The 57473-nt window shown below is 54.7% G+C and carries 58 protein-coding genes (2 of these 58 cut by a window edge); 14 read left to right on the top strand and 44 right to left on the bottom strand.

Features of this window, described 5'->3' with window-relative positions; all coding sequences use genetic code 11:
* Both ptsJ and OGY72_RS07210 read left to right on the top strand, forming a co-directional pair.
* Positions 1–493 carry the 3' end of a MocR-like B6 salvage transcription factor PtsJ gene (ptsJ, locus tag OGY72_RS07215; protein WP_286547492.1) on the top strand. Its footprint begins 800 nt before the window's first position, so the window shows 493 of its 1293 coding nt (coding positions 801–1293); the start codon falls outside the window, past its left edge; its stop codon occupies positions 491–493.
* A gap of 13 nt (positions 494–506) precedes the next feature.
* Positions 507–1223: a type 1 glutamine amidotransferase gene (locus tag OGY72_RS07210; RefSeq protein WP_126317597.1), complete on the top strand. Its 717-nt coding sequence runs from the start codon at positions 507–509 to the stop codon at positions 1221–1223.
* A gap of 91 nt (positions 1224–1314) precedes the next feature.
* Here the strand turns inward: OGY72_RS07210 and cysM are convergent, their stop codons facing one another.
* The 10 genes from cysM to OGY72_RS07160 all read right to left on the bottom strand — a co-directional run bounded on the left by cysM (position 1315) and on the right by OGY72_RS07160 (position 9767).
* Entirely contained in the window at positions 1315–2226 is a 912-nt protein-coding gene (gene cysM, locus OGY72_RS07205; RefSeq protein WP_003835014.1) for a cysteine synthase CysM, read from the bottom strand.
* A 118-nt stretch (positions 2227–2344) separates the two neighbouring features.
* On the bottom strand, positions 2345–3442 hold the full coding sequence (gene cysA, locus OGY72_RS07200) for a sulfate/thiosulfate ABC transporter ATP-binding protein CysA (RefSeq protein WP_126317596.1): 1098 nt from the start codon (positions 3440–3442) through the stop codon (positions 2345–2347).
* Positions 3432–4307, bottom strand: coding sequence for a sulfate/thiosulfate ABC transporter permease CysW (cysW, locus tag OGY72_RS07195; protein WP_286547491.1), 876 nt, complete (start codon positions 4305–4307; stop codon positions 3432–3434). The genes cysA and cysW overlap by 11 nt, the downstream gene beginning before the upstream one ends.
* Positions 4307–5140: a sulfate/thiosulfate ABC transporter permease CysT gene (gene cysT, locus OGY72_RS07190; RefSeq protein ID WP_003038061.1), complete on the bottom strand. Its 834-nt coding sequence runs from the start codon at positions 5138–5140 to the stop codon at positions 4307–4309. The genes cysW and cysT overlap by 1 nt, the downstream gene beginning before the upstream one ends.
* The gene (cysP, locus tag OGY72_RS07185; RefSeq protein ID WP_003835019.1) at positions 5141–6157 is read right to left on the bottom strand and encodes a thiosulfate/sulfate ABC transporter substrate-binding protein CysP; all 1017 of its coding nucleotides are present in this window, start codon (positions 6155–6157) and stop codon (positions 5141–5143) included. It abuts the gene before it with no gap.
* A gap of 157 nt (positions 6158–6314) precedes the next feature.
* Complete coding sequence (gene ucpA / locus OGY72_RS07180) at positions 6315–7106, bottom strand: SDR family oxidoreductase UcpA (protein ID WP_003835020.1); 792 nt, start codon at positions 7104–7106, stop codon at positions 6315–6317.
* 171 nt (positions 7107–7277) lie between these two features.
* On the bottom strand, positions 7278–8177 hold the full coding sequence (yfeX, locus tag OGY72_RS07175) for a porphyrinogen peroxidase (protein ID WP_003835022.1): 900 nt from the start codon (positions 8175–8177) through the stop codon (positions 7278–7280).
* A gap of 93 nt (positions 8178–8270) precedes the next feature.
* Complete coding sequence (locus tag OGY72_RS07170; protein WP_048215807.1) at positions 8271–8846, bottom strand: RpoE-regulated lipoprotein; 576 nt, start codon at positions 8844–8846, stop codon at positions 8271–8273.
* A 59-nt stretch (positions 8847–8905) separates the two neighbouring features.
* Positions 8906–9355, bottom strand: coding sequence for a DUF2919 domain-containing protein (locus OGY72_RS07165; protein WP_008785415.1), 450 nt, complete (start codon positions 9353–9355; stop codon positions 8906–8908).
* On the bottom strand, positions 9342–9767 hold the full coding sequence (locus OGY72_RS07160; RefSeq protein WP_003038048.1) for a GNAT family acetyltransferase: 426 nt from the start codon (positions 9765–9767) through the stop codon (positions 9342–9344). Before OGY72_RS07160 ends, OGY72_RS07165 begins: the two co-directional genes overlap by 14 nt.
* Positions 9768–9979: 212 nt before the next feature.
* Here OGY72_RS07160 and amiA point away from each other — a divergent pair, with 212 nt between their 5' ends.
* The gene (gene amiA, locus OGY72_RS07155) at positions 9980–10849 is read left to right on the top strand and encodes an N-acetylmuramoyl-L-alanine amidase AmiA (protein ID WP_003038046.1); all 870 of its coding nucleotides are present in this window, start codon (positions 9980–9982) and stop codon (positions 10847–10849) included.
* A 2-nt stretch (positions 10850–10851) separates the two neighbouring features.
* The gene (gene hemF / locus OGY72_RS07150; RefSeq protein ID WP_048224960.1) at positions 10852–11751 is read left to right on the top strand and encodes an oxygen-dependent coproporphyrinogen oxidase; all 900 of its coding nucleotides are present in this window, start codon (positions 10852–10854) and stop codon (positions 11749–11751) included.
* 95 nt (positions 11752–11846) lie between these two features.
* Here hemF and eutR read toward each other — a convergent pair whose 3' ends face one another.
* The 18 genes from eutR to maeB all read right to left on the bottom strand — a co-directional run bounded on the left by eutR (position 11847) and on the right by maeB (position 29146).
* Positions 11847–12899 carry an HTH-type transcriptional regulator EutR gene (gene eutR, locus OGY72_RS07145; protein WP_279275646.1) on the bottom strand — a complete coding sequence of 351 codons (1053 nt, stop codon included), beginning with the start codon at positions 12897–12899 and terminating at the stop codon, positions 11847–11849.
* A 48-nt stretch (positions 12900–12947) separates the two neighbouring features.
* Positions 12948–13478 (bottom strand): ethanolamine utilization microcompartment protein EutK, encoded by a 531-nt coding sequence (gene eutK / locus OGY72_RS07140; protein ID WP_042306913.1) that lies wholly within the window; start codon positions 13476–13478, stop codon positions 12948–12950.
* 11 nt (positions 13479–13489) lie between these two features.
* Positions 13490–14149, bottom strand: coding sequence for an ethanolamine utilization microcompartment protein EutL (gene eutL / locus OGY72_RS07135; RefSeq protein ID WP_003838537.1), 660 nt, complete (start codon positions 14147–14149; stop codon positions 13490–13492).
* A gap of 9 nt (positions 14150–14158) precedes the next feature.
* Positions 14159–15055 (bottom strand): ethanolamine ammonia-lyase subunit EutC, encoded by an 897-nt coding sequence (gene eutC, locus OGY72_RS07130; protein ID WP_008785418.1) that lies wholly within the window; start codon positions 15053–15055, stop codon positions 14159–14161.
* A gap of 20 nt (positions 15056–15075) precedes the next feature.
* Positions 15076–16437, bottom strand: a complete 1362-nt coding sequence (gene eutB, locus OGY72_RS07125; protein WP_003038029.1) for an ethanolamine ammonia-lyase subunit alpha — start codon at positions 16435–16437, stop codon at positions 15076–15078.
* An 11-nt stretch (positions 16438–16448) separates the two neighbouring features.
* Positions 16449–17852 carry an ethanolamine ammonia-lyase reactivating factor EutA gene (eutA, locus tag OGY72_RS07120; protein ID WP_003835041.1) on the bottom strand — a complete coding sequence of 468 codons (1404 nt, stop codon included), beginning with the start codon at positions 17850–17852 and terminating at the stop codon, positions 16449–16451.
* Entirely contained in the window at positions 17849–19081 is a 1233-nt protein-coding gene (gene eutH, locus OGY72_RS07115) for an ethanolamine utilization protein EutH (RefSeq protein ID WP_003835043.1), read from the bottom strand. The genes eutA and eutH overlap by 4 nt, the downstream gene beginning before the upstream one ends.
* Before the next feature lie 119 nt (positions 19082–19200).
* On the bottom strand, positions 19201–20388 hold the full coding sequence (gene eutG, locus OGY72_RS07110) for an ethanolamine utilization ethanol dehydrogenase EutG (RefSeq protein ID WP_008785420.1): 1188 nt from the start codon (positions 20386–20388) through the stop codon (positions 19201–19203).
* Positions 20378–21217 carry an ethanolamine utilization protein EutJ gene (gene eutJ, locus OGY72_RS07105; RefSeq protein WP_063941690.1) on the bottom strand — a complete coding sequence of 280 codons (840 nt, stop codon included), beginning with the start codon at positions 21215–21217 and terminating at the stop codon, positions 20378–20380. The genes eutG and eutJ overlap by 11 nt, the downstream gene beginning before the upstream one ends.
* Before the next feature lie 12 nt (positions 21218–21229).
* Positions 21230–22633 (bottom strand): aldehyde dehydrogenase family protein, encoded by a 1404-nt coding sequence (locus OGY72_RS07100; protein WP_286547490.1) that lies wholly within the window; start codon positions 22631–22633, stop codon positions 21230–21232.
* 11 nt (positions 22634–22644) lie between these two features.
* Positions 22645–22932, bottom strand: a complete 288-nt coding sequence (gene eutN, locus OGY72_RS07095; protein WP_003038011.1) for an ethanolamine utilization microcompartment protein EutN — start codon at positions 22930–22932, stop codon at positions 22645–22647.
* A 114-nt stretch (positions 22933–23046) separates the two neighbouring features.
* On the bottom strand, positions 23047–23340 hold the full coding sequence (eutM, locus tag OGY72_RS07090; protein WP_003835054.1) for an ethanolamine utilization microcompartment protein EutM: 294 nt from the start codon (positions 23338–23340) through the stop codon (positions 23047–23049).
* Between the two features lie 36 nt (positions 23341–23376).
* A complete protein-coding gene (gene pta / locus OGY72_RS07085) occupies positions 23377–24393 on the bottom strand; it encodes a phosphate acetyltransferase (RefSeq protein ID WP_048224970.1) in 1017 nt (338 codons plus the stop codon).
* A complete protein-coding gene (gene eutT / locus OGY72_RS07080; RefSeq protein ID WP_286547488.1) occupies positions 24390–25193 on the bottom strand; it encodes an ethanolamine utilization cob(I)yrinic acid a,c-diamide adenosyltransferase EutT in 804 nt (267 codons plus the stop codon). Before eutT ends, pta begins: the two co-directional genes overlap by 4 nt.
* A 9-nt stretch (positions 25194–25202) precedes the next feature.
* A complete protein-coding gene (eutQ, locus tag OGY72_RS07075) occupies positions 25203–25901 on the bottom strand; it encodes an ethanolamine utilization acetate kinase EutQ (protein ID WP_032944171.1) in 699 nt (232 codons plus the stop codon).
* On the bottom strand, positions 25879–26358 hold the full coding sequence (gene eutP / locus OGY72_RS07070) for an ethanolamine utilization acetate kinase EutP (protein ID WP_003037998.1): 480 nt from the start codon (positions 26356–26358) through the stop codon (positions 25879–25881). Before eutP ends, eutQ begins: the two co-directional genes overlap by 23 nt.
* A 12-nt stretch (positions 26359–26370) precedes the next feature.
* A complete protein-coding gene (gene eutS / locus OGY72_RS07065) occupies positions 26371–26706 on the bottom strand; it encodes an ethanolamine utilization microcompartment protein EutS (RefSeq protein ID WP_003037995.1) in 336 nt (111 codons plus the stop codon).
* A 160-nt stretch (positions 26707–26866) separates the two neighbouring features.
* Positions 26867–29146 carry an NADP-dependent oxaloacetate-decarboxylating malate dehydrogenase gene (maeB, locus tag OGY72_RS07060; protein ID WP_286547486.1) on the bottom strand — a complete coding sequence of 760 codons (2280 nt, stop codon included), beginning with the start codon at positions 29144–29146 and terminating at the stop codon, positions 26867–26869.
* Positions 29147–29426: 280 nt separating this feature from the next.
* On the opposite strand from maeB, the gene tkt reads away from it, so the two are divergent.
* Complete coding sequence (gene tkt / locus OGY72_RS07055) at positions 29427–31421, top strand: transketolase (RefSeq protein ID WP_286547485.1); 1995 nt, start codon at positions 29427–29429, stop codon at positions 31419–31421.
* Here tkt and OGY72_RS07050 read toward each other — a convergent pair.
* The 3 genes from OGY72_RS07050 to aegA all read right to left on the bottom strand — a co-directional run bounded on the left by OGY72_RS07050 (position 31411) and on the right by aegA (position 35289).
* Complete coding sequence (locus OGY72_RS07050) at positions 31411–32454, bottom strand: DUF1176 domain-containing protein (RefSeq protein WP_286547484.1); 1044 nt, start codon at positions 32452–32454, stop codon at positions 31411–31413. The two genes, tkt and OGY72_RS07050, sit on opposite strands and share 11 nt — an antisense overlap.
* 123 nt (positions 32455–32577) lie before the next feature.
* Positions 32578–33153 (bottom strand): GDP-mannose pyrophosphatase NudK, encoded by a 576-nt coding sequence (gene nudK / locus OGY72_RS07045; protein ID WP_003835070.1) that lies wholly within the window; start codon positions 33151–33153, stop codon positions 32578–32580.
* 156 nt (positions 33154–33309) lie between these two features.
* Positions 33310–35289 carry a formate-dependent uric acid utilization protein AegA gene (gene aegA, locus OGY72_RS07040; RefSeq protein WP_286547483.1) on the bottom strand — a complete coding sequence of 660 codons (1980 nt, stop codon included), beginning with the start codon at positions 35287–35289 and terminating at the stop codon, positions 33310–33312.
* A gap of 260 nt (positions 35290–35549) precedes the next feature.
* Between aegA and narQ the strand changes: the two genes are divergently transcribed.
* Positions 35550–37247 carry a nitrate/nitrite two-component system sensor histidine kinase NarQ gene (gene narQ / locus OGY72_RS07035; RefSeq protein WP_126317581.1) on the top strand — a complete coding sequence of 566 codons (1698 nt, stop codon included), beginning with the start codon at positions 35550–35552 and terminating at the stop codon, positions 37245–37247.
* 184 nt (positions 37248–37431) lie between these two features.
* Positions 37432–40545 carry a multidrug efflux RND transporter permease AcrD gene (gene acrD, locus OGY72_RS07030; protein WP_286547482.1) on the top strand — a complete coding sequence of 1038 codons (3114 nt, stop codon included), beginning with the start codon at positions 37432–37434 and terminating at the stop codon, positions 40543–40545.
* A gap of 75 nt (positions 40546–40620) precedes the next feature.
* Here acrD and ypfM read toward each other — a convergent pair whose 3' ends face one another.
* Entirely contained in the window at positions 40621–40680 is a 60-nt protein-coding gene (gene ypfM, locus OGY72_RS07025) for a protein YpfM (protein ID WP_001386977.1), read from the bottom strand.
* Positions 40681–41068: 388 nt separating this feature from the next.
* Here ypfM and OGY72_RS07020 point away from each other — a divergent pair, with 388 nt between their 5' ends.
* From OGY72_RS07020 to OGY72_RS07010, 3 genes are read left to right on the top strand one after another with little or no spacing between them, the layout of a single operon-like run.
* Positions 41069–41425 (top strand): ArsC family reductase, encoded by a 357-nt coding sequence (locus OGY72_RS07020; protein ID WP_003835078.1) that lies wholly within the window; start codon positions 41069–41071, stop codon positions 41423–41425.
* Positions 41426–41428: 3 nt separating this feature from the next.
* Entirely contained in the window at positions 41429–42556 is a 1128-nt protein-coding gene (gene dapE, locus OGY72_RS07015) for a succinyl-diaminopimelate desuccinylase (protein ID WP_003037976.1), read from the top strand.
* A 27-nt stretch (positions 42557–42583) separates the two neighbouring features.
* Entirely contained in the window at positions 42584–42784 is a 201-nt protein-coding gene (locus OGY72_RS07010; protein ID WP_286547506.1) for a YpfN family protein, read from the top strand.
* Between the two features lie 103 nt (positions 42785–42887).
* On the opposite strand, the gene ypfH is transcribed toward OGY72_RS07010, so the two are convergent.
* The 6 genes from ypfH to dapA form a co-directional block, all read right to left on the bottom strand.
* Positions 42888–43586 carry an esterase gene (gene ypfH, locus OGY72_RS07005; protein ID WP_003835082.1) on the bottom strand — a complete coding sequence of 233 codons (699 nt, stop codon included), beginning with the start codon at positions 43584–43586 and terminating at the stop codon, positions 42888–42890.
* Positions 43587–43659: 73 nt separating this feature from the next.
* A complete protein-coding gene (locus OGY72_RS07000) occupies positions 43660–45675 on the bottom strand; it encodes a tRNA(Met) cytidine acetyltransferase TmcA (protein WP_286547480.1) in 2016 nt (671 codons plus the stop codon).
* Between the two features lie 15 nt (positions 45676–45690).
* Positions 45691–46557: a KPN_02809 family neutral zinc metallopeptidase gene (ypfJ, locus tag OGY72_RS06995; RefSeq protein ID WP_003037967.1), complete on the bottom strand. Its 867-nt coding sequence runs from the start codon at positions 46555–46557 to the stop codon at positions 45691–45693.
* Positions 46558–46685: 128 nt separating this feature from the next.
* Positions 46686–47399 carry a phosphoribosylaminoimidazolesuccinocarboxamide synthase gene (purC, locus tag OGY72_RS06990; protein WP_003835086.1) on the bottom strand — a complete coding sequence of 238 codons (714 nt, stop codon included), beginning with the start codon at positions 47397–47399 and terminating at the stop codon, positions 46686–46688.
* A gap of 111 nt (positions 47400–47510) precedes the next feature.
* Complete coding sequence (bamC, locus tag OGY72_RS06985; protein ID WP_003835088.1) at positions 47511–48545, bottom strand: outer membrane protein assembly factor BamC; 1035 nt, start codon at positions 48543–48545, stop codon at positions 47511–47513.
* Between the two features lie 16 nt (positions 48546–48561).
* On the bottom strand, positions 48562–49440 hold the full coding sequence (gene dapA, locus OGY72_RS06980; RefSeq protein WP_003037957.1) for a 4-hydroxy-tetrahydrodipicolinate synthase: 879 nt from the start codon (positions 49438–49440) through the stop codon (positions 48562–48564).
* A 145-nt stretch (positions 49441–49585) separates the two neighbouring features.
* Here dapA and OGY72_RS06975 point away from each other — a divergent pair, with 145 nt between their 5' ends.
* Together OGY72_RS06975 and bcp are read left to right on the top strand one after the other, a co-directional pair.
* Positions 49586–50158: a glycine cleavage system transcriptional repressor gene (locus OGY72_RS06975; protein WP_003037954.1), complete on the top strand. Its 573-nt coding sequence runs from the start codon at positions 49586–49588 to the stop codon at positions 50156–50158.
* A complete protein-coding gene (bcp, locus tag OGY72_RS06970) occupies positions 50158–50628 on the top strand; it encodes a thioredoxin-dependent thiol peroxidase (RefSeq protein WP_003835095.1) in 471 nt (156 codons plus the stop codon). The genes OGY72_RS06975 and bcp overlap by 1 nt, the downstream gene beginning before the upstream one ends.
* A gap of 105 nt (positions 50629–50733) precedes the next feature.
* Here the strand turns inward: bcp and iadA are convergent, their stop codons facing one another.
* The 4 genes from iadA to OGY72_RS06950 all read right to left on the bottom strand — a co-directional run bounded on the left by iadA (position 50734) and on the right by OGY72_RS06950 (position 54262).
* Positions 50734–51897 carry a beta-aspartyl-peptidase gene (gene iadA, locus OGY72_RS06965; RefSeq protein ID WP_063941699.1) on the bottom strand — a complete coding sequence of 388 codons (1164 nt, stop codon included), beginning with the start codon at positions 51895–51897 and terminating at the stop codon, positions 50734–50736.
* An 11-nt stretch (positions 51898–51908) separates the two neighbouring features.
* Complete coding sequence (locus OGY72_RS06960; RefSeq protein ID WP_003835099.1) at positions 51909–52370, bottom strand: YjiG family protein; 462 nt, start codon at positions 52368–52370, stop codon at positions 51909–51911.
* A gap of 1 nt (position 52371) precedes the next feature.
* Complete coding sequence (locus OGY72_RS06955; RefSeq protein ID WP_286547479.1) at positions 52372–53031, bottom strand: nucleoside recognition domain-containing protein; 660 nt, start codon at positions 53029–53031, stop codon at positions 52372–52374.
* Positions 53032–53197: 166 nt separating this feature from the next.
* Positions 53198–54262, bottom strand: a complete 1065-nt coding sequence (locus tag OGY72_RS06950; protein WP_003037941.1) for an AI-2E family transporter — start codon at positions 54260–54262, stop codon at positions 53198–53200.
* A gap of 226 nt (positions 54263–54488) precedes the next feature.
* Here OGY72_RS06950 and bepA point away from each other — a divergent pair, with 226 nt between their 5' ends.
* Positions 54489–55952 carry a beta-barrel assembly-enhancing protease gene (gene bepA, locus OGY72_RS06945; RefSeq protein ID WP_149281447.1) on the top strand — a complete coding sequence of 488 codons (1464 nt, stop codon included), beginning with the start codon at positions 54489–54491 and terminating at the stop codon, positions 55950–55952.
* 123 nt (positions 55953–56075) lie between these two features.
* Positions 56076–56435, top strand: a complete 360-nt coding sequence (gene arsC, locus OGY72_RS06940) for an arsenate reductase (glutaredoxin) (RefSeq protein ID WP_286547476.1) — start codon at positions 56076–56078, stop codon at positions 56433–56435.
* 35 nt (positions 56436–56470) lie between these two features.
* Here arsC and OGY72_RS06935 read toward each other — a convergent pair whose 3' ends face one another.
* Together OGY72_RS06935 and uraA are read right to left on the bottom strand one after the other, a co-directional pair.
* Positions 56471–57172 carry a DnaA inactivator Hda gene (locus tag OGY72_RS06935; protein ID WP_211924219.1) on the bottom strand — a complete coding sequence of 234 codons (702 nt, stop codon included), beginning with the start codon at positions 57170–57172 and terminating at the stop codon, positions 56471–56473.
* A 95-nt stretch (positions 57173–57267) separates the two neighbouring features.
* Positions 57268–57473 carry the 3' portion of a uracil permease gene (gene uraA, locus OGY72_RS06930; protein ID WP_003835107.1) on the bottom strand. It continues 1084 nt past the right edge of the window, so 206 of the gene's 1290 nt are visible here — the last part of the coding sequence; the start codon falls outside the window, past its right edge — the gene reads right to left on this strand; its stop codon occupies positions 57268–57270.

Genomic DNA, 57473 nt, shown 5'->3' with positions numbered 1-57473 from the left:
TGCGAAGGAAACCACGCACTGGGCGATTGTCCGTTCGATGTCCAAAACGTTAGGTCCGGATTTACGCCTGGCCATTGTGGCCAGCGATCCGCTCACTTCAGGGAAGCTACGTTTACGGCTCAACTCCGGCAGTCAGTGGGTCAGCCATCTGCTGCAGGATTTGGCCTGCGCCTGCCTGAGTGACGAGACTTATCAACACACGCTGGCGCAAACTCAGCAGTTTTACGCCGCCCAGCAGCAAAAGTTGACGGCAGCGCTACGGCGACATGGCATTGAGTTGCCCGTTGGTGACGGTCTGAATATGTGGCTACCGCTGGAAAATAACAGCCAGGCAATCGCTTTTGCGCTGGCGAAGTCCGGCTGGCTGGTGCGGGAAGGCGAAGTGTTTGGCGTCAATACGCCTGCCCACGGCCTGCGTATTACGCTGTCAACCTTAACTGACAGCGACATTGATAAGCTGGCGGCTGATATTCATCAGGCGCTAAAACGCTAACAGGAGAGAAAAAGTGCGAGTTCATTTTGTTATTCATGAGTCTTTCGAATCTGCTGGCGCGTATCTGCCGTGGGCCGAATCACGCGGCTATACCATCACCTGGTCGCGCGTTTATGCCGGAGAAGCGGTCCCTGCGAACGCCGATGATTTCGATATGTTGGTGGTGTTTGGCGGTCCGCAGTCACCACGAACCACGCTGGCAGAGTGCCCGTACTTTGATTCTCAGGCCGAGCAGCATCTGATCAACCAGGCGATTGCGGCACGTAAAATTGTGGTGGGGATCTGCCTGGGTTCACAGTTAATCGGCGAAGCGCTGGGTGCGAAGGTGTGCCAGAGTCCGGAAAAAGAAATTGGTCACTACCCCATCGTTCTGACCGAAGCCGGTCAACAGCACCCGTTGTTCAGCCATTTCGGCTCACCGCTTACTGTCGGCCACTGGCACAACGACATGCCAGGATTAACCGACCAGGCGACCATTCTTGCTGCTAGCGAGGGCTGTCCACGACAAATCGTGCAATACGGTAATTTTGTTTATGGTTTTCAGTGCCATATGGAGTTTACAGCTGATGCTATAGAAGGGCTTATTCAACACTCCGAACAAGAACTGACGGAAGCTAAAGGCAAGCGCTTCATCCGTTCCGTTGAAGAGATGCGAGCATGGGATTATCAGCAGATGAATGAGAAGCTGTGGCAATTCCTAGATAAGCTTGTGGAAAAACGTAACGATTGATTATGGCAGGCCGGATAAGACGCTTTACGTCGTCATCCGGCGCTCGTGCCGTACGTTTGCCTGATAGTGCTATGGTTATCAGGCCTGAAAACTAAATCCCTAATCCCTGGTTAAAGTGCTCTTCGCCAAACACGCCGGTTGAAAGGTAGCGATCGCCGCGATCGCAGATGATCGCCACCACCACCGCTCCCGGTGTCGCGCGCGCCACACGTAACGCCCCCGCTACCGCGCCACCAGAACTGACACCACAGAAAATCCCTTCGCGCACGGCCAGTTCACGCATGGTGTTTTCCGCATCGTTCTGGTGAATATCCAGCACCTCATCCACCAGCGAGGCGTTAAAAATGCCCGGCATATATTCCGCAGGCCAGCGGCGAATTCCCGGAATACTACTGCCCTCTTCCGGCTGCAGGCCAACGATAGTGACCGCTTTTTCTTGCTCACGCAGAAAACGCGACACACCGGTAATGGTGCCTGTCGTTCCCATACTGGAGACAAAGTGGGTAATACGACCTGACGTCTGCTGCCAGATTTCCGGTCCGGTGGTGGTGTAATGCGCGTACGGGTTATCCGGATTATTAAACTGATCCAGCAGCTTGCCTTCTCCACGCTGCGCCATTTCAAGGGCTAAATCGCGCGCGCCTTCCATCCCCTGCTCTTTGGTGACCAGAATCAGCTCGGCACCATAGGCGCGCATCGCCGCACGGCGCTCCTGACTCATGTTGTCTGGCATCAGCAGCTTCATACGGTAGCCCTTCAGCGCGGCGATCATTGCCAGCGCGATTCCGGTATTACCGCTGGTAGCCTCAATCAGCACGTCGCCTGGCTTAATTTCTCCGCGCTTTTCCGCCTCGACGATCATCGACAACGCGGCGCGGTCTTTCACCGAACCTGCGGGATTATTGCCTTCCAGCTTGACCCAAATTTCACTGCCGTTATCTGGCGCCAGACGTTGTAATTTCACCAGAGGCGTATTGCCAATTGTTTGTTCTAATGTGTTCACGTTTTCAGCTCAATAAAATGCCGGGTGGCGCTGCGCTTACCCGGCCTACAGGTCATGCTGCACCTGATAAGCCCGATAAGCACAGCGCCACCGGATGATAACTATACGAATTAACCTATCAGGCACTTTGCGCCAGGGCAAGTTCCTCTTCACGCGTTTCAATCCGCTGGTCTCCGTTATACAGGCGCGCATTTTGCAGCCCGACAAACAGCCGTTCGCCGCGGTTCGGGGTATCATCACCCTGCATGATGACCGTCAGCGGTTCGTTATACCACCCCAACGGTTGCACAACTAATTGGGTGTAGTGTCCTTTCGGGCTGGCTTCCAGCACCTGTACCGGCAACGGCGAATCCAGGCTGGTACGACGGCTCACGTCCACTTCCCACGGACGCAGGAACAGATCCACCGGTCCCTGATAACCAGGCGTATAACCCAGCGGCCAGCGGTGTGCGCCCACGTGGAATTGCCCACCGCGAATCGTTCCCTGCAAGCGGTTAACCTCGCCCATAAACTCCAGCACAAAACGGGTAGCCGGTTCGCGCCAGACCTGATCCGGCGCATCAGCCTGCTCGATATGACCCTGGCTCATCACCACCACGCGGTCTGCGACTTCCGTCGCTTCTTCCTGGTCGTGGGTCACAAACACGCTGGTAAACTTCAGCTCTTCATGCAGCTGGCGCAGCCAGCGACGCAGCTCTTTACGCACCTGCGCATCAAGCGCGCCAAACGGCTCGTCGAGCAGCAGGATCTGCGGCTCTACCGCCAGCGCACGCGCCAACGCCACGCGCTGTTTTTGCCCGCCGGAGAGCTGTGCCGGAAAACGGTCCGCCAGATGAGCCAGTTGAACCATTTCCAGCAGTTTGGTCACTTTTGCTTTGATGGCCGCCGCATTCGGGCGCTCACGCCGTGGCAGGACCGTCAGACCAAACGCGATATTGTCGAAAACGGTCATATGACGAAACAGCGCATAGTGCTGGAACACGAACCCCACCTTACGGTCGCGGGCGTGCAATCGGCTAACGTCGGTGCCGTGAAAACGGATATGCCCGCTGGACTGATGCTCCAGCCCGGCAATAATGCGCAGCAGCGTGGTTTTGCCCGAGCCAGATGGCCCCAGCAGCGCGACCATCTGACCTGAAGGAATATCCAGCGAGATATCGTTCAGCACCTGGGTGCGACCAAAAGACTTCTTAATATTGGCAATCTCAATGCTCATGATTTTCCTCCTGCTGCGCGCGTTTTTCCTGGTTCTCCAGACGCCATTGCAACATGCTCTTCAAAAACAGGGTAATAATCGCCATCAGCGTTAATAGCGCCGCGGCGGTAAAGGAGCCGACCGTGTTGTAGTCCTGCTCCAGTAATTCAATCTGTAGCGGCAGCGATAAGGTTTCGCCGCGAATCGAGCCGGAAACCACTGACACCGCGCCAAACTCACCAATCGCACGGGCGTTGGTCAACACCACACCGTACAGCAATGCCCAACGGATATTCGGCAGCGTCACGCGGCGGAACATCTGCCAGCCGGACGCGCCAAGCAGCACAGCCGCTTCATCTTCATTGCTACCCTGGCTTAACATCACCGGCACCAGCTCACGCACCACAAACGGACAGGTCACGAATACTGTCACCAGCACAATCCCCGGCCAAGCAAACATAATTTGCAGGTTATGCTCATCCAGCCATCCGCCAAGCGGGCCGTTAGAGCCGTAAAACAGCAGATAGACCAGGCCGGCAACCACCGGCGAGACAGCAAATGGAATATCCAGCAACGTCAGCAATAGTTGGCGTCCGGGGAAGTTAAAGCGGGTCACCAGCCAGGCCAGCAACACGCCAAACACCAGGTTCACCGGCACCGCAATCAGCGCAATCAGCACCGTCAGCCAGATGGCATGCAGCATGTCCGGGTCCGCCAGATTCTGTAATACCGGCATTAATCCCTTGCTGAACGCCTGCACGAAGATGTAAATCATCGGCACCAGCAAAATAAACGCGGAGACCAGCATGCCCGTGCCGATCAGGAACCATTTCCCCCAGTTGATGCGGGGTGCGCCATAGCGTTTCAATTGGGTAATGTCTGCCATCAGTGACCTACCACACGTCGACCAAAGCGACTTTGCAGAGTGTTAATTGAAAACAGCAGCAACAACGAAGCCCCGAGGATCACAGAAGCAATCGCGCTGGCGGCCGGGTAGTCAAACTCCTGCAAGCGAACAAAAATCATCAGCGAGGTCACTTCCGTCTTCCATGCGATGTTTCCGGCGATAAAAATAACCGCGCCAAACTCACCGAGGCTGCGGGTAAACGACAGCGCAACGCCCGCCACCAGCGCGGGAGACAGCTCCGGCAGCACTACTTTACGGAAACTTTGCCAGCGCGTAGCACCGAGTGTTTCAGCTGCTTCTTCATATTCCGGGCCTAACTCTTCCAGTACTGGTTGCACAGTACGCACCACAAACGGAATGCTGGTAAAGGCCATCGCTACCGCGATACCGAGCCAGGTGTAGGTCACCTTGATATCCAGCTTCGCCAGCCACTCGCCGTAGAAGCCATTAACCGAAAACAGTGACGCCAGCGTCAGACCTGCCACCGCCGTAGGCAGTGCAAACGGCAGGTCCATCAGAGCATCCAACAGCGTACGGCCCGGAAAGCGATAGCGGGTTAATATCCACGCCATCAGCAAACCGAACACGCCGTTAAAAATCGACGCCACAAACGCCGACAGCAGCGTCACTTTATAAGCCGCCACCACCTGCGGATTGGTAATCACATCCCAGTATTGCGCCCAGCTCATTTGCGCCAGTTGCATCACCAGCGCGCTCAGCGGCAGCAGCAATATCAGGCAGACAAACAGTAAGCTGGTGCCCAGGCTCAAAGTGAAGCCGGGCAGCACGCGTCGGGAAGAAACAGCAAACATTTACTTACGCCCCGCCGCCAGCAGTTTGTCCAGCTCACCGCCGCTGACAAAGTGTGTTTTCATCACTTCAGGCCACGAGCCAAACTTATCTTCCACACGGAACAATTCGGTCTGCGGGAATTTATCTTTCAGCTTGTCCATTACCTGTGGGTTATTCACGCGGTAGTAGAAATCGGTAATGATGGTTTGCGCCTGCGGGCTGTACAGCCAGTTCAGGTAAGCTTTCGCCGCTTTTTCAGTACCGTTGGCCTGCACATTTTTATCTACCCAGGCCACCGGGAACTCCGCCAGAATGTTGACCTTCGGCACCACCACTTCGAAGCCCTGGTCTTCATACTGTTTACGGATATTGTTCACTTCCGATTCAAAGGTAATCAGTACGTCGCCCAGACCGCGCTCCACGAAGGTGGTAGTTGCACCACGACCGCCGGTATCAAATACTTCCACGTTTTTCAGAAACTGGGTCATGAACTGTTCGGTTTTAGCTTTATCCCCACCGTCCGCTTTATCTGCCGCGCCCCACGCTGCCAGATAGGTATAGCGTGCGTTACCGGAGGTTTTCGGGTTCGGGAAAATCAGCTTCACGTCCGGGCGAACCAGATCGTTCCATTCGTGGATATTCTTCGGGTTGCCCTTACGCACCAAAAACGCCATGGTGGAATAGAATGGCGAACTGTTATTCGGCAGGCGGCTTTGCCAGTCGGCAGGGATCAGCTTGCCTTTGTCATGCAGGATCTGCACGTCGGTCACCTGGTTATAGGTCACGACGTCAGCTTTCAGCCCCTGCAAAATCGCCAACGCCTGTTTTGATGACCCGGCATGAGATTGTTTAATCGTCAGTTTGTCGCCGCCGTTATCCTTCGCCCATTGCTGTTCAAACGGCGGATTAAGGGCGGCAAACAGCTCGCGGGAAACATCGTATGAACTGTTCAGCAGTTCCGTTGCCTGCGCCTGCCCCACCAGCAACAGCATGGCTGCCAGCGTCAGTGTTCTTTTTTTCAGTAAGTTAACGGCCATTGCGCACCCTTATAAATTAAATGACTTTCTTATGGTCATCATATTTATAACCAGTGCTAAAGGAGTAACGGTTTTATATACCGTTTGATGATTTGAAAGTTGAAAAGAGAATAAGGGGTACCTCCTCCCCAGCACATGGGGAGGAGACCGGCATCAATCAGACGCCGACGCTTACGCTTTCAGGCAAAGTGCTGCCGCCATCAATCACGTTTTGCGTGCCAGTTAAATAACTGGACTCATCCGATGCCAGGAACGCCGCCAGTTCGCCGACCTCAAGCGGGCAGGCCAGACGACGCATTGGGATCGCTTTCGCCATTTCGACTAAAACGGATTCAGGATCTTCCGGGTTAGACTGACGCGCAATGCTTTCCGCCATCGGCGTACGAACGTAGCCAGGGCAAATGGCATTCACGCGAATGCCGGACTGCGCATATTCTACCGCCAGGGATTTGGTCAAACCGATGATCGCGGCTTTCGACAGCGCGTAGGCCGTTTCGCCCGGGTCAGCAACCATATCGCCGGTCACCGATGACATCATCACGATGCGCCCATCTTTGCGCGCAATCATCTCCGGCAGAACGGCTTTCGTCACGTTCCAGACGCCTTTAATGTTGATATCAATGTGAAAATCGCGATCTTCATCGCTCATATCAAGGAAGTTGCCGAGGCGGCATACGCCGGCATTGTTCACCAGAATATCGATTTTGCCTTCAATCTGCTTCGCGCGCGTCACCGCTTCCTTGACCGACGCAAAATCTCTGACGTCAGCGTGAACGGCTGTGCAACGGTGCCCACGCCCAGCCAACTCATCCGCCAGTTTTTCAATCTCATCGGAGATATCCAGCAGGATTAAGTTCGCACCATGGCGGGCAAACGTTCTGGCGATACCCTCGCCAATACCCTGAGATGCGCCCGTAATCAATGCTGTTTTGCCCGTGAGTTTTCCCATTTCAATATTCTCCTTTTGAATATGAAGCCTTCGCTTCATTCACGCAGAAGATACAGCAATAACAAATTAGTGCTGAGGAATAGCTCACTAAATCAGGTTAATCTCAGGTAAAAAAATCCCCGACGATGCGGGGATGTCTATTTCGTGGCCGATAACAGGATCAGCTCACCATTACAGCGCCATTAAACGGTCCAGCGACGGTGCAAAGTAATAGCCGCCGGTTACCGGTTTGGTGAAGCGCAGCATCGCATCACGCTTACCGTCAGTGTCACCAAACATGCTCAGCAATTGTTGTTCAATGTTGTGCAGACGAGCGCAGTAGGCGCAGAAATAGAGACCATGCGTGCCGCTGGCAGTACCGTATGGCAGGCTCTGGCGCACAATTTTCAGCCCTTTACCGTCTTCTTTGAGGTCAACACGGCTCAGGTGAGAGGTGACCGGACGGTCATCACCGTCGATCTCTTCGTTGGCTTCCTTGGTGCGACCAATCATCATTTCCTGGTCATGGATGCTCATGCGATTAAGCTGTTTCAGGTTATGTTCCCAACGCTGTACAAACACATAGCTGCCACCGGCATCCACGCCATCTTTGATAACGGCAACTTCACGGCGCGTTTCTTCGCCTGCCGGATTTTCCGTACCGTCAACAAAGCCGCTGAGATCGCGCTCTTCGACCCAACGGAAACCGTGGATTTCTTCTTTGACTTCAATACAGTCGCCAAATGCTTCCATTGCCGCCTGCGCAACGGAGAAATTCACGTCATGACGCAAAGAGAGAATATGGATCAACACGTCATATTGGGTTGCTGGTGCCAGACCTTTACCGTAAGGGATAAAGTCTTTTAACTCTTCAGCACCGACGCCGCCGCTCAATGCACGCCAGGTGTTGTTGCCAAAAGCGACAACCGCGCCCAGATGCGCATCCGGGAACTTAGCTTCAAAGGTCGCCAGCTTATCGGCGAAGGTTTTGCTGGCCGCACGCAGGGCATCAACGTCGCCTTTAACATTGGCTTCAATCCAAATCGCCGCACGGCAATGTTCTGGCAAAATGCCACTCTGAACCTGAGACATTGTTCCTCCTGAAAAAAAGATGCCACGACATCGTGGCATTGATGGGCGCTATTCTACCTGTTTTTTTAACAAGCCGATTTGTTCAGACGCAAATTAACGCCGCCAGATAATTTTGCTTACTTTCCACGCTTTCAGCGTGTCGTCAGACGGCATTATATCCTCAGGCCCACTCCATTCGCCGGAAAAAATATAGCTAATATGTTGACTTCCCTCAGCTTTACACTCAACGCCCGCGCTGTCATCGCCGGTTGCTTTTTGGCAATTACCGAAAGCTTTAGTGTAAAGGTCGCTAAACGGTGTACCGATTTCGACACCCGCGGCTGACGAAATATCGTGATCTAATACATCAATACGACTGATGGTTCCCTGGCTGCCGTTGATGACTATCGCCAGCTTGTCGTCTTTCATCGCTTCATAGAAGCGCACCACATTACCGTTATCGGTCTTCATTCCGCTACGCAGGCGGTAATCACCGTCCAGCGCATCAGCAATGGCTTTTTCATCCAGCGGCGTAGCGCCCGTTAACGCTCCTACGCCCTGCTCTGTGACCTGCGTTGAAGAACCAAACCAGTTCCACGGATTGGCGGCAGACCAGTTCACCGAGGACAACGTTGAACACCCGGCCAGTAGCAGCGGCATCGCGCATAAAGTCAAACGCAGTGATTTCATTTCACTTCCTTCCTTATTTATCAACGTTGCTTGGAGTCCGGTTTCCCCAAAAAGTGCCGTTATTCTTTCTCAAGGGAAAAACAGGCGCGCAGACGTTGATTGGTTAACAGCCAGATCAGCGCGACAATATCCGCCACCAGCAGCGCCAGCCCGACGCCATTGAGCGGATCGCCTGCCAGCCACATCACCGGCTGCCAGCACAGCAGCACCAGTTGAGCGAGAATCAATAATCCGCGCAGCCAGCGCCAGAGCACCGGAAACGCAAAGCGTCGCCCACTGAGTAAAAACGCCAACACGGCGGGAACGCCGGGAAGCAACCCCAGCCAGAATGCGTCATGATCGGGATAAAACAGATTCAGCAAGGTGTTGCCCTGCTCACGGGAAGAACCGGCAATCACAAACAATACCCAGGTGCGTGCCTGCAACAGCAGTACGCACCAGAAGAGAAAAGGCAGGCGCAGACGCCCATGACCATCATAGTCGGCCGGATGAAACTCAGTACTCTTCATCTTCGATCAAACGCTTGCCCAGATTGAGTACATCCGCATGTTCATAGCCCAGACGTTCATACATGCCCTGTACGACGTCGTTATCGTCACGCACCATGATTTGAATCTTCGGACAACCGCGGGCAATGAGCTTTTTCTCCAGCCGGTTGAGCAGCGCATTGGCAATACCGCGTCCGCGAAACTCAGGATGCACGCCCAGGTAATAGGCGGAACCGCGATGCCCGTCGTATCCGCCCATCACCGTACCGACCACCTCACCGTTCACTTCAGCGACGAGGAACAAGCTGACGTCATGATTGACTTTACGTTCGATGTCCATTTCAGGGTCGTTCCATGGACGCAGCAAATCACAACGCTCCCAGAGGGTGATCACCTCTTCGAAATCTTCCTGGCGAAAAACGCGTATTTCCATGGTATTGGGTACCTTTTCAGGACGTTAAAAAGCGATTATGGCGCGAACGGCTGATTTAGCCAATATCTGACGCGAAGCGGCGGAAAAAATGGCATAATACGGAATTGTCACGTATTGAAATGAAAAGTAAAACAATTCTTATCTCGATCCGTCGCAACGGACTACGCGATACGATATAACGTTTAGAACCTTTTTTTTACAACTCAGGCCGTATGAGCACTTTTAAACCACTAAAAACACTCACATCGCGCCGCCAGGTGCTGAAAGCCGGGCTGGCCGCCCTGACGCTGTCAGGCATGTCGCAAGCCATCGCAAAAGAAGAAGCGCTAAAGACCAGCAATGGACACAGCAAACCGAAAGCGAAAAAATCCGGCGCTAAGCGCGTTGTTGTTCTTGATCCGGGGCACGGCGGGATTGATACCGGGGCAATTGGTCGCAATGGGTCGAAAGAAAAGCACGTGGTACTGGCGATTGCCAAAAACGTGCGCTCGATCCTACGCAATCAGGGGATTGATGCACGCCTGACCCGCTCCGGCGATACGTTTATTCCGCTCTACGATCGCGTCGAGATCGCCCACAAACATGGTGCCGATCTGTTCATGTCGATCCACGCCGACGGTTTTACCAATCCGAGCGCTGCGGGTGCGTCGGTCTTTGCCTTATCCAATCGCGGTGCCAGTAGTGCCATGGCGAAATATCTGTCCGATCGTGAAAACCGGGCCGATGAAGTCGCCGGGAAGAAGGCCACCGACAAAGATCATTTGTTGCAGCAGGTGCTGTTCGATCTGGTGCAAACTGACACCATAAAAAACAGCCTGACGTTAGGCTCGCATATTCTTAAGAAGATCAAGCCGGTACACCGTCTGCACAGTCGCAGCACGGAACAGGCCGCCTTCGTGGTGCTAAAATCACCTTCGATTCCGTCGGTCCTGGTCGAAACCTCGTTTATCACCAACCCGGAAGAAGAACGATTGCTGGGTACGGCGGCGTTTCGTCAGAAAATCGCCACCGCTATCGCCAATGGCATCATCAGCTATTTCCACTGGTTTGATAACCAGAAAGCCCACTCGAAGAAACGTTAACCATGAAGCCCGATGCACAGCGCGTAAAACAGTTCCTGCTCAGCCTGCAGGATGAGATTTGTCAGCAGTTATCCACCGTAGACGGCAGCGAATTTGTTGAGGATAACTGGCAACGCGAAGCGGGCGGCGGCGGGCGCAGTCGGGTGTTGCGTAACGGCGGTATTTTCGAGCAAGCAGGCGTTAATTTCTCCCACGTCCACGGCGATGCTATGCCGGCCTCAGCTACCGCGCATCGCCCGGAGCTTGCCGGGCGCAGCTTTGAAGCGATGGGCGTCTCGCTGGTGGTGCACCCGCAGAATCCCTACATTCCAACCAGCCATGCCAACGTACGGTTTTTTATCGCGGAAAAACCGGGGGCCGATCCCGTGTGGTGGTTTGGCGGCGGCTTTGACTTAACGCCCTACTACGGCTTTGATGAGGATGCGGTTCACTGGCATCGCACGGCGCGGGATCTGTGCCAGCCGTTTGGCGATGACGTTTATCCACGTTACAAAAAGTGGTGCGATGACTACTTCTTCCTCAAGCACCGCAACGAGCAGCGCGGCATTGGCGGGCTGTTTTTCGATGATTTGAATACCCCTGATTTCGACCACTGCTTCGCTTTTATGCAAGCGGTGGGTCAAGGTTACACCGAGGCGTATCTGCCCATCGTCGAACGCCGCAAAATGATGAGCTGGGGCGAGCGCGAGCGTAATTTCCAGCTTTATCGTCGTGGGCGCTATGTGGAATTTAATCTGGTGTGGGATCGCGGCACGTTGTTCGGTTTGCAAACTGGCGGGCGCACGGAATCGATTCTGATGTCGATGCCGCCGCTGGTACGCTGGGAGTATGACTGGCAGCCGGAAGCGAACAGCCCGGAAGCTGCCCTTAGCGAGTTTATTCAGGTCCGCGACTGGGTGTAATTACCTGATAATGCTACGCTTATCAGGCCTACAACAACGGCAAACCCGTAGGCCGGATAAGACGCGTTAGCGTCGCATCCGGCACAATAATCTCATCATGCCCACTGGCGCATACGCTGATGCAGCGTCAACGATGGTTTCTCCGCAAACAGCTGCTGGTAGTCGGTGGCAAATTGCCCTAAATGCCAGAACCCCCACTGCATGGCGGCGTCTTTCACCGTCGCACTCTGCGACCATGGACTTATCAACTCACGGCGCACAGCGTTCAGGCGAATACGTTTCAACCAGGCATTCGGGCCAATACCGAGGATCGCGTGAAAGGCGTTTTGCAACGTCCGGCGGCTAACGTGCAGTTGATTGCATAAGTCGAGCACGGTCAGCGGCTCTGACATATTTTCCAGCACATATTCGCGCGCACGCGACAGCAAGCGACGATAACTCTGATGGCTGATGCTCTCCGCAGTCATAATCGGCTGCGCTTCTTCCAGCATGGTGCCCATCGCCAGCAGCAGGTTATCCCCCAACACTTTACGCACCGCGGGTTGGTGAAGGTTTTCAGGATTCTCACTAAACGTCGCCAGCGCCTGCTGCACAAAGCCCCATAGCGCGGCTTTGTGTTGTTCTTTAACTTCCAGCGCCGACTGATTGCGCAGCATATGCAACACCCTTTCCGGGTTATGCAGGAAATTGGCCTGACGAGCAATGGCCTCTTCCGAAATGACAACACCCAAAATGGTGTAGTCATCCGGTGTACTCAGTTCAAACTCCGTCCCGCCTGGGCGGGTGGCAATTTCAGCGCTCCCCAAACACTGGGTACCAATAAATCCCTGCTCGCCGCGCGTGGCCGGAATGCCAAACCAAAATGAGTTTGGCCAGACAAGGCACGACTGACGCAGCGCCAGTCCGGTGTATTCACGGAACACCTGAATATCGTCGAGCAGGATTTCCGTGAACTCGCCATGAAATTTCCCCGGATGCAGTTGGTCGTAGATCTGCTGCCAGGCGGTAATCGTCAGCGCGTGCTCATACACATCCGTTGTTCGCCGTTGGTGAACGTTGTCCACTTCCACTTTCGGCGTCAGTTTAACGTCTTCGGGTAATGCTTCATGATAAAGATGGTGCAGGTTTGCAGTACGGTTCTTTTTCATGATCTTTTAAGCCGGAAGCTTCAAGGAAGCCCCCGGCCCTCCGACAGGTTAATTTTTTAAGCGATAGCGACTACTGCGTTTACGCAACGCTCCGTCAGAAAAGAGCTGTTCCAGCGCCTTTCTGGCTTCATCAAGTGACCAGCCAAAGTGGGCAGCCACTTCCCCTGCCGTCATTCCTTGACGGACCGATGCTAACAGCGTCAGAAGTTGTTCAGAGGATTCAGACGTCAACGGGGCGTCCTGCGTCTTCTCTGCTTTTACGTCTGTTTTCACTTCTGGCTTCTGTTCTGGTTTCTTCGGCTGGCGCTTAAAACCGCCGATCAGCCACTGGGTGTCATCGTCCGGTCGGCCTATCTCCTTACGGCTGATAACACGGCCCGTACGCGCTGCGGCGGCGCTGCCGGCATCCAGCGCCGCACGGCACGCCGCCAGATCGCCTTCCACGACCAGCGTCAACCTGCCAGGATCGAGCACTTCATGGCTCAGCAGGCGTACGTTGGCGGCTTTCAGCATGGCATCCGCCGCGTCTACGGCAGCCACCATGCCATCCACTTCCAGTAATCCCAGTGCATTGATCATCACAACCTCTCTTACGCGCGCTGGATTGGATTACGGGCAATATCCAGAACAGCATCAGCAAAGGCGTTACATGCGGCTTTACAAGCGGCCTGGCTACCAGTCAAAAACGCGGCTGAATAGTTGGTTTCTGACGGCGGTGGCACATAGGTCACCAGTTGCACATCGGCAGATTTCAGCGCGGCATCAATACCAAATGTCGCTTCCAGCGGCGGTGCTACCAGATACGCCATCGGATCGCCCAGTCGGCATCCTGCGGTCGCGGAAAGATACGAACCGGTGCGCGAAACCACATGCGCCAGGAAGGCGGTATCTTCTGCGTCATTCGCCCACTGGAATGCCGCCCCGCTTTCAATATTGGCCACCATCGCGTCCAGACCTGCGCGAACTTCGGCTGGGTTTGGTCCACCGAGCATAATCAGCACTTCGCCCGAGGTTGGAGAGGGACTGTGCGCCGCACCGGCATACAGCGAGCGGCCATAAACCACTTCCACCATCGCCTGTTTTGTCGCTTCATCTGCGGCAATATACGCCACGTCATCAGAGTCTGCTGTGATGAGTCCGAGGCTACGTATATGTGGCGGCAATTTAAGTTCGCGGGCAAAACCGTCATTTACCGAGGCAATCACGCGCATCGCGGTGACTGAAGGTCTAATCAAATCTAATGCTGGCATGATGCCTCCTTAACGGGTCATATTGATGCCGGATGCTTTTTGCTCCAGCATGCGCTTGGCCAAATCCACAATTACTGCTGCCGCTTCAACCGGAGGCGTACCGCCCTGGTGAATGTTCGAGATGCAGGTACGGTCAGCCTCAACGGTGGTTGCCACACGCGGCGAATAGACGGCGTAGCAAGAAAGACTTTCCGACTGACCGAGGCCCGGACGTTCACCAACCAGCAGGATTACCGCTTTTGCACCCAGCAGTTCGCCGATCTGATCTTCGATTTTCACGCGCCCATAGCGAACAAAGAACGGCGTCCCGACTTTCAATCCAGCCTGTTTTAAGCCCGACAACAGCGGCGGCAGGATCTCTTCGTAGTTGGCGGTAATCGCGTCGGTAGACAGGCCATCAGAAATAATCACCTGCACATCCGGATTCATTACACACTGTGATTTCAGTGCTTCAATGGCTTCCGCACTCAGACGACGCCCCATGTCCGGACGCGTCAGATACAGGTTTTTGTCGCTGATTTCCGAGCGCACTTCCAGCAGCCCCTGGGCTTTTACCCACTCTTCCGGCACTTCTTTCAATACCGTATCTTTCGAACGTGAGTGGTCAGCCAGGAAACGCAGCAGCGCCTGGGTACGCGGACGAGGACCGGCACGACCGGTACATACACGCGCAGCGGTGCTACGGCGAAGTTCAGTCAACACCTCTGCACGGTGCGGATTCTCTACGCCAATCCATGCTTTGGCTTCGGCTGAGCCTAAGTCCATCGCGCAGCTTTCACCGGTCGGCGCGGCGCACTGCGTGGTGCTGCATTTTGCTGGTGCTGAAGGTTCTTGAGCCTGCGGCTGCGACTCACCCATTGACGCCATTACGCTGCGTACAATTTCTTCAATCTGTTTTTGATCCATCGTGTGTCATCCCCGCGTCATCAGAAGAACAGTGACGGATCGCCCGCCCGTTTGGTCAGGCGACCGTTTGCCATAATGCCCATGGTTTCCAGCCAGCGTTCAAACTCCGGCGACGGACGCAGGTTCAGCAGCTGACGCACGGTCGCGGTGTCGTGGAAGGCGGTGGTCTGATAGTTGAGCATGATGTCGTCACCGAGCGGCATGCCCATGATGTAGTTGCAGCCAGCGGTGGCGAGCAGAATCATCAGGTTTTCGTTAAGGTTCTGGTCAGCATCAGCATGGTTGGTGTAGCAGCAGTCGCAGCCCATCGAGATGCCGCTCAGCTTGCCCATAAAGTGATCTTCCAGACCGGCACGAATAATCTGACGGTCGTTGTAGAGATACTCCGGCCCGATAAAGCCCACCACGGTGTTCACCAGGAACGGATCGTAGTGGCGCGCCAGCCCGTAGTTACGTGCTTCCATCGTCACCTGATCGGCACCGAAGTTCGCGCCCGCGGAAAGCGCAGACCCTTGCCCGGTTTCGAAGTACAGGCAGTTTTCCCCAGCGATACGGTTGAACTCAGCGCCCACTGCGCGCGCTTCATCCAGCATGGCCAGCTCAACGCCAAACTCTTTTAAGCCTTTTTCGCTACCGCAGATACTCTGGAAAATCAGCCCGCCCGGCGCACCGCGACGAATCGCTTCGATCTGGGTAGTCACGTGTGCCAGTACGCAGCCCTGGGTCGGGATGTTAAATTTGTCGATAACGCCGTACACGGTATCCAGTACGCGGCTTAAGTTTTCCACGTCATCCGTTACTGGGTTAACACCAATCACCGCATCGCCCGCCCCGAAGGACAGCCCTTCGTAGATTTGTGCCGCAATACTCTGCACGTCATCACGGGTGTCGTTCGGCTGCAAACGGCAGCTGAAGGTGCCCGGCAGACCGATGGTGGTATTGGCCTTTTTGATCACCGGCATTTTCTTACCGCCGTAGATCAGGTCCGCGTTAGAGCAGATTTTTGCTACCGCAGCGACCACTTCCGACGTTAACCCTTTGCGCGTAAACGCAATGTCATCAACGGAGGTTTCATCGCTCAGCACGTACTCGCGCAGCTCGCTGATACTCCAGTTTTTGATACGGTTATAGGCCGTCTCGTTGACGTCATCCTGAATCAGACGCGTTACACAGTCCTCTTCATAGGAAATCACCGGGTTATTGCGGATATCCGCCACCGTCATTTCCGACAGTACCTGCTTGGCCGCCACGCGTTCCTGCGAACTGGTTGCAGCCACTCCTGCCAGCACATCCCCCGAACGCAGTTCGTTGGCTTTTGCCAGCACCTCTTTAACATCCTTAAACTGATAAACATTGCCGAACAATGTGGTCTTTAGTTTCATAAGTCGTTCCCTCAGGAAGGAAATGCGAGTGATTTCACCGTCACCGGCACAACCGATCCGCCAAAAAGAGGCGTACCAATGTCGATATAGTCCCCCGCCCGGACAACCACCTCATCGATGACTGCCAGCGGGTGTTGCTGTAACTGTGGGCGTAACAGCATGCCCAGGGCCTTACCAAAATCCTGCTCGGCTACCACCAGCAGGGGATGCGGATTCGGATAGCGCGCGACGAAGGCCAGCAGCGCATCAATCACCGTTAACAGCGCGGCGTAGCGCACCGGCAGTGAACCGGGCAGCGCCAGCACGTAGGCGTCTGTTTGCGGGTCAAGATCGAGCTGCATTAGCGCCTGTTGCCAGGCGGCCACCAAATCAGCCTCATCAACCGGAATCGCCACCGGCAGATTGCGCAGCGGAAGCGCCACACCTTCCAGCCAGATAGTGCTGCCCGAAAGCGACAGCGTATGTGCACCAGCGCCAATCACCGTGGCGCGCACGGTTTGCGCCGGGAACTGCACGTTCATCTCACGCAGGCGCGGATGTTCATGCAGAGCCGTCGCTAACAGCGGGCCAATGTCGGAAAAACAGAACGGGTCGGCGGGTTGGTTGCGGTAGCACTCGCCCACCCCGCCGGACAACGTAATCACTTCCGGTTTCATGCCCGCCGGTAACAGGCCGGTTTGCATCAGCGCCTGTGCCAGCGGTGATAACGTGCCGTCGATCACCTCCACAATCAGCGCCGCCATCCGTCGGGCTACCTGAACAAGCTGCGCCGCATTGAGAGTTCGGGCATCAGTGCCCGGACCAAATACGTCATCAACAATCATCTGCCCCGGCTGATGCGCATGCACAACGCGCCCCTGGCCGTCCGTTTCCAGCAATCGTCCGCCGACGTTGAGGCAAGCCGAACCGCTGACCTTTCCGGCATCGAACAGAACGTAGTTCGACGTACCACCACCGATGTCGATATTCAGTACGCGGCACAACTTCTGCTCGGACAGGGTTTGTGCCCCCGCGCCGTGACCGGCAATCACCGATTCCAGATGCGGACCGGCGCTGGCAACCACGAAGTCCCCCAGAGACTGAGAGAGCGCCATCACCGCCGGACGCGCATTTCGGGTTTTGGCACTTTCTCCGGTGATGATGATCGCGCCGGAATCGACAGTCTCAGGTGCAATACCCGCCGCCTGATACTGGGCGAGGATCAGCGCCTTAAGTTCGGCCTCTTTCAACCCGCCCTGCTTATCAACGGGGGTAAAGAACACCGGGCTTTGCCAGCTAATTTCGCGTTTGATGAATTCGTAGCGCGGCACCTGCGACACTGCCGCACGGTTGACTAACTCAAGGCGCGAGAAAATCACCTGAGTGGTAGTGGTGCCGATATCGATACCGACGCTCAGTAGCTGGCGAGTATTCACGATTGCGCCTCCGGGTTGGTTTCTACTTCTGCTGGCACATCTTCATCTTTCGGTACCAACAGCATAGCCACACCAATCGCCGTCACGCCGCCAATCAACTTGCCGACAATCATCGGGAAGATCATCGCGTTCATGTTGGCAGCGGCGAAGCCTAAGTGGTCACCCAGTGCAAAGGCCGCGGAGACCGCAAAGGCGCAGTTGATCACTTTGCCGCGGGTATCCATATTCTTCATCATGCCGAACATTGGGATGTTGTTCGCCAGCGTCGCAACCATACCGGCAGCCGCAATATTATTGATTTTTAACAGGTTGCCGACACTCATCAGCGGTTTTTCAAACCAGCGGGTCAGCAGCAGTACCATTGGGTACGCACCGAGCAGTACGCAGGAAATAGAACCGATAACTTCGATGGCGCGCATCACTTCACCCGGCTTGTCGCCCGGAGCCATGAAGATAGGATCAAGACCTGGGATCAGCTCCCAGCCGAGCAGGAATTTGACCACCGCTGCTGCCAGGCCGATGGTGATCAGCGCCACCAGGAATTTCGCGAAGATCTGGAAGCCGTTGATCATTTTTTCCGGGATGAATTTCAGTCCCAGCGCCACCAGCACGGCCACGATCAGCACCGGGATCATATTCATCAGGATCAGCGCGAAGGTGAACTCCACCGGCTGCCCGTTGATTTCGACGCCGGAGTACATCGCAATCAAACCGCCCGCAATACAACCAATCGGAATGGTGACAATACCCGCCAGCACGCCCAGCGCCAGATAACGACGGTCAGACGGTTCAATAATCCCCAACGCAACCGGAATGGAGAAGACCAGCGTCGGCCCCATCATCGCCCCGAGGATCAGGCCAGAGTACAGCCACGCCGCAACGTCGCCGCCCGCCAGTTCTTTCGCCAGGAAGAAGCCGCCCATATCGCACGCCAGCAGCGTTCCGGCAAACATCGACGGGTTCGCGCCCAACATTTCATACAGCGGAATAATCACCGGCCCGAGCACATGCGCCAGAACCGGTGCCAGCGCGGTCATACCGACCATCGCCAGGCCCAGCGCGCCCATCGCCATAAAACCTTCTTCAAACTGGCCGCCCGATCCCTCAATACTCTTACCGAACTTCCCGAGGAAGCGTGCCGAACCGCCGAACTGCGACAGGATCCTGTCCACGGCGGCAATCAGCATAAAGAACATCATGATGTACATGATGATTTCGTTAATTCCCATAGCCCCTACTCCCTGTCATTTGTGATTTGTAGGCCGGATAAGACGTTTACGTCGCCTCCGGCATTAACGCCGTGTTATTGCCGGATGACGGTGCGAGCACCTTATCCGGCCTACAGGCATTACCCGGCAGCCGCGTACAGGTCGATGATCTGTGCCTGCGTGGCGGTGCGTGGGTTACTGCGAATACAAATATCCTCCAGCGCAGCGTGAGCCCATGCGCTGTACTGCTCGGGCTTTGCCCCAACGTCAGAGAGTCGTTTGGTCTGGCCCACTTCGCTAATCAACTCGCTGACCGCGTTGATAGCATCACGATCGTCCGATTTCTTGTTGGTTAACGCGCGTCCGATATGGCTGAAGCGCTCACGACACACCATGCGGTTGAACCCCATTACCGTAGGAAGCAGCATGGCGTTAGCCTGTCCGTGTGGAATGTGCAACGTCGCCCCCGGCTGGTGCGCCATCGCATGGCACAGGCCAAGCCCAGCGCTGGAAAACGCCATCCCGGCCATACAGGAAGCCAGCAGCATGCTTTCGCGCGCAGCCAGATCCTGACCGTAGCCGACGGCCTTCGGCAGCGATTTACCGATCATCGCTATCGCGCCAATCGCCAGGCTGTCGGTAAACGGCGTCGCGTTCAGCGCGCTATACGCTTCAACGGCGTGCGTCAATGCATCAATCCCGGTCATCGCCGTTACGTGTGCAGGCACGCCTTCCGTCAATGCGGCGTCAAGGATCGCCACATCCGGCATCAGGGTTGCGTGGGCCAGCACTTTTTTGAGTCCGGTCGCGGCGTCAATAATCACCGTGACGTTCGTGGTTTCTGAGCCCGTTCCGGCGGTAGTCGGTACGGCAATCAGCGGCAGACGCGGGCGTAACACGCTACGCTCGTCCATGTCAGCCAGCGTCTGGGTAGGATTGGTCACCAGCAACGCCACTGCCTTGGCGGCATCCAGCACGGAACCGCCACCGAAAGCCACGACGCCGTCGCACTTTGATTCACGCAGTTGCGCGACTGCCGCGCAGACGTCCGTAATGCACGGTTCACCTACCGGACAAGGCCACAGCGTCATTGCCACACCTTTCATCGCCAGGCTGCGCTCCAGTGCGGCGGTCATCCCCGCCTGATGCAGAAAGCTGTCAACCATGACGAACATATGCGTCAGTCCGCGCGTTTGTGCTTCCTGTCCGCAGGTACTGAGCGCTCCCAGTCCACATAACGTAACCGGGGGAACGCTAAACGTTTTTACGCGTTGCAGATTCAGGGTATCGAATGCCTGAAAGAGCGCGGTCTGCAATTCAGCTTGCATAGATTCCTTCCGCTTTTTCTTTTCCGCTGTTTGCAATCGCCAGCGGAGTCATAAACAGGCTGTGCTGGGGTAAATGCACCTGCAGTTCCGGGAAACGCTTACGGAACAGTTCATCAACGCCTGGCTGCATACAGGAGCCACCCGCCAGCCACAAATCAGCGACACTCTGTCCGGCAATATGGTGCGCCACGATTTCCGCCATCTTTTCGTAGACAGGCTTCACCACCGGCCAGATTTCTTTGCCATTGCTGCGCTTGTACTGCTCGGCTTCCTCCAACTGGATACGACGGTTCCCGGCCAGCGTCAGAGAGATATGGTGCCCTCCGGTCGCTTCATCAGCTGAGTAAGTCACTTTTCCCTGTTTAACAATTGCAATCCCGGTAGTGCCACCACCAATATCCACCACTCCGGCGTTATCAAGCTGCAACAGATCCGCCACCGCGGTTGGTTCGTCGAGGACATGGCTCACTTCAAGCCCGGCAGACTCCAGCACGTTAATAGAGATGCGTGGGTCAGTTCCCGGTGGAAACGAGGTTGCCGCATGGGTAAAACGGCAACCCAGCTGTTGTTCGAGCGTATCGAGATGGCGACGAACGATGGTCACCGCACCAAAGAAATCCCAGACGATGCCATCGCGCACGACATCGGCCCAGTCCAGGCAAACCGCGACCGGCTGTCCGTCACTGTCCACAACCATCGACACCACATCACACGTTCCCAAATCAATGCCCAACCACAGCGGTGAATCGCTCTTTGCGGGCGTCTGGTTACATAGCGTTGCCGCTTTTAGCAGTCTGGGTGTCAACCAACGTTGTTCGTCGTGCGCCATCTCATTTACTCCTTATACAATTCTGAAGGCGTCTACCAACACACAGCGACGCAGACGCACAAACGTACGCGCACTGGTCACCCCTTCCCCGGTTGGTGTGGTAATGGTCATCGTGGTCCAGCCTTCACCGCCCAGTCCAAGACCGGCAATGCACGGTCCGTTCTTAACGAAGATGCTGGTATCAATGGCGTTTGCCATACGGTTCATATTTTCGATATTGCGTGAGTGCATCGCCGCCGTATGGTGGCAGCCGCCTTCCAGCTTGACCGCCAGTTCAATGGCTTCATCGACGTTGGCAACCCGTACGACTGGCAGCACCGGCATCATCAGTTCGGTAACGGCAAACGGATGCGTCGCTGAGGTTTCGACGAATAACAGACGGGTTTGCTCCGGTACGTTCAGACCAATCGCCGCAGCGATTTTTCCGGCATCGCGCCCGACCCAGTCACGACTGACCGTGCCTTTACCGCGCTCATCGATATTTTTCAGCAGCACCGGCTGCAGCTGTTCGGCCTGAGCCGCGGTCAGTTTCACCGCATGCTGGCTTTCCATCAGACGCATCAGTTCATCAGCGACGCTATCGACCACGATCAGCACTTTTTCGTCGGCGCAGATGATGTTGTTGTCAAACGATGCACCTTTGACTATCGACTGCGCCGCGCGTGCCAGGTCAGCCGTTTCATCAACCACCACTGGCGGATTACCCGCACCAGCGGCAATCAGACGTTTGTTGGTGTGCTTACGCGCGGCGTCCACTACGGCTTCACCACCGGTCACCACCAGCAGGCCGATACCTGGGAACTTGAACAGACGCTGGGCAGTCTCGATATCCGGGTTGGCAACCGTCACCAACAGGTTTGCCGGACCGCCTGCGGCAACCACCGCCTGGTTAAGCAGAGTGATAGCGCGCTGAGAGACTTTTTTCGCCGCCGGATGCGGTGCGAAAACCACGCTGTTACCAGCGGCAATCAGGCTGATGGCGTTGTTAATGACGGTCGCGGCCGGGTTGGTGGATGGGGTTACCGAGGCCACCACGCCCCACGGCGCGTTTTCAATCAGCGTCAGACCGTTATCGCCGGTCAGAACCTGTGGAGACAGGCATTCCACACCCGGCGTGCCGCGCGCCTGCGCCACGTTTTTGGCAAATTTATCTTCGACACGTCCCATGCCGGTTTCAGTGACGGCAAGTTCCGCTAATTCTCTGGCGTGCTTTTCGCCCGCCTCACGTAGAGCCGTGATAGCCAGTTGGCGCATGGCGACGCTTTTCAGCCCCTGCTGGGCTAGTTTTGCTGCCGCCACTGCGTCATCCAGGGAGGCAAAAACGCCCATTTCTTGAACGGCACTGACGGGTTGGCTGCTGTCTTTCATTTTCAGCAGTACCGCTTTCACGACCTGTTCAATATCCTGTTGATTCATGATTTTCTGCCTTATTTATGGAAGATCACCTGACCACCTGCCACCACTTCATCGACAATGCCAATCACGCACAGATCGACAGGCGATGATTCATTCCGGTGCGCCTGACGGGCGGAGCTTCCGCTGACCAGCAGCACCCACTCTCCGGTTCCCGCCCCGATGCTGTCGATAGCAACAGCACATTGCCCGTCGGGATTTCCCTGGGCGTCAATCATTTCCACCATCAGCAACTTGTCGTGCGCGAGCCCCTGATGGCGTACGGTACAAACAATTTGTCCTGTAACGATTGCCAGTTTCATACGCGCCTCCGTGGCATATTTCAGGTAAAACCTCCCCCTACCCTCCGCAGAAGGTAATGTGAAAAGGAGAGAGGGTGACGCCAGCAATGAAGTCTGTGGCGTCACATGGACGACTTACATGTCGTTGCTGTCGCCTTTAAAGCTGATCGGGAACACTTCTTCCAGATCGCCGTGCGGACGTGGGATCACGTGTACTGAAACCAGCTCGCCAATACGCTGTGCAGCCGCAGCACCTGCGTCCGTTGCGGCTTTACATGCCGCTACGTCGCCACGGACCATGGCAGTGACCAGACCGCCACCGATCTGCTTCACGCCAACCAGTTTCACGCGTGCCGCTTTAACCATTGCGTCAGAAGCCTCAATCAGTGCAACCAGGCCCCGGGTTTCAATCATTCCTAATGCTTCCATTGTGTTTTCCTCTCATTAAGGGGTCCAGAACGGGACCTAAACAACCAGTGTGTGCGAGGCGTTTTCACGACTCATGTCAGTCTGGCGCGGCACTGCTGCCACCAACGCCAGTTCGATAATTTCCTGTACGCTACAGCCACGAGAGAGATCATGAAGCGGTGCGGCAAGCCCCTGAATCAACGGACCTACTGCGCGATACCCTCCCAGACGCTGAGCGATTTTGTAGCCAATATTGCCTGCCTCCAGCGATGGGAAGACCATCACATTGGCATTGCCCTTTAACGGGCTGGCGGGCGCTTTTTGCGCAGCGACATCCGGAACAAAGGCGGCATCAAATTGCAGTTCTCCGTCCACGGTAAGCTGCGGGGCACGCTCACGAACGATCTCGGTCGCCTGCTGCACGTTAGCAACGTTAGGATGACGAGCACTGCCATTACTTGAAAACGACAGCATGGCCACGCGCGGCTCTTCACCGGTAATGGCCTGCCATGTCTGTGCGCTGGCAATCGCAATATCCGCCAACTGTGCGGCGGTGGGCTGCGGCACGACGCTGCAATCGGCAAACCCTAATGACGGCCCAAGGTACTGCGGCAGCATCAGGAAAATTGACGACAGCGTTTTACAGCCAGGCTGTAGCCCGATAATGCGTAATCCGGCACGCAGCACGTTCGCTGTTGATGAGAGATTGCCCGCAATACAGACGTCAGCTTTACCCGCGCTGACCATTGCAGCGGCGAACATCAGCGGATCGTTGAGTTTTTCCAGCGCATCCGCAGGCGTTTTATCTCCCGCGCGGGCCAGCCAGCGCAGCGCAAACTCTTCGCGCATTGGCTGATTGCTTTGCGGATCGATAACCTGAATGCCATCCATTGCCACCCGGTGGCTGAGGGCAAACTGGCGCAGCGCAAACGGACTGGCAACGAGAATGGGATGTGCCAGACCGTGCTGATGCAGGTAATTCGCCGCCTTCAGCACCCGGACATCCAGCGCATCCGGGAACACCACCCGTGCCGGTGAGCGTTGGGCGAGTTGACGAGCACGTTCAATGATCATTGCTTCTCCCCCAGTCGCTGTTGAATTTGGTTAACCGTCAGCGGATGCTTCGCAACGCTCAGAATCATCATCACGTAGACCGTACTGGAAAGGCGATTGAGCGCCTGCATAATGTCCGGTCGCATAACCTCAAAACTGCGAGTGATGAACACCTGGGCCGCCACCGCCTCCGTTTCACGGACTTTGGTACGCAGCAAATTAAGCAGCGCGCAATCACGTCCGTGGCTGGCCTCCGGCACCAGATGGTCGTGGTCCAGATAGCGCAGCGGTTGATGCGAAAGACGGTGTAAATCTTCGTCACTTAAACCCACGACAGCTTGTGCTGCCAGCGGCTCATCCATGGCATCAGCGCGCATAATATTGCCCAGGCGCGAGCGGATATCCGCCAGCCACGGCTGCCACGGTTCTGCCATCTCAATCTGCAACCACACGGCCAGGGCGATGGTGCTGTCCAGCGCGGCGCGAAATCCCAGACGCGGATCGCTTTTGGCGACCATCTTGTCCGCCGTCAGATGCGTCAGGGTGTCCGGTTTCTTCACCACCGGTTGATGACACAGTTCGCAGCTGGCCTGTGGATGCGTATCGCTGCTGGTTAATCCATGCACCGGCTGCGGCTGCTGTTCTTCGTCATCAATAAACAGGCTGCCCTGCTCGTCGATAAACTTAATACGCAGATGTCGGCTTTCCAGTAATTCCCGGGCAGACGGCGTCAGGCGAGCGTCAGCGGGGAGATGAATTTCAGCCCCTTCGCTGAGCGTATGATTCGCTCTGAGCCATGCTTCGGTAATGAAATCCTTCATACATCCGCCTTAGCAGGACTGCCAGTTCGCAGGCCAGGCCACATACAGAAATTTCACCGTCGATGGCGTACCAAATTCGATGCTGGAACCTTTCGGGATAAACATTACATCCCCGGCTTTTGCAATCATGGTTTCGCCTTCGTGGCGAACGTGCAGCTCGCCTTCCAGAATCATGTCGATTTCGTCGTAGTTCAGCGTCCATGGGAAAAAGGCGTTATCCCACTGCATAAACCCGGCGGCCATACTGCTACCGTCCTGGTCGGTCACCAGATCGGTTAAGCCCACGCAGTGCGGCTGCGCGCCGTCAAAACGACCAAACTTCACGCTGCTGCCGTCGATGACTTTGACGCCGCCTTTGCCGGTTACCGAGTTAAAGCTCGGCTGCATTCCGCCCTGTTCCAGCGACTGCTTCTCCTTCATAACTTTGTCCATCAGCTGGGCGACCAGGCTTTCGGTAAACTGCCCTTCCGGTAACTGCGCAATGATGGTTTCGCGAATGCGCTGGCTTTCCGTTTTGCCATCATCAACCGCCGCCGGTACAGCAGCAGTTGGCGCGGATTCATCGCATTCACTGATGGTAACGCCCAGCAGCTCCGCAACTTCGCGCGCCTCCGGGGTGATGATGCTGGCGCGCAGAACAACCGACATTTCCTGTTCGCCGCGTGCGTGGGCCGCACGAATATCGTTAGCTGTGATGAGTTTTTTCACCTGCCCTTTCCTCCTTTTGGCTGAGCTCAGTCAGATAATCCACCAGGTGCTGCACGCTGCGCGGGTCATGGCTATTGAGCTCAAAAATCGGCTCCTGAAACCCCATCCCGCGAAGTAGTTGTCGCGTTGCGGCGACGTCGGCATCCGGCATGTCCGTTTTACTGATAACGGCGATTTGTCGTTTACTGGCGCCGATATCCAACAGCCCGGCAGGTAAGCGACTTTCTTTATCATTTGCCGCGTGTATATAAATCAACGTATCGACATCCTGCAGCGTGGTAATTAAGGCGTGATACCAGCGCGGATGGCTAAAATATTCCCCTGGCGTATCGATATCGCCATTTTCATTAAACTCCACGGCCTGTGTTTTTCTGGCGAGGGAATAATTCCCCTGTAGCGCATTAAAGAGCGTTGTTTTCCCCGCCCCCACCGTACCGACAAATGCAATACGTTTCATCGCCGCCTCTGATTAACTTTTTGTCAGGTTGCACAAAGTGAAATTTAATAATCGACCCAGACCGCTTACCGTCTGTAATAACGCTTCTTCTACTGCGCCTACCGAACCGTAGATCACCAGTGCGCCGCTGAATCTATCGAGAAAACCGATATGTACATCCGCCGCCTTCATGGCTAAGTCACCGGCAATCATCGCGGTTTCGCCTGGCGTCAGCGTCATGATGCCGATAGCGCCCGCTTCGGGAACGCCGATCTTTTTCGCTAATTCCTCGCCGGGGTGCGCAATGAGATGCGCCAGCGTGACCTGTTTCCCCGGCACAAATTCCTGAATAATGCGTTCTTTTTCCATTGCTCACCGCCTCCGCTAAAACTGCCCTCATCGTGGCAATTTTTTGTCAGAGTAAATAACAAAATTCGGCAACCAGGTTTAAAAGGTGAAGTAGATCACTAAGAAAGGGAAAATAAAAAGGCGCGGGAGAAACCCGCGCCGGAAATAAATTAAAGTGAAATTACAGCGGCTGCGTTTGGGCTTCTACAACCGCCAGCGCCACCATATTAACGATACGACGAACAGAGGCGATCGGCGTTAATACGTGAACAGGTTTCGCAACCCCCATCAGCACCGGGCCAACCGTTACGCCTTCAGAACTGGAAACGCGTAGTAAGTTGTAACTAATACGGGCCGCTTCCATATTTGGCATCACCAGAATATTCGCTGAGCCTTTCAATGGACTGTCCGGCATACGGTCATTACGGATGCTTTCCACCAGCGCGGCATCGCCGTGCATTTCGCCGTCAATCATCAACTCTGGCGCACGCGCCTTAATCAGCTCCAGCGCGTCGCGCATTTTGCTGGCCGACGGGCAGTTAGAGGAACCAAAGTTGGAGTGCGACAACAACGCCACCTTCGGTTCAATACCAAAGCGGCGCACGGTCTCTGCCGCCATCACGGCGATTTCCGCCAGTTGCTCAGGCGTAGGATCGTCGTTGACGTAAGTATCGGCGATAAAGGTGTTACCGCTTGGCAGCAGCAAGGCGTTCATCGCTCCGGCAGTATGCACGCCGTCGCGATGACCAAACACCTCTTTTACCACGCTGAAGTGCTCATGGTAGTCGCCAATCGTACCGCAGATCATCGCATCCGCTTCGCCGCGCTGTACCATGATTGCGCCGATCACCGTGGTGTTGGCAATCACCGCACGCTGCGCCTGCTCCTGGGTAATCCCACGACGCTTCATAATCTGGTAGTACTCGCTCCAGTACTCTTTAAAGCGCGGATCGGACTCATTGTTGACGATTTCAAAATCGACACCCGCTTTGATCTGCAGACCCAGCTTCTGGATACGCATTTCAATAACGCTCGGACGCCCGATCAGGATCGGTTTTGCCAGCCCTAACGTGATCAGCTCCTGGGTAGCGTGCAGTACGCGCGCTTCTTCCCCTTCGGTCAGCACCACGCGCTTCGGCGCTTTGCGTGCCAGGGAGAAAATCGGCTTCATGAACAGGTTGGTTTTGTAGACGAACTCGGTCAGCTTATCGATGTAAGCGTCAAAATCGGCAATCGGACGCGTTGCCACGCCGGAGTCCATCGCCGCTTTCGCTACAGCAGGGGCGATTTTGACGATCAGACGCGGGTCGAACGGTTTCGGAATGATGTATTCCGGGCCGAAGCTCAGGTCCTGATCGCCATAAGCAGAGGCCACCACTTCACTCTGCTCGGCATGCGCCAGCTCAGCAATGGCGTGCACCGCCGCCAGTTTCATCTCTTCGTTGATGGCCGTCGCACCAACGTCCAGCGCACCGCGGAAGATGAACGGGAAGCACAGGACGTTGTTAACCTGGTTCGGGTAGTCTGAACGACCGGTACAGATGATGGCGTCGGAACGCACCTCTTTTGCCAGCGGCGGCAGGATTTCCGGCTCCGGGTTGGCGAGTGCCAGAATCATTGGCGCACGCGCCATCTTCTTAACCATTTCCTGCGTCAGCACTTTCGGGCCCGAGCAGCCGAGGAAAATATCTGCGCCGTCAATAACATCATCCAGCGTGCGCTTACCATCATCCACCACCGCGTAAGCCGCTTTGGTTTCCGCCATGTTCGGTTCGCGGTCTTTGTAAATCACGCCTTTGGAGTCACAGACCACAATATTGTGTTTCTGCATACCCAGCACTACCAGCAGGTTCATACAGGCAATCGCCGCCGCACCTGCACCAGACACCACCATGCGCACGTCAGAGATATTTTTCTCAACCACCCGCAGACCGTTCAGAATTGCGGCAGTACTGATGATTGCCGTACCGTGCTGGTCATCGTGGAAGACCGGAATATTCATGCGTTCGCGCAGTTTTTGCTCAATGTAAAAGCACTCCGGCGCTTTGATATCTTCGAGGTTGATACCGCCAAACGTGGGTTCCAGGGCCGCAACCACATTGATAAATTTATCCGGATCGAGTTCATCGACTTCAATGTCGAACACGTCGATCCCGGCGAATTTCTTAAACAGAACGCCTTTACCTTCCATCACCGGTTTGCCGGCCAACGCGCCAATGTTGCCGAGACCCAGCACCGCTGTACCGTTGGAAATAACCGCAACCAGGTTGCCGCGCGCGGTGTATTTGTAGGCTGCCAGCGGGTCCTTTTCAATTTCAAGACACGGTGCAGCCACGCCCGGCGAATAGGCCAGCGCCAGGTCGCGCTGTGTTGCCAGAGGCTTGGTTGGAGAAACCTGGATTTTACCGGGTACCGGAAATTCGTGGAAATCGAGGGCGCTTTGTTTTAACTGGTCATCCATCTTGTTGTTCCTTTCACGTATCTATCAAAAAAGTGGCGCGGGTAACCATTCTACTGAGCCGCACATTATCACCTCAGTCAACGGCACAAACTTTGAAGGTCCCCAAACTCTCACCATTCAAAGAAAGAATTTGTTATCAATTTATAACAGCCATGTTACCTGCTTAATCCAGCAATACCATGCTTGTCTGCTATGCTTTTTGCTGACAACGCCCGCAATTTTCCCAAAAGTGTGAATCACAACACGCATCTAACACTTTACTTTTCAAGGAGTATTTCCTATGACCCGTAAAGAGCTTGCCAATGCCATTCGTGCGCTAAGTATGGATGCCGTCCAAAAAGCAAACTCCGGCCACCCTGGAGCACCAATGGGGATGGCCGATATCGCCGAAGTTCTGTGGAACGATTTTCTACGCCATAACCCGACCGACCCCACCTGGTACGATCGTGACCGGTTTATTCTGTCCAACGGCCACGCCTCAATGCTGCTTTACAGCCTGTTGCATCTTTCCGGTTACGACCTGCCGATCGAAGAATTAAAGAACTTCCGTCAGCTCCATTCGAAGACGCCAGGGCACCCGGAAATTGGCTACACGCCGGGCGTGGAAACCACGACAGGACCGCTGGGTCAGGGTTTAGCCAACGCCGTCGGCATGGCCATTGCCGAGCGAACGCTGGCAGCGCAGTTTAACCAGCCAGACCATGAGATTGTTGACCACTTTACCTGGGTCTTTATGGGCGACGGCTGTCTGATGGAGGGTATTTCACACGAGGCTTGTTCGCTGGCGGGCACGTTGGGGCTTGGCAAACTCATCGGCTTCTACGATCACAACGGCATCTCGATTGATGGCGAAACCGACGGCTGGTTTACCGACGATACTGCAAAACGCTTTGAGGCTTATCACTGGCATGTGGTGCACGAGATTGACGGTCATGACCCTGAGGCGGTGAAAAAAGCCATTCAGGAAGCGCAGGCTGTTACCGATAAACCGTCGCTGATTATCTGCCGCACGGTGATTGGTTTTGGCTCACCAAATAAAGCCGGGAAAGAGGAAGCGCACGGCGCTGCGCTGGGCGAAGAAGAGGTGGCGCTGACCCGGCAGAAACTGGGGTGGCATCATCCTGCTTTTGAGATCCCCAAAGAGATTTACCGGGCGTGGGACGCACGCGAGAAAGGCGAAAAAGCGCAACAGGGCTGGAAGGAGAAATTCGCAGCTTACCAACAAGCCTACCCGGAACTGGCGGCAGAGTTTACTCGCCGAATGAGCGGTGGACTGCCGAAGGAGTGGGAGGTAACAACCCAGAAATATATTACCGAGCTGCAGGCCAATCCGGCCAAAATCGCCACCCGTAAGGCCTCGCAAAATACCCTTAACGCTTACGGGCCTATACTGCCTGAGCTGCTTGGCGGATCGGCGGATTTGGCCCCCAGCAACCTGACCATCTGGAAAGGCTCCTCCTCTCTTAAAGAGGATCATGCAGGAAACTACATTCACTACGGCGTGCGGGAATTTGGCATGACGGCGATTGCCAACGGTATCGCCCATCACGGGGGCTTCGTACCGTACACCGCTACGTTCCTGATGTTTGTCGAATATGCCCGTAATGCCGCGCGTATGGCGGCGCTGATGAAAGCCCGACAAATCATGGTTTATACCCACGACTCGATTGGTCTTGGGGAAGATGGTCCCACGCACCAGGCCGTTGAACAGCTCGCCAGCCTGCGCCTGACGCCTAATTTCAGCACCTGGCGACCATGCGATCAGGTTGAGGCGGCGGTAGGCTGGAAGCTGGCAGTCGAACGCCATGACGGGCCAACGGCGCTGATCCTCTCGCGGCAGAATCTGGCGCAGGTTGAGCGCACGCCTGAGCAGGTACAGCAAATTGCCCGCGGCGGCTATGTACTGAAGGACGGCGGCGGTAAGCCGGATGTTATTTTGATTGCTACCGGTTCAGAAATGGAAATTACGCTGCTGGCGGCGGAAAAACTGACCGGCGAAGGTCGTAACGTGCGGGTAGTTTCTCTGCCCTCAACCGATATCTTCGACGCCCAGGATGAGGCGTACCGGGAATCGGTCCTGCCGGCAAACGTCAGCGCGCGCGTGGCGGTAGAAGCAGGGATTGCTGACTACTGGTACAAATATGTCGGGCTGAAAGGGGCAATTGTTGGGATGACGGGTTATGGAGAGTCGGCTCCGGCGGACAAGCTGTTCCCGTTCTTTGGCTTTACGGTGGATAACATCGTCGACAAAGCGCACAAGGTGCTTAACGCGTGATCCACAGCGTGGGCCAGGCATCTGGCCCATGCCAGTTATCACAACTTGGCTCCTGGGCATAGCGCACCAGGCGAAAACGTTGCCCGTCGTAGCGCCAGCGGGTCAGGATACCGCAATCTGCCAACCCTCGTCCTTTAGCGAGGGTGACCAGCTCCCGCGACTTCTCGTCAAACGTCGCGTTGGTCAGCTCCATATCGCGACTTTCCGCCTCCGTTTTAAACGGCAGGCTTAAACGTACCGCGCGTGAAGTCAACGGAGTCGTACGTGAAACCACCCACGCCAGATCGATGGTGTTATACGCCCCGGCCTCACAGCCAATCATCAGCAGCGCTTTATCATCCGTTAGGGCCGTGACGCGCATCTCGCGACGCAGCGGATCGATAGAGCAGCGAATACCGTTGATTCGCCAGTTACCATAGTCCAGCAGTTCACTGCGCTCCTGCTGTGTGAGAGGCGTTGGCGTTGGATTAATGACCGCTACACCTTTCAGCGCGGGGGCCGGAGGTACACTGAGCGGAGGCTCGTCACCTTTTTCAATCCATGCGGTTTCGCTCCCCACCCGTTTTTGCTGGGCGTCGATAAACAACAACGCGGCTTTTAGCCCGACCAGCGAAAGGTTTTGCGCACCTTTTTGCAGGCTAATCACCTTCGCGTCCTGTACGGTTTGTAAAAATGTGCTGATGGTGGTGGGATCATCGGTCGTCAGCTGCCAGGGAGTTATGCGCCAGTGCTCGCCGCTCAGCGAGAGTGGCGCACCATCCAACAGCAGACGCGGCGCAATATCGCTCTCTTTGACGCTGGACGATTCCAGCCCGCCCAGCTCAATACGCAACACGGCATCGGTATGTGCCCCGGCGCTGCGGCTCAAGGTCATGACCAGGCCGTGGTGCTCCCCGGTATTGCGCGCCACGCAAAAATTTTGGTTATTACACGTCACCTGCCAGTCAGAAAACGCCTGTTGCGCGGGCGCAGCCCACAGCAAACGGGCGGGTAGCAACCCGAGCAGGAAAAGGAGAATAACGCGATAGCGCATGGACGGTACAACCCCGAAGTCAAAACACACAGCCTAAGCGGTATCTTCCTTGCGCGACTGATGTGGCTCAATAAGAATCGTCGGATTGGCCGTAATTTTGTAAAGAAATATAAATCCCGCGCATCAGTCCATGAGATGCGATGACTGCAAATAGTTCAGTAATAGCACCGTTTTACCGTCACGGATCTCACCTGTTTTGATCATTTCCAGCGCCTGTGTGAACGGCAGTTCCAGAACTTCAATATCTTCATCTTCCACGCCGCCACCCGCGTTTGCACGCTGGCTGTCACTGTATTGTGCGATGAAGAAGTGGATTATTTCCGTCACACCGCCCGGCGACATGTATAGCTCAAACAGTTTACGTACTTCACCCACTTCAAAGCCGGTCTCTTCAATCGCCTCTTTTCGAATACATGCTTCCGGTTCGTCGTTATCCAGCAGCCCGGCGCAGGTTTCAATCAGTTGACCGTCTTCGTTACCGTTGACCCATGTCGCAACGCGAAACTGGCGGATGAGCACCACCGTTTTCTTCTCCGGGTTATACAGCAGGATTGTGGCGCCGTTGCCACGATCGTAAACCTCACGTTTGTGACGGATCACCTCTCCATTCTTACGGGTCAGGTCATAAGTGATATTGCGCAGGACGAAGTAGTTATCGGAAAGGACTTTATCTTTGATGAGGGTAATTTTTTGCGACATACCGGCTCCACAGCAAGAAGTGAGAAATAATACTACGCCGTGAAACCGGGTTTGTCTTGGAACAATGTAGGCCTGATAAGCAAAGCGCCATCAGGCATTCATGCGGCACATTGCCGGATGGCAACGCTAACGCGTTTTATCCGGCCTACTCGCCGATTAATGAGATTTGACTGATTTTACGCCCAGCCAGTCGACGATCCCCTGGGCGGCATGCCGCCCTTCCGCCATAGCCGTCACCACCAGGTCTGCACCGCGTACCGCGTCACCACCGGCAAAGATTTTCGGGTTACTGGTTTGATAACGGTATGCACTTTCAACATCGGCGGCAATGCGCCCCCAGTTATCGACCTTAACGCCATGCGACTCCAGCCACGGCATGCCGTGTGGGTGAAAACCAAACGCCATAATCACCGCATCTGCGGGCATCACAAACTCACTCCCGGCAATGGGAACCGGGCGGCGACGGCCCTGCGCATCAGGTTCGCCAAGTTGAGTACGTAAGAAACGCACACCGCTGACTCGCCCATCGGCATGCAACACCAGCTCAACCGGCTGAACGTTAAACTCGAAATTTGCCCCCTCTTCCCGGGCGTTCTTCACCTCTTTTTTCGAGCCGGGCATGTTGGCTTCATCACGACGATAGGCGCAGGTCACCTGGCTTGCGCCATGACGCAGGGCGGTTCGCACACAGTCCATTGCCGTATCGCCTCCGCCCAGCACAACCACGTTTAGTCCGGCGGTATCGATAAACGGTTCTTCAGGCAGTTCCTCCAGCCCCATCACCTGCTTGGTGTTGGCAATCAGGAACGGCAGCGCATCATACACGCCAGGCGCATCTTCATTTGGCAGGTCAGCCTTCATGGAACGATAGGTTCCTACGCCCACGAACACGGCATCGTAATCCTCCAGCAGCTTTTCAAGCGCGACATCCTTACCCACTTCACAGTTAAGTTCAAAATGAATGCCCATGGCGCTGAAGATTTCACGGCGACGCGCCAGCAGCGATTTGTCCAGCTTGAAGGCCGGAATACCGAACGTCAGCAAACCGCCAATTTCAGGATGGCGATCGTAAACGGTGGCGCTGACGCCGCTGCGCGCCAGCACATCCGCACAGGCCAGACCCGCCGGACCCGCACCGATGATGGCAACACGCTTGTCCACTTTCTGCACATGGCTTAAGTCCGGTCGCCATCCTTTACTCAGCGCCCGATCGGAGATGTAACGCTCAATATTACCGATGGTGACTGCGCCATGCTCGCTACGCACCGTGCATGCCCCTTCGCAGAGTCGATCCTGCGGGCAAACGCGTCCGGTCACCTCCGGCAGGCAGTTGGTCTGGTGAGAAAGCTCAACCGCCGCGTCGATATTCCCGGCTTTGACCTGTTCAATCCACTGCGGAATGTGGTTATGCAGTGGACAGGTCCATTCGCAGATACTGTGGTCGCCGCATTTCAGGCAGCGAGAGGCTTCGCGCTCCGCCTGTGCCGTACGAAACGGCAGATAGATCTCTTCAAAGCTGGTTTTCCGGGCTTCAATCGCCAGTTTATCCGGCTCCCCACGCGCAGGCGTCGCCTGCATTTGCTCACGTTTAGTGATGACATGTGGAACAAAATCGGTAGTGCTGGCATGCCATGGCTGGCTTTCCAGACTTGCGGCACGTAGCCTGCGCGCTTTTGACAGACCGGTAAGCGAATTTTCCGTCACCAGCTGTAACGCCTGCGCCGGACAGTTCTCTACGCAGGCGGGTCCCTGTTCACGCCCCTGGCACAGATCGCATTTGTGCGCGGTAGCTTTCACCTTCCCTTTGGCGACGGGAGTGAGTACGATCTGCATCGTGCCGAAAGGACAGGCAACGACGCACGATTTACAGCCAATGCACTTTTGCGGGTTCACCTGAACGCTGTCGTTATCATGGCTAATTGCCCCGTTTGGGCAACTTCTGGCGCAGGGTGCATCTTCGCAGTGGTGACAGGTCACCGCGCTGCGCTGCTGCTGATGCTTAATGACGGTAATTCGGGGCTGAAAATGCCGTTGGTCCAGGACATGCTGTTCGCCATTGTGAGCCATGACGCAGGCGACCTCACAGGCATGGCATCCCAGGCACTGCTGGCTATTGACCATAATAAAACGATTCATGGCTTCCTTCTTTTTTGGTTGCAAAAACCTTATTCTTTATAAGAGTGTTATTAACCGACACGGAAGGAAGCGGCAATGTTCATTTGCCCAGGAAGCACAACTATTTATCCAGAACCTGTGGCAGATCAATTTATTTCATCGCATATGAAATTGTGTTTCAGTTACCATCCAGTTTCATGGCGTTTTATTAACATTTATCAAATACACCGCATCGTTCACGCTGTTTTCAGGCGCGACGTGTATTGTGTGAGGATGCACAAGTGACGGTAAAGCGTCCGGTCTCGGCCAGTCTGGCTAAAGCTTTTTTCTACATAGTGCTGCTGTCAATTCTCTCAACGGGTATTGCGCTGCTCACGCTGACCAGCAGCTTGCGAGATGCCGAAGCCATCAACGTTGCTGGCTCGTTGCGCATGCAAAGCTACCGTCTGGGTTACGATCTACAAAGCCAGAGCCCGCAGCTTAACGCCCACCGCCAGCTTTTCCAGCAGGCGCTAAACTCGCCAGCACTACAGAATCTGAACGCGTGGTATGTGCCACAAGCGGTAAAAAGCCGCTATGGACGACTGCATGCTAACTGGCTGGAAATGAACGCCCGCCTGATCGACGGCGATTTGAAATGGTACCAGGCCAACATCAACAACTACGTCGATCAAATCGATCTCTTCGTGCTGGCGTTGCAGCATTATGCCGAACGCAAAGTGATGCTGGTATTTGGCATCTCGCTGGCGGGCGGGATAGGCATATTCACCCTCGTCTTCTTTACCCTGCGGCGCATTCGCCAGCAGGTGGTGCGTCCGCTGAATAAACTGGTGATGGCCAGTCAGCAAATTGAACACGGTCAGTTTGATATCCCACCGCTGGATACCGGTTTGCCCAATGAACTGGGATTGCTGGGCAAAACGTTTAGCCAGATGTCGAGTGAATTACACAAGCTGTATCGTTCGCTGGAAGCGTCTGTGGCCGAGAAAACTCACGATCTCCACGAAGCCAATCGCCGTCTGGAGGTGTTGTATCAGTGCTCCCAGGCGTTAAATACCAGCCAGATTGACGTGCACTGCTTCCGCCATATTTTACAGATCGTCCGCGAACATGACGCCGCGTATTTCCTTGAACTCACCGTCGGTGATAACTGGCGGATTAGCGAAGGGACTAAAAGCCCCGAGCTGCCGATGCAGATCCTGCCTGTCACCATGCAGGAAACCGTCTACGGCGAACTGCACTGGCAAAGTCCAAACGTCAGTGCTTCTACTCCGCTGCTCAACAGCGTCTCCTCGATGCTGGGACGTGGGTTGTACTTCAACCAGGCACAAAAACATTTTCAGCAGCTGTTGTTAATGGAGGAGCGAGCGACGATTGCACGCGAACTGCACGACTCACTGGCGCAGGTGCTCTCTTATTTACGTATTCAGCTCACGCTGCTTAAGCGTTCAATTCCGAAAGATAACGCCCCGGCCCAAAGCATTATGGCGGATTTCTCCCAGGCGCTGAACGATGCCTACCGTCAGCTACGAGAACTGCTCACCACCTTCCGTCTGACCTTACAGCAGGCAGACTTACCCTCCGCCCTGCATGAAATGTTGGAAACGCTGCAAAATCAAACCTCAGCTAAACTCACACTCGACTGTCGGTTACCCACGCTAGCGTTGGATGCTCAAATGCAGGTGCATCTGTTGCAGATCATTCGTGAAGCGGTGCTGAACGCCATTAAACATGCGAGTGCGAGCGAAATTGCCGTCAGCTGCGTAACGGCTCCGGACGGCAACCACACGGTTTATATCCGCGATAACGGCATCGGCATTGGCGAGCCGCATGAGCCTACAGGGCACTATGGACTAAATATTATGCGTGAACGGGCGGAAAGACTGAGCGGCACGTTGACCTTCTCTCAACCTTCCGGAGGGGGAACGTTGGTGAGCATCAGTTTCCGTTCGGCTGAATCAGACAGTGAGCTAACGTAAAGAACCGCAAAGCGCCGTCGAGTCTGGATCCAGGCCTGACGGCGTTGGCACGAAAGGTATGCTGTAAACGGGCATGATAATTTACATTATCTTCTTTTTTTCTCCACGTTTGACCCGTACCTTGCCGCTAAAGTGAAGCAAGCCATACCCATAACGATACGCAGAAACACGAGGTCCTCTTTTAATGGCGAATTTTTTCATCGATCGCCCCATTTTTGCCTGGGTGTTAGCTATCCTGTTGTGCCTGACAGGAGCCCTGGCTATTTTTTCACTGCCCGTTGAGCAATATCCCGATCTGGCACCGCCAAACGTGCGGGTCACCGCCAACTATCCCGGCGCTTCGGCTCAGACTCTGGAAAACACCGTCACCCAGGTTATCGAGCAGAACATGACCGGTCTCGATAACCTGATGTACATGTCATCGCAGAGCAGCGGGACAGGTCAGGCGACGGTTACGTTGAGCTTCGTTGCCGGAACCGATCCTGACGAGGCCGTCCAGCAGGTGCAAAACCAGCTGCAATCGGCAATGCGTAAACTGCCGCAGGCGGTACAGGATCAGGGGGTCACGGTGCGTAAGACCGGGGACACCAATATTCTGACTATCGCCTTTGTCTCCACCGATGGCTCAATGGATAAGCAGGACATCGCCGACTATGTCGCCAGTAACATTCAGGATCCGCTTAGCCGTATTAACGGCGTGGGAGATATTGACGCTTACGGCTCACAGTACTCCATGCGGATCTGGCTTGACCCGGCCAAACTGAACAGTTTCCAGATGACTGCTAAAGATGTGACCGACGCTATCGAGTCACAGAATGCGCAGATTGCCGTCGGACAACTCGGCGGCACGCCTTCGGTGGACAAGCAGGCGCTGAACGCGACGATCAACGCCCAGTCGCTACTACAGACTCCGGATGAATTCCGCGCCATTACGCTACGCGTCAACCAGGATGGCTCAGAAGTTAAACTGGGCGATGTGGCGACGGTCGAAATGGGTGCTGAAAAGTATGATTACCTCAGCCGCTTTAATGGAAATCCGGCCTCCGGCCTGGGCGTGAAGCTGGCCTCCGGCGCCAATGAAATGGCGACGGCGGAGCTGGTTATCAACCGTCTGAACGAGCTGTCGCAATATTTTCCACACGGGCTGGAATATAAGGTGGCATATGAAACCACCTCCTTTGTCAAAGCCTCAATCATCGACGTGGTAAAAACCCTGCTGGAAGCGATCGCGCTGGTATTCCTCGTGATGTACCTGTTCCTGCAAAACTTCCGCGCCACGCTGATTCCCACCATCGCCGTTCCCGTCGTCCTGATGGGTACCTTCTCCGTGCTTTACGCCTTTGGCTATAGCGTTAATACCTTGACGATGTTTGCGATGGTGCTGGCGATCGGCCTGCTGGTCGATGACGCCATTGTGGTAGTGGAAAACGTCGAGCGTATTATGAGTGAGGAAGGACTCTCTCCGCGGGAAGCGACACGGAAATCGATGGGGCAAATCCAGGGTGCGCTGGTCGGTATCGCCATGGTGCTGTCAGCGGTGTTTATCCCGATGGCCTTCTTCGGCGGCACTACCGGGGCTATTTACCGTCAGTTCTCGATTACTATCGTCTCCGCTATGGTGCTGTCTGTTCTGGTGGCGATGATCCTGACCCCCGCTCTGTGCGCCACCCTGCTCAAACCGCTGCATAAGGGCGAGCATCACGGACAAACCGGTTTCTTCGGCTGGTTTAACCGGACGTTTAATCGCAACGCCGAGCGCTACGAAAAAGGCGTTGCCAGAATTCTGCACCGCAGTCTGCGCTGGATACTGATCTACGGCCTGCTGCTCGGCGGGATGGTTTTCCTGTTCCTGCGCCTGCCAACCTCCTTCCTGCCGCTGGAAGACCGCGGCATGTTTACCACCTCGGTACAGTTGCCCAGCGGCTCCACGCAGCAGCAAACATTGAAAGTGGTTGAGGAAGTGGAGAAGTATTACTTCACCCATGAGAAAGACAACATTATGTCAGTCTTTTCCACTGTCGGTTCTGGCCCTGGCGGGAACGGTCAAAACGTGGCGCGTATGTTTGTCCGCTTAAAAGACTGGGATGAGCGCGACACCACGACCGGAACCTCTTTCGCCATCATCGAACGTGCGACCAAAGCCTTTAATAAGATTAAAGAAGCCCGCGTCTTCGCCAGCAGCCCTCCGGCTATCAGCGGTCTCGGAAGCTCTGCCGGTTTCGATATGGAGCTGCAGGATCACGCCGGTGCGGGCCATGATGCGTTAATGGTTGCGCGCGACAAACTCATTGAATTGGCCGGGAAAGACACCTCCCTGACCCGCGTTCGTCATAACGGTCTGGACGACAGCCCGCAGTTGCAAATTGATATCGATCAGCGCAAAGCCCAGGCGCTGGGCGTTTCCATCGACGACATCAACGACACATTGCAAACGGCCTGGGGTTCCAGCTACGTCAATGACTTTATGGACCGGGGCCGCGTGAAGAAGGTTTACGTGCAGGCGGCAGCAAAATATCGCATGCTCCCGGACGACATCAACCTGTGGTACGTACGCAATAACAACGGTGGCATGGTGCCTTTCTCGGCCTTTGCGACTTCACGCTGGGAAACAGGTTCACCACGTCTGGAGCGCTATAACGGCTACTCCGCGGTCGAGATTGTCGGCGAAGCCGCGCCGGGCGTCAGTACCGGTACGGCAATGGACATAATGGAATCGTTGGTGCGCCAGTTGCCGACCGGGTTCGGCCTCGAATGGACGGCGATGTCCTATCAGGAACGGCTGTCGGGTTCTCAGGCCCCCGCCCTGTACGCCATTTCTTTGCTGGTGGTATTCCTGTGTCTGGCAGCCCTGTACGAAAGCTGGTCGGTTCCCTTCTCCGTCATGTTGGTCGTGCCGTTGGGTGTTATTGGCGCACTACTGGCGACCTGGATGCGCGGTCTGGAAAACGACGTGTATTTCCAGGTCGGGTTACTTACCGTTATCGGGCTATCGGCGAAGAACGCAATATTGATTGTTGAATTCGCCAATGAGATGAACGAGAAAGGACACGATCTGCTCGACGCTACGCTCCACGCCTGTCGCCAACGTTTACGCCCAATCCTGATGACCTCACTGGCGTTTATCTTCGGGGTGCTGCCGATGACCATCAGCAGTGGCGCTGGTTCTGGCGGTCAACATGCGGTGGGGACAGGCGTAATGGGTGGGATGATTTCAGCTACTATCCTGGCGATTTACTTCGTTCCCCTGTTCTTTGTGCTGGTGCGCAGACGCTTCCCATTGAAGCCACGCCCAGAATAATCGGACACAAAAAAGGCGACTTACGTTGAGTCGCCTTTTTTTATCCTTTACAGGATATGAATTTCTTCCAGAAAATTATTTACGAAGCATCACTTCGATAAAGTCTTTCCAGTTCCCCAGTTCACGTTCAATCATAACAACCTCTCTTATTATTATGGGCATTCTACGAAATCATCATCATTAAAAGAAGGCAATTTAACCGATGGCTGTGATTGAATCCTCCAGTGTTTGGGGTTTATGTGATCACTATGCGCCATACCCATAAATTTTATGTGACTTACTGCAATATTTTGAAATATTCATACATCATCTACTACTTTTGCAATTCTGATGGAAAAACAGGCTGATGCAAACAGGCAGATTCTGATTTTTAGTTATACGGTATTTTTGGAACTTTCAGGAATCATTATTCACTGTTGTTCAACAATGTTATATTTTTCTATAACGATTGAATGACAATATGTATTATTCATTGCCACAGAATAAAAGAATAAATATTCAAATTACGTCAATAAGGATTCAAATGATCACCCTCTACGGCATTAAGAATTGCGACACGATTAAAAAAGCCAGACGCTGGTTGGAGGCTCAAGGTATTGACTACCGATTTCATGATTATCGCGTCGACGGTCTGGACAACACGCTATTACAGTCCTTTATCAGCGAATTAGGTTGGGAGGCGCTGCTCAATACGCGTGGAACCACCTGGCGTAAACTCGATGAATCCACGCGCAGTCAAATCACCGATGCGGCTTCCGCCGCCGCGTTGATGATTGAAATGCCAGCAATTATCAAACGCCCATTGCTCTGCGCGCCGGGTAAGCCTATGCTGCTTGGTTTCAGTGAATCCAGTTATACTCTGTTTTTTAATGAGGTGTAGTCTATGTCGTGCCCGGTCATTGAGCTGACACAGCAGCTTATTCGCCGTCCTTCCCTGAGCCCGGATGATGCCGGGTGCCAGGCGTTAATGATTGAACGCCTGCGCGCGGTAGGTTTTACCGTTGAGCGAATGGACTTTGGTGACACACAGAATTTTTGGGCATGGCGCGGTAAAGGTGAGACCCTGGCATTTGCCGGTCACACTGACGTAGTGCCTGCCGGCGATGTCGATCGTTGGATTAACCCGCCGTTCGAGCCGACCATTCGCGATGGTATGTTGTTCGGGCGTGGCGCTGCCGATATGAAAGGTTCACTGGCGGCAATGGTCGTGGCTGCGGAGCGTTTTGTCGCCCAGCATCCAAACCATCAGGGTCGTCTGGCGTTTTTAATAACGTCTGACGAAGAAGCCAGCGCCAAAAACGGCACCGTGAAGGTGGTTGAAGCGCTGATGGCGCGTAATGAACGACTGGATTATTGCCTGGTGGGTGAGCCATCCAGCACGGAAATCGTTGGCGACGTGGTGAAAAATGGACGTCGTGGTTCACTGACCTGCAACCTGACCATTCACGGCGTGCAGGGCCACGTAGCCTATCCGCATCTGGCCGATAACCCGGTACACCGCGCGGCCCCCATGCTCAATGAACTGGTGGCGATCGAGTGGGACCAGGGTAATGAATTCTTCCCGGCAACCAGCATGCAGATTGCCAATATTCAGGCCGGAACCGGCAGCAACAACGTTATCCCTGGCGAACTGTTTATCCAGTTCAACTTCCGCTTCAGCACTGAACTGACCGATGAGATGATTAAAGCACGGGTTCACGCGCTGCTGGAGAAACATCAACTGCGTTATACCGTCGACTGGTGGCTTTCCGGTCAGCCGTTCCTGACCGAACGCGGTAAACTGGTGGATGCAGTGGTGAACGCCATTGAGCACTATAATGAGATTAAACCGCAGTTACTGACTACAGGCGGGACGTCCGACGGGCGTTTTATTGCCCGCATGGGGGCGCAGGTAGTAGAACTTGGGCCGGTCAACGCCACTATTCATAAAATTAATGAATGTGTTAATGCTGCCGACCTGCAGCTGCTTGCCCGTATGTATCAACGTATCATGGAGCAACTCGTCGCCTGATGAGTGTTCCTGTAAGAGGAAATGAGCATGGACTGGCTGGCAAAATATTGGTGGATTCTGGTGTTGGTGTTTCTGGTAGGCGTGCTGCTGAACGTGATTAAAGATCTCAAGCGCGTCGATCACAAGAAATTTCTTACCAACAAGCCAGAGCTTCCCCCGCATCGTGACTTTAACGATAAATGGGATGACGACGACGATTGGCCGAATAAGGACCAACCGAAGAAATAATTAATAGGCAGATAAGTCCCGTAGGCCCGGTAAGCGTTAGCGCCACCGGGCATTACGTGCCGGATGGCAACGCTTCGCGTTTTATCCGGCCTACGGTGATCAATCAGATCATGGCAATCACATCATCATCGTGAGGCTTACCGCCGCTCAGCGCTTCATCAAAGTAGTGCTTCGGTACGGTAAAACGCAGATGATCGAGCGCAAACTGCATGCTGCGTTCATCAATGGCGTGCCCCAGATTTTCGACGATATCCAGCGTCACGTCTCCACCAGCGCGCATTAACGCTTCCTGCGCGGCAACGGCATGAGATAACTCAATTACCCGGTCTTCACCACCGTGAATCAAATGCACCGTCGTCGCGGTGGTTGCAGCCTCTGGCAAGGTGGCATAGCGGCCATTGAAGGCGATGACCCGCGATGCCAGCCCCGGCTCAGCTTTGATGCTCTCAAGTGACATAATCGCCCCCTGAGAAAAGCCAATCAGCGCGGTTGCCTGCGGCGAAACGCCGCTGTGCTTCTGCCAGTAACGCACGGTTTCGATAAACACCGGCATTATGGCGTCAACGCGTGCCTGACGACTCTCTTCTGTTACGCCCTGCACCGAAAACCACTGACGTCCGGACGTCGTCCCGTAAGGCTCTGCCCCGCCAATGCTAACGATTAGCGCATCCGGAAACAGCGGCGCAAACCAGGTGCCAATTTCACCCATGGCAACCGGATTATCGCCGACGCCATGAAACAGCAGCAGTAGCTGTTGAGCGGGTTTATCGGGACTTTGAACAACAAAATGGTCATGTTTCATGGCGTTCTCCTTAGCTGATGAGAATCATTCTACGCCGCTTAACCGCAATGACCATGCCAGGAAATTGAAGAAGTTAGTGAAAAAATTGCCATTGCATAATGCGATTATGTAGCCGCTGTTCACGCTCTGCATCCAGCTGATTTAATGCCTGCGCCGCTTCGGCTCGCTGAATGACCAGCAACGCTTTACGACCAGAAATCTTGAGCTGTTGGCACAATTCGGCGTCGCTACGTTTAGCCTGGATGCGTCCGCGCAAGGCCGGAAGAGGTAACTCACTGTGCTCAAGCAGACGACTCAGACAGCCTAGCGACGTCAATAATGGCCGATGCGCGAAGGCAAACCCAGCCAGCTCAGCCCAGTCATCCTCATTAAGCGTAGTCTCTTTCAGCGGGACCAGCGGAATGCTCTCACCGTTCCATCGCGCAAGGATTTCCGCATCACGGCGCAAATGCTGGTGCTCCCGCTCGGCAAGGCGTTTCCCCGCTTCGCTAATGGGAAGTAACGCCATGGCGGTATAACAGCCGCTGCTGGCTTCCCGATGATTTCCCATTCGCACCAGCACAAAACCGCAGCGTTGCCAGAAACGCCATAGTTCAGCCGTATACCCAAAACTGACCGACAGATAGTCACACGATGTGGAATAGCGGTGGGCCAGCATAATCAGCTGTTGCCCAATACCTTCTTTTTGGCGCGCAGGATGAACCGCAATTCGACTGACCCGTCTCCCGACGAGCGTCGCCGCCAACGGGTCACCACCGTGCGCCGCCAGCGACTGTGCAACCAGATTGCCCCTTGGTCGGCGATATCCGGCCCAGACTGCCTGGCTTAATTCTGCGGATAGTCCCCCTTCATCGACCAGCCAGACGGCTCCCGCCACTGAGTCAGCGGTTGATGCCTGAAGAAAATGCTGTCCAGGCGCGTCCATCATTCGCCGCAGGTCCAATGGCGAGGTGCGATAATGCGCTCCGGAAAGCAGCTGATATACCGCTAACGGCAGCGCTGGGTTAGCATGCCAGGACTGTTGCTCAAATGCCGAAAAGTGAAGTTCCCCCAATGGGGCATGTGTGAATGTTTCATCATCAAACACCAGCGCATCGCTGACGATTTGCTCCAGCGGACACCCCTGCGCCCAGCGCACGGGTTGTTGCAACTCATAGCGTTGAAGATTGGGGAAGCGGGCACAGAATTTCAGCAAGAAGCCTCTCCCCGTTCCCTCGTAGCCTTGTACTGTAGTGGTTAACAGCGTACGAGGAAAACGCGCCACCAGTTGGTGCAGCAGCGGCGCGGGGATCGCGGCGGCTTCATCCACAATCAGCCAGTCTGCGATTGCAGAACTGCTTAACAGCGCATCCGGGGCCATAAAGCGGTAACGCTCCCCGGCAAATTGCGCCAGCACATCCGTTGCCGCTTTGGCAGGCGCTGTCACAATCGCAGTGCCGTTAATCCGCGCTATGAGTTGCCCTGCCAGAGCGGACTTGCCCCGACCCCGTGCGGCCGTCACCGCAACCACACCGGGAGGCATAGCCAGCAAATGATTTAATATCATCGCCTGTTCTGGCTGGGGTTCGCCGGTTGCCGCGTGCCAGGCTGCGCGAGCAGGAAAGTGCGGACAGGAAACCGGCTGATGCTGCTGCCAGTGCAGAGCCTGTCTATCGCGGGAAATCACCCGTTTGACGTGTTCAATAAAGTGCGGTGTAGGGATAGGTTCAGCACAATCGCTCCAGCGTAGTGAATCCGCGTCCGGATGCGTGTGCCAGGAATGCCAGGGTGGGGTCAGCAAAACCAGCCAACTGCCAGCAAGCAGTGTGCCGCTTAAGGCGGCAAACGCCGCAGCGTCAAAACCTTGCCCTGCGTCAAAAACCGCATGACAAAACTCACGCCCTAATAATGTTTTTAGCGCCTGCGGCGTACAGCACGGCTCGGTAGGGGCTTGCTCCCCTACCCACAGCCAGTCGCCGGGTAACGTGCTACGTAGCGCTAATGCCTGTTCCTGACACCAGTTATCCTCGCCGCTGATAATCAGCAGACGACGGATCCCTTCGTGGGTCATTTGTTCGGTTAACGCGCTCAGCGCCGTGTTATCGGACATCCCTGCCTCAGTATCTTAAATACCTTTACCAAAAGTATTACATTGCCCCGGATCGCCGCTGTCAAAACCGCGTTTGAACCAGGTAAAACGCTGTTCAGAGGTTCCGTGAGTAAAGCTGTCCGGCACGACGCGTCCTTGTCCCTGCTGTTGCAGACGATCGTCACCAATGGCCTGTGCGGCGTTCAGTGCCTCTTCCAGGTCACCAGACTCCAGTACGCCCTGCTGCTGCATGCTGTGGCCCCAGACACCGGCAAAGCAGTCTGCCTGCAGTTCCATCCGAACTGAAAGACGGTTCACTTCTGCCTGTGAGGCATTCTGCTGCATCTGACGAACTTTAGGTTCAATACCCAGCAGTTTCTGCACGTGGTGACCCACTTCATGGGCGATAACATAGCCCTGAGCAAAATCACCATCAGCGCCCAGCTTGTTTTTCATGTCGTCATAGAATGAAAGGTCGATGTAAACCGTACCATCTGCCGGGCAATAAAATGGCCCCATCACGGACTGACCCGCGCCGCAGCCGGTACGCGTCGCGCCCCGGTACATCACCAGCTTCGGCTGTTGGTAGGTGCGGCCCATTTTTTCAAACTGCTGTCCCCAGGTATCTTCTGTGGTAGCCAGAATCACCGAGGTAAATTTTGCCGCTTCATCATCGTTTGGGCTGATGGAGCGTGATGATTGCTGTTGGGAGACCGGCTGGCCAGTCATTAGCCCGGTGAGATCCACGCCATAATAACCCGCCACCAGCACCACAATCAGCAGAATGATGCCGCCTTTACCACTGGGCAGACGAAAACCGGGCCCACCCATAGAGGGGCCGCCGCCAGAGCTGTTTCGTCTGTCTTCCACGTTGTCACTTTCACGACGCCCTTGCCAGCGCATAATCACCTCAACTTTTTATTCATTATGATGATGATCGTAGGCGGTTCGGAACAGGATTACCATAAGAAATAGTAATCAAATCAGGTGGGGTTAATGAGCCGGAGAGCGATCGCCGGCTCAGGGGATGATTAGTCTAACTTCACACCCAGGCGATGCGCGACGGCTTCATAGGCTTCGATCAGGCCGCCCAGACTCTGGCGGAAGCGATCTTTGTCCATTTTATCCAGCGTTTCTTTGTCCCACAGGCGGCTACCGTCCGGTGAGAATTCATCACCCAGGACCACTTCACCTTTATACAAACCAAACTCAAGTTTGAAGTCGACCAGAATCAGACCAGCATCATCAAACATCTTTTTCAGCACGTCGTTAGCTTTGTAGGTCAGCTCTTTCATACGTGCCAGATTCTCTTTGCTCACCCAACCAAAAGTTTCGCAATAGGAATCGTTAATCATTGGATCGTGCATAGCATCGTTTTTCAGGAACAGATCAAACAGCGGCGGATTCAGTTCAATACCTTCCTCAACGCCTAAACGCTTAACCAGAGAGCCTGCCGCGCGGTTACGTACCACACATTCAACCGGTACCATCTCCAGTTTTTTCACCAGACATTCGGTATCAGAAAGCAGTCGCTCCATCTGGGTAGGAATACCCGCTTCTTGCAGTTTAGTCATAATGAAATGGTTGAATTTGTTGTTCACCATGCCTTTACGGTCAAACTGTTCAATGCGCGCGCCATCCCCTGCTGACGTATCATTGCGGAATTCGAGCACCAACAGGTCCGGGTTTTCCGTGCTGTATACGGTCTTCGCTTTACCACGATACAACTCAGCTTGCTTTTGCATCTTTATTACTCCTGGGTGTGAATTAACGATAAATATTGCGTTTTTCTGCCGACGCACACGTTTGCGTATCATATCAGAAAAAAAGGGCTGGAGTTATCCAGCCCTTTATTTTTACTTACTGAACGCTGCCTGGAAGACGGCGACCAGCGCGTCGTTCTGGCTTTGCGTCAGGGTATGCCCCTTCGGATCGATAAACTGCAAGCTGCTGCGGTTGTCTAAATCACCGACCTGCAGTTTATAGTCGCCGGATACCAGACCCGGATCGCTTGCGCCCAACTCCTGCCAGTTGCTATCGGACAGTGGTTTGTAGGTCACCGCGATGCTGCCCTGAGAACGGGTGCTGTCGGTTACCTTCATCCCCACTTTCTCAAGCGCTGCCGGCAGACGCTGCCACACCACGTTGAACGGCCCGCGTACCACCAGCATTGGTAAACCGGTGTCATCGGCGGCGCTCTGAACATCCATGGTGGCTGCAGAGCGGTTCTGCGCGGCATTCGCGGCGTCGGTGGCGTTCTTATCCAGACCAGCAGAGATAACGTTCATCATCTCAGCGCTGTAGCGCTGCATTGATGCCGCATCGGCTACGGGTTTACCCGCCTGCTCGAGGTTAACCAGTTTCACCGTTACCGCTTGCTGATAGCCCTGCGGTTTAACCGAGATTTGATAACGTCCACGGTACTGCTCGTCTTCATCCAGACGGTTCCAGTCAACCCAGTCGGTGGTCAACGTCTGGCTGGCATCATCACGTTTGGTGATCGTGTAGTTTTTAGACTGAATGACGCTAACGACCTGCGGCCACAGTGTGTTGCCACGACCGTTTTCCACCAGTAATGTCGACGTATCACCCGCGATCTGTGTGCGAGCACCGGTGACTAATGCTAACGGCTGAGCCGGTGGACGAATATCCAGCGCTTTACCCACGGCACCACTGCCGTTGGTTACCGGGATATTATAGTCGCCCGACATAACCGGCAAAATCATCCCAGCTGGAGCATGAAGCTCAGCAAGCGGTGCGGCCTCCAGATAGGATTCATCACCGCTCACCTGGCGCTTATAGCGCGAGTCAGAGCTACAGGCCGCGAGCAACATAACAAGCGAAACACCCGCAACCTTGGCCAGGCGCGACTTTTGTACTGAGTAAGCCATCAAATCTCCCTAAACTTTACAGCAAACCGGCATGCTTAAGCGCCGCTTTGACGATTTCACGAGCATTGTCCGTGATTGGCGTCATCGGCAGACGTAGCGTATCGGTCGCCACAAGTCCCAACTCCTTACACGCCCATTTCACGGGAATAGGGTTGGGTTCGACAAATAGTTTGTTGTGTAACGGCATCAGACGTTGGTTAATCACCCGCGCCTCGGCAAATTGCCCGGCTGCCGCCAGTTTGCACATTTCAGCCATATCACGTGCCGCAACGTTAGACGTTACGGAAATCACGCCATGACCACCGAGCTGCATAAAATCCAGTCCGGTCGCGTCATCACCGCTGAGCAGAATAAAGTCGTCCGAAACCAGCTCTTTGATCTGGTGAACGCGACTTAAGTTCCCCGTGGCCTCTTTAATAGCGATAATATTTTTAACTTTCGCCAGACGACCAACGGTTTCCGGCAGCATATCGCAGCCAGTACGGGACGGCACATTATACAGAATTTGCGGCAGGTCAGTATGCTCAGCAATGGCTTTGAAATGCTGGAACAAACCTTCCTGGGTTGGGCGGTTGTAGTAAGGCGTCACCGTCAGGCAGCCGACAACACCGCTGTCGTTGAAACGCTGCGTCAGACTAATGGCTTCCGCGGTCGCATTGGCGCCGGTTCCGGCAATCACCGGAATACGCCCGTCAGCCAGTTCCAGCGTCATCATCACCACATCGCCATGTTCATCATGACTCAGGGTGGCGGACTCGCCGGTGGTGCCAACAGAAACGATCGCCGAGGTGCCGCTGGCGACATGATAATCAATCAGTTTTTTCAGGCTCGACCGGCAGACTTTACCTTTCTCATCCATCGGCGTAACAAGCGCGACAATACTTCCCGTGAACATGGGCCATCCTCTGTGCAAACAAGTGTCTCAATGGTACGTTTGGTACGACAATAAAAGCAAGCGACCAGAGCCGTTCTGATTGTTGTATGCATGTTTTTTTTATGCTTTCCTTATGATTACCTCACCGCTCAAAGGAAGAACAGGTTTGACATCGTCATCGCAACACTATCTGGTCATTACTGCGCTGGGTGCCGATCGCCCAGGAATTGTGAACACCATCACGCGTCATGTCAGCAGTTGCGGCTGTAATATCGAAGACAGCCGACTGGCCATGCTGGGTGATGAGTTCACGTTTATCATGTTGCTGTCGGGAACCTGGAATGCCATCACCCTGATTGAATCAACCCTGCCATTAAAAGGCGCAGAGCTGGATTTACTCATTGTGATGAAGCGCACGACCGCGCGCCCCCGTCCGGCAATGCCTGCTACGGTATGGGTGCAGGTCGATGTCCCTGATTCTCCCCATTTGATTGAACGCTTCACCGCTCTGTTTGACAGCCACCAAATGAATATTGCGGAACTGGTTTCACGCACGCAACCGGCTGAGAATGGAAAGGCGGCGCAGTTGTTTATTCAAATTACCGCACATAGTCCTGCGTCACATGATTCGGCAAATATTGAAGATGCGTTTAAAGCACTCTGTACAGAACTCAATGCGCAAGGCAGTATTAACGTCGTCAATTACTCACAGCATGATGAACAGGATGGAGTTAAGTAATGAACCCACTGAAAGCCGGTGATATCGCACCGAAATTTAGCTTGCCGGATCAAGACGGAGAACAAGTAAATTTAACCGACTTCCAGGGACAGCGTGTTCTGGTTTATTTTTACCCGAAAGCCATGACACCCGGCTGTACCGTACAGGCCTGCGGCCTGCGCGATAACATGGATGAGTTAAAAAAAGCGGGTGTTGAAGTGCTGGGGATCAGCACTGACAAACCAGAGAAGCTTTCCCGATTCGCGGAGAAAGAAGTCCTGAATTTCACGCTCCTGTCCGATGAAGATCATCAGGTTTGCGAGCAGTTCGGCGTCTGGGGTGAGAAGTCATTTATGGGCAAAACCTACGATGGCATCCACCGCATCAGCTTCCTGATTGATGCCGAAGGGAAAATTGAGCATGTGTTTGATGACTTCAAAACCAGCAACCACCACGACGTGGTAATGAACTGGCTGAAAGAGAACGCCTGACCGTGAAATGCCGGATGGCGGTGTGAACGCCTTATCCGGCCTACAAATGCACGCACGTATGCCGGATAAGACGTTAGCGTCGCCATCCGGCAGATGACCGCCCGGTTACTCAAACGTCCCTTTCACGCACGCTTTCTGCTCTTTCACCACGGCTTTTCCCTTCGCCCACAGGTGATGAACTTCCAGCGCGTCGTTGAGCACCAGAATGTCCGCATCGCATCCCACCGCCAAACGCCCTTTATGCTCCAGTGCCAAAAATTCTGCGACCGTACGCGTCAGCGGACACAGCGCCTGTTCCAGCGGTATGGCATGAATCTTCACCAACTGGCGCACCGTCTCGGCCAGTGATTCAAACCCCGCGACACCGATGCCGGTGAGATTACCTAACTCATCAAATTCCGGCTGGCTGCCGTTGCCATCCGAGCTAAGGGTAATGCGCGACAGCGGCACGTTCTGGCGTAGCGCCGTGGCGATAGCCGTGGCCGGGTCGACGGGCTCATCAATGCTGCTGGTAATGTCGATATAACCGCCTTTACGGGCATACTCCAGCGCCGCCTGGAACAACGGTTCCGCACGGTTAACGTGTGTCGGCAACAGTTTAGTAATCGGCACATCGCAACATTCAAGGATCTGGTACAACGGTTCCAGCATGCGCGGGCTGTCGCCCATATGGAAAACGCTGATCCCCGGTTTGCGCCCTAACAATCCGCCGACACGCGACTGCGCCGCCATATTTGCCAGCGCCGAGGTATCCGGGGCTGAAGAACGATGGTCCGAAACCGCACATTTCACACCAATAACTTTATCAATCAGCGCCACATCGCGATCGATACTGCCGGTGATCGTCGGGGAAGGCAGAGAATACGCCCCGGTCAGCATCCATGCGCTGATGCCTTCAAACTCCAGCGCGCGGGTTTTTGCCAGCAGCGATTCCGGGTGACGGGTAATGCCATCGGTCCCCAGCAAACCCACCACCGAAGTTACACCAGCTTCAACCAGCCGTGACAAGCGCACTTCCGGCGTGCGGGTATGCGGCCCCGCTTCCCCGCCGCCGCCAATCAGATGGACGTGTTGATCGATAAATCCTGGGCACACAATCGCGCCGTCAAGGTTGATACACTCACAACCGGGAAAGTCTTCAGGAGAAATTGACGGGGCGATGGCAACAATTTTGCTGCCGGAGACCAGTATATCCTGTCGCCCTAAATCTTCCGGCGCGTACACGTGTCCCTGCTGGAACAACGTCAAATCAAGAATTGAACAGTTCATAACCTTCCTTGTCAGGCAATAACCTGCATAACCCAAATAGAGAGCAGCGCATTAATGACGCATACCGCAATAATTAGCGGGTAATAACGAGGATGAACCCCCGCGGTCCCCAGACAACGGCCCACATTTTGCACCGGATTTCCCATCAGGTAGATAGCCGGTAACAACACCGTGGCATCATGTCCCGAAAGCGTACCGGCGACAACCAGGCTGGCGCATACCCCAACGCCGCCTCCCATACTCATCACCGCTGCCAGTAGCACGGTGGCAGATTCCCCTGGCAGACCCCACAGCGCCATTACCGGCTCGCATACCCGCCCGACAACCTCGAGCAGCCCTGTCACCTTCAGCGCCTGAATAATCACAAACGCCATCACCACGTTAGGCAACAGGCTGGTTGTAGCAATGGTAAATCCGCGCCGTGCGCCATCGATAAACATATCCATGACGTTTTTACGTACCTGTGTTGTCATCTCAGGCCTCCTGCTGCATACGGCGATTCTCCAGCTGCGCAATCCACAAACGCAGCAGGTTCGCACCCACAAATTTGAAGACAAGGATCACCGCCAGCGGCGTAATCACCGGAACGGTTACCATCGTAAACAGCGCGGCACCAGAAGAAAAATAGTTGGTAATGCACGCGCTGCCGCTGGTTTGCCAACAAGCAAAAATCGCGCGTTCCTGCTCTGTGATAATGCCCTCTTCCGCCATTTCTTTGGTCATCCCGGCCGCGGCATCGGTATTTTGCAAATTCGCAATCAACGCCAGCGAACAAATACCCGGAATGCCCAGTAACGGACGCAGGACCGGCGTCATCAGCTGTTGTGCCGCGCGCAACCCACCCAACCCTTCGGTGACAGAAATAATCCCAAGCGAAAGAATGACGGAAGGTGCCAGCTCAAGCGCGAATAAGAAACCGTCTTTGGCCCCCATCCCTCCAGAGCCACGAAAAGAGACCGCCGTGCCGCCCGCAGCATTAATCTGCCCAAACGCACCGTTGAGGACGGTGAAGTCAAAGACCCGCCACCATTCGGTACTTTTCGCAAACATGCCGGAAAAAAGAATAATCGTAATAAAAAAAGCGAGATAACCGCCCCATCCCACCTTTTGCTGCGTGTGTGTGCTGTGACCCATTTTGTTCTCCTGTTGGCCTTAATCCTTGTGTGACTAAAAGACATCACGATGGTCAAGTTAAAGACAAACGCGGAGAAAAACGACACCAGAGGAGATTATTCAGAAAGAGTGGATAGAGGTCAGACAAGTTCAGATCCGGCGACATGATATCGCCGGATCTTGCAGATTAGGGTTCGTCAACGACCTGACCATCCGGCCAGGCATGCATTACCGCTTTGATTAACGTCGCCAGAGGAATCGCAAAGAATACGCCCCAGAATCCCCACAAACCGCCGAAAATCACCACGGAGAGAATAATGACCAGTGGATGCAGATTGACCGCCTCGGAGAACAGCACGGGAACCAGCAAATTGCCGTCCAGCGCCTGGATTATCAGGTACACGGCAAAACAGCTCCAGAACTCAGTGCCAAGGCCAAACTGGAACAGCGCCACGCCAACCACCGGAATCGTCACCACAAAAGCGCCGATATACGGGATCAGCACAGAGAACCCGACCAGCACCGCCAGCAGCAGCGAATAGTTGAGACCAAACAGCAGGAAGCCGAGCCAGGTCGCTACGCCGACCACCACCATTTCCAGCACCTTTCCGCGGATATAGTTGGTGATTTGCTGATTCATCTCTTTCCATACCTGCCCAGCCAGCCCGCGGTTACGCGGCAGCACCCGGCGCACGGCGTTCAGCATCTGTCCTTTATCTTTGATCAGGAAGAACACCATCAATGGGACAAGAACAAGATAGACCGCCAGGGTCAGCAATCCAACCAGTGAGGCTAACGAATATTTCACCACCGAATCGCCCATGGTGAGCATTCGCGAGCGCATATTTTCCGCCATCGCATCAATGATGCCTGCATCCATCAGCGCCGGGTAACGTCGTGGCAAGGTGGCGGCAAAATCAGACAATTTATTGAGCATGCCGGGCATGTCGCGGATCAGGTAAATTCCCTGCTGCCACGCAACGGGCATCACCACAAAGGCCATCAGCAGTAAAATACCGACAAACACCACCAGCACAATCGATGTCGCCCAACGCCGGGAACAACCAATATGTTCCAGCCGCACTGTCGGCCATTCAAGCAGGTACGCCAGCACAATGGCGACCAGCAGCGGCGCCAAAAGGCCGCTAAAGAAAAACAGGATGCCAAAACCGGCAACAAGAATAATCAGCAGGGCGATGGCTTCGGGGTCGCTAAAGCGGCGACGATACCATTGCATCAACATTTCGAGCATAAAACCCTTCCATGAACCCAATAGCGGGATTGCGATCCCGAATTGTATCGAAATGTCACAAAAAAGACTTCGCTTTTTATGGCTGATTACGCAAAGTGAAAAGACATTTTTCCTGGGTGTTCATCGTCAGGTTTCGCAGTTACACTCCGTAAGCTTGCGGAGTGTGAACGATACTTCACAGCATCGGTCAAATGGCTATCTCAAAAAAGAATACAGGACAGAGGTTATGTTCAGGCAGTTGAAAAAAAACCTGGTTGCTACCCTCATTGCCGCACTGACTATCGGTCAGGTTGCGCCCGCATTTGCTGATACTGCGGACACCCTGCCTGATATGGGAACGTCGGCAGGCAGTACGCTTTCCATAGGACAGGAAATGCAGATGGGCGATTATTACGTACGCCAACTGCGCGGCAGTGCGCCATTAATTAACGATCCATTGCTCACCCAATACATTAATGCGCTGGGGATGCGTCTGGTCTCGCACGCCGACTCGGTAAAAACGCCCTTCACCTTCTTTTTGATTAACAACGATGAAATCAACGCCTTTGCTTTCTTTGGCGGCAACGTTGTCCTGCACTCTGCACTATTTCGCTATTCCGACAACGAAAGCCAGCTGGCATCGGTTATGGCGCACGAAATTTCCCACGTTACGCAGCGTCACCTGGCGCGTGCCATGGAAGATCAGAAACGCAGCGCGCCACTAACGTGGGTTGGTGCGTTAGGTTCAATTTTATTAGCAATGGCCAGCCCGCAGGCGGGTATGGCGGCGCTGACCGGTACGCTGGCGGGTACACGTCAGGGAATGATCAGCTTTACGCAGCAAAACGAACAGGAAGCAGACCGCATCGGTATTCAGGTACTGCAACGCTCGGGATTCGATCCCCAAGCCATGCCAACGTTCCTGGAAAAACTGCTCGACCAGGCTCGTTACTCTTCGCGTCCGCCGGAAATTTTGCTGACTCACCCCCTGCCGGAAAGCCGTCTGTCTGATGCCCGTAACCGCGCCAACCAGATGCGCCCGGTGGTCGTCCAGTCGTCAGAAGATTTTTATCTGGCTAAGGCACGAACCTTGGGCATGTACAACTCTGGTCGTAACCAGTTGACCGATGACCTGCTGAGTAACTGGTCGAAAGGCAACGTACGTGAGCAACGTGCGGCCCAGTATGGCCGGGCATTGCAGGCGATGGAAGCCAGTAAATATGACGAGGCGCGTAAAGCGCTGCAACCGCTGCTGGCGGCAGATCCTAACAATGCCTGGTATCTCGACCTGGCAACGGATATCGATCTCGGCCAGAAGAAAACCAGTGATGCCATTAACCGCCTGAAAAACGCCCGCGACCTGCGCACTAACCCGGTTCTGCAGCTCAACCTGGCGAATGCCTATTTACAGGGTGGACAAGCCAAAGAGGCGGCGACCATCCTGAATCGCTATACGTTTAACCATAAAGATGACCCTAACGGCTGGGATCTGTTAGCGCAAACGGAAGCCAACCTGAGCAACCGCGATCAGGAGCTGGCGGCGCGCGCGGAGGGGTATGCCCTCGCGGGACGTCTGGATCAGGCTATTTCGATGCTCAGCAGCGCAAGTTCTCAGGTGAAACTGGGTAGCCAGCAGCAGGCCAGATACGATGCCCGTATTGACCAGCTACGCCAGCTGCAAGAACGCTTTAAACCGTACACGAAGATGTAATTATCGAACCTTTGCCGGATGGCGACGCTGTAGCGTCTTATCCGGCCTACGTCAGACGCAATATGTAGGCCGGATAAGGTCTTTTGGCCGCCATCCGGCAGTATTGTTATGCAAGGAGAAGTCATGTCAGACGCGATTAAAATCTACCATAACCCACGCTGCTCCAAGAGCCGTGAAACGCTGGAATTACTGAAGTCCAACGGCGTGGACCCGGAAGTGATGTTGTATCTGGAAACGCCGACTGATGCAGCAACCCTGCGTGAACTGCTGCAAATGCTCGGTATGTCCAGCGCGCGTGAACTGATGCGCCAGAAAGAGGATCTCTATAAATCGCTTAACCTGGCGGACAAAAATCTGAGTGAAGATGTGCTGATTCAGGCAATGGTGGAAAACCCGAAACTGATGGAGCGCCCGATTGTGGTTGCCAAAGGTCAGGCTCGAATTGGACGCCCGCCTGAGCAGGTACTGGAAATCGTCGGTTAACCTGCAACCTGCCGCAGTCTTCTCGGCTGCGGCGCTTACAGCTTCAGAATTTCTTTTACGAACGGAATGGTCAGCTTACGCTGGGCGGTGATCGACGCATGATCTAACTGATCCAACGTCATAAACAGCGTTCGCATTTCACGATCCAGACGCTTCAGCAGAAAACGTCCCACATCTTCCGGCAGTTCAAATCCACGAAGTCTGGCGCGTAATTGCAACGCCTGCAGCTTATCTTCATCGGAAAGCGGTTGTAGCTTGTAGATTTGCCCCCAGTCCAGGCGTGAGGCGAGATCCGGCAACCCCAGATTCAGCTGTCTTGGCGGACGATCGCCGGTGATCAGCAAGCGCGTTTTCCCCGACTCCAGGATACGGTTGTAGAGATCAAAGATCGCCATTTCCCACAGCGAATCACCGGCCACACATTCGATGTTATCAATGCAAACCAGCGATAAATGCTCCATCCCGTCGAGCACCTCGGGGACGAACCAGGTGCGTTTGTCGAGCGGCACGTAGCCTACCGCATCGCCGCGCGCGGAGAGTTCCGCACAGGCTGCATGCAGCAAATGACTACGGCCAGCGCCTTCACGCGACCAGAGATAAATATACCCGCTATGTTCCTGACGCAGCACGTTTTGCAGTGCAGCCAGTAAAGAGGAGTTATCCCCCGGCCAGAAACTTGCGAAAGTTTCGTCGTCAGGAAGATAAAGTGGCAAAGAGAGCTGTGCCGGTGTGTTCAGAGATACCTCAACCCAGGATTTCATAAAATCGCGTTGAGTTTAACACAGAAATACGTCGCGATAGAACCGGGCAGCGCTGCCGCCCGGTCAGAGATTTACTGTTGCGGACTGTCTGCATCTTTCGCGTCAAGCACAACTTCTTCCGGACGCAGCAGGCTGATAACTTTGAAAATCAGGCTCAGACAGACACCAACGATGGTCGCCAGCGCCATGCCTTTCAGCTCTGCGGCACCGATGTGAACTTTCGCGCCACTTACGCCGATGATCAAAATAACCGAGGTCAGGATCAGGTTCTGCGCCT

It is taken from the genome of Citrobacter sp. Cpo221, from assembly GCF_030332345.1.
Lineage (GTDB): Bacteria > Pseudomonadota > Gammaproteobacteria > Enterobacterales > Enterobacteriaceae > Citrobacter > Citrobacter portucalensis.
The sequence above is the reverse complement of the archived record's forward strand: the minus strand, read 5'-3'. Positions and strand labels throughout refer to the sequence as shown.

What these genes read in the sequence shown, in the direction of transcription:
- cysA (WP_126317596.1), bottom strand. Translation starts at nt 3,442, where the DNA reads ATGAGCATTGAGATTGCCAATATTAAGAAGTCTTTTGGTCGCACCCAG.
- cysW (WP_286547491.1), bottom strand. Translation starts at nt 4,307, where the DNA reads ATGGCAGACATTACCCAATTGAAACGCTATGGCGCACCCCGCATCAAC.
- cysT (WP_003038061.1), bottom strand. Translation starts at nt 5,140, where the DNA reads ATGTTTGCTGTTTCTTCCCGACGCGTGCTGCCCGGCTTCACTTTGAGC.
- cysP (WP_003835019.1), bottom strand. Translation starts at nt 6,157, where the DNA reads ATGGCCGTTAACTTACTGAAAAAAAGAACACTGACGCTGGCAGCCATG.
- ucpA (WP_003835020.1), bottom strand. Translation starts at nt 7,106, where the DNA reads ATGGGAAAACTCACGGGCAAAACAGCATTGATTACGGGCGCATCTCAG.
- yfeX (WP_003835022.1), bottom strand. Translation starts at nt 8,177, where the DNA reads ATGTCTCAGGTTCAGAGTGGCATTTTGCCAGAACATTGCCGTGCGGCG.
- OGY72_RS07170 (WP_048215807.1), bottom strand. Translation starts at nt 8,846, where the DNA reads ATGAAATCACTGCGTTTGACTTTATGCGCGATGCCGCTGCTACTGGCC.
- OGY72_RS07165 (WP_008785415.1), bottom strand. Translation starts at nt 9,355, where the DNA reads ATGAAGAGTACTGAGTTTCATCCGGCCGACTATGATGGTCATGGGCGT.
- OGY72_RS07160 (WP_003038048.1), bottom strand. Translation starts at nt 9,767, where the DNA reads ATGGAAATACGCGTTTTTCGCCAGGAAGATTTCGAAGAGGTGATCACC.
- amiA (WP_003038046.1), top strand. Translation starts at nt 9,980, where the DNA reads ATGAGCACTTTTAAACCACTAAAAACACTCACATCGCGCCGCCAGGTG.
- hemF (WP_048224960.1), top strand. Translation starts at nt 10,852, where the DNA reads ATGAAGCCCGATGCACAGCGCGTAAAACAGTTCCTGCTCAGCCTGCAG.
- eutR (WP_279275646.1), bottom strand. Translation starts at nt 12,899, where the DNA reads ATGAAAAAGAACCGTACTGCAAACCTGCACCATCTTTATCATGAAGCA.
- eutK (WP_042306913.1), bottom strand. Translation starts at nt 13,478, where the DNA reads ATGATCAATGCACTGGGATTACTGGAAGTGGATGGCATGGTGGCTGCC.
- eutL (WP_003838537.1), bottom strand. Translation starts at nt 14,149, where the DNA reads ATGCCAGCATTAGATTTGATTAGACCTTCAGTCACCGCGATGCGCGTG.
- eutC (WP_008785418.1), bottom strand. Translation starts at nt 15,055, where the DNA reads ATGGATCAAAAACAGATTGAAGAAATTGTACGCAGCGTAATGGCGTCA.
- eutB (WP_003038029.1), bottom strand. Translation starts at nt 16,437, where the DNA reads ATGAAACTAAAGACCACATTGTTCGGCAATGTTTATCAGTTTAAGGAT.
- eutH (WP_003835043.1), bottom strand. Translation starts at nt 19,081, where the DNA reads ATGGGAATTAACGAAATCATCATGTACATCATGATGTTCTTTATGCTG.
- eutG (WP_008785420.1), bottom strand. Translation starts at nt 20,388, where the DNA reads ATGCAAGCTGAATTGCAGACCGCGCTCTTTCAGGCATTCGATACCCTG.
- eutJ (WP_063941690.1), bottom strand. Translation starts at nt 21,217, where the DNA reads ATGGCGCACGACGAACAACGTTGGTTGACACCCAGACTGCTAAAAGCG.
- OGY72_RS07100 (WP_286547490.1), bottom strand. Translation starts at nt 22,633, where the DNA reads ATGAATCAACAGGATATTGAACAGGTCGTGAAAGCGGTACTGCTGAAA.
- eutN (WP_003038011.1), bottom strand. Translation starts at nt 22,932, where the DNA reads ATGAAACTGGCAATCGTTACAGGACAAATTGTTTGTACCGTACGCCAT.
- eutM (WP_003835054.1), bottom strand. Translation starts at nt 23,340, where the DNA reads ATGGAAGCATTAGGAATGATTGAAACCCGGGGCCTGGTTGCACTGATT.
- pta (WP_048224970.1), bottom strand. Translation starts at nt 24,393, where the DNA reads ATGATCATTGAACGTGCTCGTCAACTCGCCCAACGCTCACCGGCACGG.
- eutT (WP_286547488.1), bottom strand. Translation starts at nt 25,193, where the DNA reads ATGAAGGATTTCATTACCGAAGCATGGCTCAGAGCGAATCATACGCTC.
- eutP (WP_003037998.1), bottom strand. Translation starts at nt 26,358, where the DNA reads ATGAAACGTATTGCATTTGTCGGTACGGTGGGGGCGGGGAAAACAACG.
- eutS (WP_003037995.1), bottom strand. Translation starts at nt 26,706, where the DNA reads ATGGAAAAAGAACGCATTATTCAGGAATTTGTGCCGGGGAAACAGGTC.
- maeB (WP_286547486.1), bottom strand. Translation starts at nt 29,146, where the DNA reads ATGGATGACCAGTTAAAACAAAGCGCCCTCGATTTCCACGAATTTCCG.
- tkt (WP_286547485.1), top strand. Translation starts at nt 29,427, where the DNA reads ATGACCCGTAAAGAGCTTGCCAATGCCATTCGTGCGCTAAGTATGGAT.
- OGY72_RS07050 (WP_286547484.1), bottom strand. Translation starts at nt 32,454, where the DNA reads ATGCGCTATCGCGTTATTCTCCTTTTCCTGCTCGGGTTGCTACCCGCC.
- nudK (WP_003835070.1), bottom strand. Translation starts at nt 33,153, where the DNA reads ATGTCGCAAAAAATTACCCTCATCAAAGATAAAGTCCTTTCCGATAAC.
- aegA (WP_286547483.1), bottom strand. Translation starts at nt 35,289, where the DNA reads ATGAATCGTTTTATTATGGTCAATAGCCAGCAGTGCCTGGGATGCCAT.
- acrD (WP_286547482.1), top strand. Translation starts at nt 37,432, where the DNA reads ATGGCGAATTTTTTCATCGATCGCCCCATTTTTGCCTGGGTGTTAGCT.
- OGY72_RS07020 (WP_003835078.1), top strand. Translation starts at nt 41,069, where the DNA reads ATGATCACCCTCTACGGCATTAAGAATTGCGACACGATTAAAAAAGCC.
- dapE (WP_003037976.1), top strand. Translation starts at nt 41,429, where the DNA reads ATGTCGTGCCCGGTCATTGAGCTGACACAGCAGCTTATTCGCCGTCCT.
- OGY72_RS07010 (WP_286547506.1), top strand. Translation starts at nt 42,584, where the DNA reads ATGGACTGGCTGGCAAAATATTGGTGGATTCTGGTGTTGGTGTTTCTG.
- ypfH (WP_003835082.1), bottom strand. Translation starts at nt 43,586, where the DNA reads ATGAAACATGACCATTTTGTTGTTCAAAGTCCCGATAAACCCGCTCAA.
- OGY72_RS07000 (WP_286547480.1), bottom strand. Translation starts at nt 45,675, where the DNA reads ATGTCCGATAACACGGCGCTGAGCGCGTTAACCGAACAAATGACCCAC.
- ypfJ (WP_003037967.1), bottom strand. Translation starts at nt 46,557, where the DNA reads ATGCGCTGGCAAGGGCGTCGTGAAAGTGACAACGTGGAAGACAGACGA.
- purC (WP_003835086.1), bottom strand. Translation starts at nt 47,399, where the DNA reads ATGCAAAAGCAAGCTGAGTTGTATCGTGGTAAAGCGAAGACCGTATAC.
- bamC (WP_003835088.1), bottom strand. Translation starts at nt 48,545, where the DNA reads ATGGCTTACTCAGTACAAAAGTCGCGCCTGGCCAAGGTTGCGGGTGTT.
- dapA (WP_003037957.1), bottom strand. Translation starts at nt 49,440, where the DNA reads ATGTTCACGGGAAGTATTGTCGCGCTTGTTACGCCGATGGATGAGAAA.
- bcp (WP_003835095.1), top strand. Translation starts at nt 50,158, where the DNA reads ATGAACCCACTGAAAGCCGGTGATATCGCACCGAAATTTAGCTTGCCG.
- iadA (WP_063941699.1), bottom strand. Translation starts at nt 51,897, where the DNA reads ATGAACTGTTCAATTCTTGATTTGACGTTGTTCCAGCAGGGACACGTG.
- OGY72_RS06960 (WP_003835099.1), bottom strand. Translation starts at nt 52,370, where the DNA reads ATGACAACACAGGTACGTAAAAACGTCATGGATATGTTTATCGATGGC.
- OGY72_RS06955 (WP_286547479.1), bottom strand. Translation starts at nt 53,031, where the DNA reads ATGGGTCACAGCACACACACGCAGCAAAAGGTGGGATGGGGCGGTTAT.
- OGY72_RS06950 (WP_003037941.1), bottom strand. Translation starts at nt 54,262, where the DNA reads ATGCTCGAAATGTTGATGCAATGGTATCGTCGCCGCTTTAGCGACCCC.
- bepA (WP_149281447.1), top strand. Translation starts at nt 54,489, where the DNA reads ATGTTCAGGCAGTTGAAAAAAAACCTGGTTGCTACCCTCATTGCCGCA.
- arsC (WP_286547476.1), top strand. Translation starts at nt 56,076, where the DNA reads ATGTCAGACGCGATTAAAATCTACCATAACCCACGCTGCTCCAAGAGC.